Genomic DNA, 55,403 nt, shown 5'->3' with positions numbered 1-55,403 from the left:
AAGAGCGTCAAGGCGCTCGACGGACGGCTCGGCCATCCGGTCGCGCTCGCCGAGCTGCGGCAGTGGCTGGCGATGCTCGCGACCTGGATTCCCACCGATGTCACCCCGGTCAGCTACTGCGAGGACCAGGTTCTGCAGCAGGCGCGTGCGGTACTGGCGGGTCCGTGGCCGCCGGTCACCCGTTAAGCGGCAAAAACTGTCGTACATATGTTCTAAAATTGGCCGTGTACTGGGGAAACCATCCACCGGAAGGCGGCCGCCCATGACCAGTTCTCAGTCGGCATACGTCACGCTGCCCACGTTCGTCGGGTACAGCGCCAGCAAGGGCCCGTCGCGTTCGTCGTTCGTCCGCAGGCAGCGCCGGCTGTACGAGGATCCGGCCCGGGCGGCGTTCAACTACTACCGGCGCGCGGCGAACGCGGTGCGGGCCGGCCGGGCGGCGCGGCAGGACGAGGTGGCCATGCGCGCGCTGGTCAACAACGCCGACGAGCGCACGCGTCCGCATTACGCCGCCATCGCCGAGGGCTGGCTGCGTTATCTCGGCAGGCGCGATCCGAAGCTGATCGAGGTCGGGCGGGCGAGGTTCGCGCTCGGCGAGCTGGAGATCGGCATCAGCCCGCAGCTGGGGCTGTGGAAGTCGAACGGCCGCCGGTTCGCCACCTGGCTGTACTTCAAGGAGGAGCCGCTCACCCGGGACGCCGCGCAGCTCGCACTGTGGCTGCTCACCGAGGGCATGCCGGATCTGCTGCCGGGCGGGGAGGCGCTGGTCGTGGACGTGCGCCGGGCGAAGGAGTTCACCTTGTCGGCGCGGGACCGGGAGCGGCTGCGGCCGTGGGCGTTCAGCGAGGCGTCGGCGTTCGTCACGCTGTGGCGCGCCGCATAACTGCTCCGTGCATGACCGGCACGGGTCTCGGGTAAGGAACCTGCGGACCGGGCGCTGTTTTCCCGGTCCGCGGGCCACCCGGTCGAGTGACAGCTTGGCGCTCGGCTCCGGTGGACTGGACAATCCCGGTCCCGGACACGAAGCTTTCGGCAGTTTCGAGCCCGGCCGATGACTTCGAGGTCGACAAGTGAACGCTGCTGCAGCCTGGGAGCCGCTCTCGCGAGTGGCTGACGAACCCGCTTGGTATTGGGTGCACGACAAGCTCAGGTTCTGGCCGAGCACCTTCGCGCACGATTGGCCCGGCTTCCATGAGCCGCGCCCGTCGGCTGCCTGGGATCTCTCCACCGGCGAGTACGACCGCGCCTCGGCCGAGTTCCGCCTCGGCCCGTACGCGGTGGAAGAGCACGACGTGGCCCGTGCCGTGCTGGCCGCGCTCCAGGAGGTCACCGCCGAGGACGACTGGCTGTGGGTCCTGCATTGGCAGCACCAGTCGTTCAAGTTCTGGCCGCACCGCATGCAGCAGAACGCACCGTGGCCGGTCTCGGTCTTCCCGCGCGGCGACTACCACCTGTTCCTCGCCGCCGATTTCAGCTACGGCACGCTCGGCCACCCGTGGGAGCGCACCTTGTGCGTCTTCGGCGAAAACTTGCTCCCCGCGGTCGAAAAGCACGCCGACGGCATCCTCACGAACCAGCTCCGCCGGGACGGCCAGCCCTCTGCGCTGACCCGCTGATCACCGCCGCTGCTACCGTCTCGCACGTGTTCGAATACCACGGCTGGGTGACCATCGCCGCCACCGCAACGGGCGACGACGACGCAGCTCTGCTGGAGCGCCTGGTGGAACGGGTCCACCGCTCGCTGAACAACACAACCATGCTGGACCTGGTAGACCTCCGCTGGAGCGCGGGCCTGCCCATGCTCCATCTGGGTGGTCTGGACAAACACGGCGGAGCCATCACCCCGCAACTGCTGGAAACCTTCGCCCGAGTAGGAGAACTGGCCCCAGGCTCCTACGGCCTCCTGCACATCTGGGACGACCAACACCCAGAACACGACAACGAGTTCCAGGTGTACCGAATGGCAAGAGGCCAACTAACGGAACAAAAAGACGAACACCTGTCCCCCATCGCCCCCACAGTCCTAGACACCTACGAGCTGTAAGAGGACAGGCCCCGGAAGGTCGCGACGCACCTTCTCCGCTTGCTCCCAAGCTACAAAGCCGCCCACCCACCCAACCGCAGCCGGTGGCACCGCGGGGGTCCGGGGGCTCGGGCCCCCGGGTGAAATGGCGAAGGCCCTGTATCCACGCTTTTTGTGGATACAGGGCCTTCGGGACTGAGCGGATGACGGGATTCGAACCCGCGACCCTCACCTTGGCAAGGTGATGCGCTACCAGCTGCGCTACATCCGCGTTAACCGCTTGGTGCTCGGTGTTGAAGACACTCTATACCGTCGCCTCGGTGACACTTTCGGGGGCCCCGTTATTGGCGTGGACCTGCTGAGATGTGGTGCTTGCGCGTCACGTCGAGCGCACAAGGGGTGACGACGGGCGCTCTGCTCCGTATGGTGTCCCCAATCGACTTCAGTGGTGAGTCCTTCGGGGGAGGAGGTGCCTTGCCGGATGACCGAGCTGGGCACGGCGCCGCCACCAGCGGCCTCGGAATCCGACGAGCAGGCACTTTTGAAGCGGCTGCGCGACGGCGAGGATGCCGCGTTCGGGGAGTTGTTCGAGCTGCATGCCGCGGCCGTGCGCAGATTGGCGCAGAGTCTGGCGGCGGATCGTTCCGAAGCTGAAGACATCACAGCGGAGACTTTCTTCCGCGTGCTGCAGGCGTTGCGCCGCGGCGCGGGTCCGCGGGATTACATCCGGGCTTATTTGCTGACGGTCGCGCGCCGGGTGTCGTGGGAGTGGCATGGCGCTCGGCGCGATGTCCCGGTGACTGACGACGAGTTGACGTTCCGGGCGGGCGCCGGGGTGGACACGCCCGCGCGGACAGCTGAGCACACGTTGATCACGACGGCGTTCACGAGTTTGCCGGAGCGGTGGCGGACGGTGCTGTGGCAGACCGAGGTCGAGGGCGAGCAGCCGGCGATGGTGGCTCCGCATTTCGGCTTGTCGGCGAATGCGACGGCGGCGTTGGCGCGGCGGGCGCGGCAGGGGTTGCGGGCGGCGTATCTGCAGGCGCATTTGTCGGTGAACCGGGGTCCGGAGACGTGCCGCGCGGTGGTGGAGAAGCTGGGCGGGTTCACCGCGGGCAGCGTCACCGGCGCGGAGGCGGAACGGATCAAGGCGCATTTGCTGGGGTGTCCGTCGTGCCGGGCGACGCAGGACGAGCTGCGGGATGTGTGTTCGTCGTTGCGGGCGCATGCCGGGGTGCTGGTGCTCGCGGTGCCGGCGCTGGCCGGGGTCGGCAAGGCCGCTGGCGCGGTCGCGACGGTGAAGAGCGTGGTGTTCGGCTCGAAGGTGAAGGTGGGGCTGGCGCTGGCGTCGACCGCGGCGGCGGGTGCGGTGAGCTTGACCGCCGGTCCGCTGGTGTTCGGGTCGCATCCGGTGCAGGACGTCGGGTTGGGCGGGGGTGCGCCGGAGCTGGCGTTGCAGCCGCCGCAGCCGCCTCCGCCGCCGGCGCAGCAGGGTCCGCGGGTCATTTCCGGGCAGCTGAACGGCAGCGCGCGGCCCGCGCACGTGGGGGTTCATCCGGGGGTTTCGCAGCATTTGGGCGTGGCCGAGGTGCCGCATTTGCCGCCGGTGCATCAGGCGGCGTCCGGGGAGCAGTCCTCGTCGACGTCGGATTCGGCCGGGTCGACTGGTTCGACTGGTTCGACGCCGCGGGATGATCTTCCGAGCCAGGACGGCAGCCGTACGGAATCGCCGATGACGAGCCGGTCGTCGAGCACGGAGTCGCGGTCGGATCTGGACACGTCCACGAACTCGTCGAGCCCGGGCGTGCTGAGCACGACGACGGACGACACGAGTCCTTCGTCGTACGCTCCTCCGCCCTCGTCGTACGTGCCTTCGCCGGATTCGTACGTGCCGCCGTCGGTCACGACCACGCCGACCGGGTCGCGACACGACGCGTCGGCTGCTCCGCGGTCTTCCAGTTCGGCCGAGTCGTCCGACTGCCCGAAGTCTTCCAAGCCGGTCGAGTCGACCAAGTCTTCGAAGTCTGCCGAGTCTTCGAAGTCGGCCAAGACGGACTCCACGTCCGGGAACGATGTCACCGGTTCGGCCGATTCCTCAGCGGACGCAAGCTCCCGAACAGCCAAAACCCGGCAAACCGCCAGTAACTCTCAGTGAGCGCCTCGCGCTGGACGGCACGGTCACGGTAACGTTGAGCGAGTTCGACGTCGCCCGGGAGGCAACAGGATGAACCGGCTGGTGCGCGGCGAAGACGGTCGCCATTGGGTGGTCCGTGCCCAGATGGAGTGGCGGGCTCCCGCCACCGCTGACGATTTCGAACACGACGTCGCGGGCAGTTACGGACCTGGCATCGCGATGATCGTGGTCATGGGGTTCCTGGTGATCGCGCTGGTGGTCTGGACCCCGGATGTCGTGAAGGTGCCCGCGTGGGTGCTGCTGGCGTTGCTGCTGGTGGTGTTGTTCTTCCCGCTGCGGTGGATCCTGCGCCGCCCGTGGACGGTGGTCGCCGAGACCGAGGGCGACGTCGCGGGCGACCGGCCGTCGGAGCGCTGGGTCGGCACGATCCGCGGCATGTTCACCGTGTCCGGCGAGGTGAAGCGGATCTCGAAGACGATCCAGAGGCATTCGCTGCCGGACTTCGACGGTCCGCTGCACCCGGTCGAATAGACCTGGCCGGAACCGGGCCGGCGCGCGAGACTGGTGCCATGCCCGAGTTGCCCGAGGTCGAAGCACTGGCCCACCACCTGCGCGAACACGCCGTGGGAAGCACCGTTTTCCGGCTCGACGTCGCGTCGCTGAGCGTGCTGAAGACCGCGGTGCCGCCGTACACCGAGCTGCACGGCCGCGAAATCACCGACGCGACTCGGCACGGCAAGCATCTGGATGTCGTGCTGGGCGATTTGCACCTGGTGGTGCACCTGGCGCGCGCTGGCTGGCTGCGCTGGTCGGACGGGCTGTCCCCGGCTCCGTTGAAGCCGGGCAAGGGGCCGATCTCGCTGCGGGTGCATCTGGAGTCGGCTTCCGGTCCTGGCTTCGATCTCACCGAGGCGGGGACGAAGAAGGGCCTGGCGGTGTGGATCGTCGCGGACCCGTCCGAGGTGGCGAGCGTGGCGCGGCTGGGGCCGGACGCGCTGGCGATTGATGCTTCGCAGTTGCGGGAGTTGTTCCAGGGGAAGGGGACTCGGCTGAAGTGGGCGTTGACTGATCAGTCGTTGATCGCGGGGATCGGGAACGCTTATTCGGACGAGATCATGCATCGGGCGAAGTTGTCGCCTTATGCGACCGTGGGGAAGCTGGACGAGGGCGCGTTGGAGGTCCTGGCCGAGGCGATCCGCGAGGTGGAGACGGACGCTGTGTCGCGGTCGGTGGGGCAGAAGGCCGCGCGGTTGAAGGGGGAGAAGCGGTCTGGGCTGCGGGTGCATGCTCGGACTGGGCTTCCCTGCCCGGTTTGCGGGGATACTGTGCGGGAGATTTCGTTTGCGGATAAGTCGTTTCAGTATTGCGCGACTTGTCAGACTGGCGGGAAGCCGTTGGCTGATCGGCGGATGTCTCGGTTGTTGAAGTAGTTCTGCGTCTGTTGTGGGCGGCTCGTCGCCTGGCGGCGACATTGCTTTTGGGGAGTGCGGTGGGGCACCCCGAAGCTTGATTGTGATGACGGTCTGGGGGTGCTTGTCAAGGCTGGAAAGATGCCTTGACAAGCACCCCCAGACCGCATTTTGGCGTCGTATCGGGGTGCGGGGGTGGTGTGGGTGCACCGATCGTTGGGTGCATCGGCTGCGGTTGGTTCTCTGAATGCTTCGACGTCCGCATCGCGGGGCGTGGCCACGGAGAGACTTCGAGGCGGGTGGTGGGGCACCTGGTCTCGCGAGTGAAGGGCTCCTCCGGAGGGATTCTCTGCGTGCTTCGCGCCAAGATCATCGCGGTGTCGTGAGGGAACGCGGTGTCGTGAGGGAACAAGGTGGTTGTGAGGGAGTTGCACGGGTTGCGAGGGGCGCAGCGCGGGTGTCGTGAGGGGCCCCTTCAGGGAATCAGATTCCGTGAGGGTTCCCCTCACGACACTTGGCCGCACGCTCCGCGTGCGAGAAGCCGCTGACGAGGCAGCCAGCACTCGGCATTGCCGGGAGGGCCGCCCGCGGTTGCCGGGAGAGCGGCCCCGGGGTTCGAATCGCCGGGGGACGCCAGGCGAGCAGCCCGGGGGTCCGAATTGCCAGGAGGTCCGCCCGCGGTTGCCAGGACAGCCGCCCCGGGGCCCGAATTGCCGCGAAGGCCGCCCCCAGTTGCCAGGACAACCGGCCCCCAGGCCCGAATTGCCAGGAGGGCAGCGCCGAGCCCAAATTACCGGAAGGGCCGCCCCGCGAATCCATCCCGAAACCACTAAGAACCCTCATCCGCACTAGCAAGCAATGAAGGGTCCCTTCACCCCTAACGTTCCGTAGTCATGAAGGGTCCCTCCACTCCACCCATCGGCGCCCCACAGCCACCGCCACCACTCGAATGGCGCAAGATCCTCACGCTCACCGGGAGTGACGGTAGGGTTTGCCCACTCTCGGCGTCGCTACTGGACAGAAAGTGGGGAGCAGACCTTGCACCCGGTCGGTCGAGCGCAGAGCATGGACGTCGTGTCCGACTTCCCCTATGCGCTGGTCGTCCCGTGGGTTCTGGTCGGCATCCTGGTGATCGTGGTGCTGGTCCTCGCCTTCCGGGCGCGCCGGCCCAAGGGGGTCATCCAGGACGCCGTTCTCCAGGCCGTTCACCGGATGTCCAAGGCCACGCCCAACTTGCGGGCGGGGCTCGACGAGGAGGCCGCCAACCGGATGACGGCGGAGCTGCTCGAGGTGCTCGATTGTCTCGCCGTCGGCATCACCGACAGTGAAGGCACGCTGCTGTCCTGGGCGGGCGAGGCCACCGATCATTACCTGGACGTCGTCGAGGACATCGGGACCGCGTTGCGCAAGCACCGGCGCGCCGTCGCTGATCACAACAAGATGCCCTGCAATCACCGGGGCACCTGCAAGATGAAGACCGCCGCGATCGTTCCCATTCTTGTTGAGGGCGAGGCCGAGGCGACGCTGATCGTCGTCGGGCGCACGCGCGGCAAGCTGGTGCAGATGGCTGAGGCGGTGGGCCAGTTCGTCTGCACGCAGTTCGAGCTCGCGCGGCTTGAAGAATCGCGCAATCAGCTGCAGCAGGCGGAAATCAAAGCACTGCGCGCGCAGATCTCGCCGCACTTCGTCTACAACGCGCTCAACACCATCTCCGCGCTCATCCGCACCGATCCGGAGGAAGCGCGCGAACTCCTCCAAGACTTCGCGGACTTCACGCGCTACTCGTTCCGCACCTCCGGCATGTACACCACGCTCGCCGAGGAACTGCGCAACATCGACCGGTACCTGACCATCGAAAACGCGAGGTTCGGCGGCCGGCTCGAGGTGCGGATGAAGATCGCGCCCGAGGTGCTCAGCGTCGTCGTGCCGTTCCTGATCATTCAGCCGCTCGTCGAGAACGCCGTCAAACACGGTCTGGCCAGCAAGCCGAGCGGCGGGTGCGTCACGGTGATCGCGCGGGACGATGGGCACGAAGCGCTGATCACGGTCGAGGACGACGGCATCGGCATGGACCCGCGGCAGCTCACCGATCTGCGCAACGCGCATCGCACCGGTGCGCACGTCGGGCTCGGCAACATCAACCAGCGCATGCGGCAGGTGTTCGGCGAGGATTACGCGCTCACCGTCGAGACCGCGCCCGGGGCGGGGATGAAGGTCGCGTTGCGGGTGCCGAAGTTCAAGCTCGGCGTGCGGCCGAACATGCCGGACTACTCCGCTGACGTGCCGCAGCAGCCGATGGCTCCGGTCGAGCCGGAACCGGAACCCGACGGAGTGCACGGCTCGCGTTCGGGAATGCTGCCCGCGCACTGAACTGGTTAGCCTGGGCAGATGAGCGTGACCGACAAGCTGACTTCCCGCCTTCCCGTGCTCGGCGACCGGGGCGACCGCAAGGACGTGGTCGCCGTCGTGAAGCTGCACGGGGTGATCACGCCGTCGCCGTCGCCGCTGGCTCGCGGTGCGATCAACCTCGGCGCCGTCGAATCCGCGCTCACCAGGGCGTTCGCGCACGACCGGCTCAAGGCCGTCGCGTTGCAGATCAACTCGCCGGGCGGTGCGCCGACGCAGTCCGGGCTGGTCGCGGAGCGGGTCCGGCAGCTGGCCGACGAAAAGGGCGTGCCCGTCCTCGCCTTCGCCGAGGACATCGCCGCTTCCGGCGGGTACTGGCTGGCCTGCGCGGCCGACGAGATCTACGCGCACCGGACGTCCATGGTCGGCTCGATCGGCGTCATCAGCGGCGGCTTCGGGTTCACCGGGCTGCTCGAACGCTTCGGCATCGAGCGCAGGCTGCACACCGCGGGCGCGAACAAATCGCGGCTCGACCCGTTCAGCCCGGAGAAGCCCGAGGACGTCGAGTGGCTGAAAAACATGCACAGCCAGCTGCACGAACTGTTCGTCGAATGGGTCAAGGAACGGCGCGGCGACCGGCTCACCGATTCCACCGATCTGTTCACCGGGGACGTCTGGCTCGGACAAAAAGCCGTCGACCTCGGGCTCGTCGACGGGCTCGGTTCGCTGCGCGAGATCGTCCGCAAGCGGTACCCGGACGCCGAGATTTCCGTGGCGGAGCCGAAGAAACCGCTGCTCGCCCGGCTCGGGATCGGGGCGCCCGCGGCGGCGAGCGCGCTGCTGGACGCGGTGACCACGAAGGCGGCCTGGTCGCGTTTCGGGCTCTGACCGGAGGTGAGCGGCGACTCCGGTACGCCACTCACAAGCGGTACTCTCGGCTGGGGTCTGGACAATGCACCTCGCAATCGGCAGGATGCGTCTCACTGTGAGTGCTCACGACGACACCCGGAAACTCATCGTCCTTGCCGTGGACGACGAGCTGGCCGGGCTGGACGAACTCAGCCACGGACTCCAGAACAACCCGCACATCCACCGCGTTTTCCAGGCCTCGGACGCCTCCGACGCGCTGCGGCTGTTCTCGCACGACGACCCGGAACTGGCTGCCCGGCGGGCAAGCGGCCTGCCGACGGTCGACGCCGTGTTCGCCGACATCGACATGCCCGGCCTGTCCGGCATGGAGATGTCGCGCGTGATCGCGGCGATGAACCCGTCGCCGGTACTGGTGTTCGTCACCGGGCACGCCGAGGAAGCAGTGAACGCGTTCGACCTCGGCGCGGTCGACTACGTCCTCAAGCCGTTCCAGCAGGACCGGCTCGACCGGTCGGTCGCGCGGGTGCGCGAGAAGCTGGCCACGGTCACGGGCCCGCCCGCCGGCCAGGGCGGGGCCGAGCCGGTGAAGACCGACGACGAGGTCATCCCGGTCGAACTGGCGGGCACCACGAAGCTGATCCCGCGCTCGTCGGTCCGCTGGGTGGAAGCGCAGGGCGACTACGCGCGACTGTTCACCACCGAGGGCAGCCACCTCGTCCGGATCCCGCTCGCCCAGCTGGAAGAACGCTGGGAGAAGGCCGGATTCGTGCGGATTCACCGGTCCTTCCTGGTCGCGCTGCCGCTGATCACCGAAATGCGGATGGGCCAGGGCGGCTACCAGGTCGTGATCGGCAACGAGGAGAAAGTGCTGCCGGTCAGCCGCAGGCACACCCGGGCGCTGAAGGACCGCATCGTCGGTTCCGGCCGGGGCGGCTAGCCGTCGATGTCCTCGCCCGAAGACCCCTACCACCGGCTCGAGAACGGAGTCCGCAAACCGGACCCGACGCTGGGCGTGCGGCCGGAGGACCGCGCGGTGGTCGAACCGGTGCCGCCCGCTCCCGAACCGGTCCCGCGCTCCAGCGAACCCGCGCACGTGCGGCCGAAACGGGAACGCGTGGTGCTCGCCGATTCGCGGCAGTCGTCGGCGCGGATGCGCGGGCGGGTCGAGCTGGAAGAACAGACCAGCTGGGGAAAACTGCTGGTCCGCGACCTGGTGAAGGTCCAGTTGCGCACGTCGGTGTGGCTGGCGGTGCTCGTGCTGGTCGTGCTCGGGATGCTGCCCGCGCTGTTCTATTTCCTCCCCGCGGTCGCGCGGTTCACCGTGATCGGCATCCCGATCCCGTGGCTCGTGCTCGGCCTGCTTCCGTTCCCGTTCCTTTTCGCCGTCGGCCTCTGGTACAACCGGCTCGCCGAGCGGCACGAACGCGACTTCGTCGACATGATCGAGAACTGACCCGCGCGGGGGATGCGTTCGCTGGTGGCGGCGCGTCCCGGAAGCGTGCGGTCGTGCGAGGATTCACGCCGTGCAGCTGACCCCGTGGACGTTGACCGGCCTCGCGCTGGTCGCCTTCGCGACTTACTACCTTGGCTTCCGTTCGTCGCGCGGGGCCACCAGCACGCACGACTTCCTCGTCGCCCGCCGAACCGTGCGCTCCAGCCGCAACGCGGCGGCGATCTCCGGCGAATACCTGTCCGCGGCGTCGTTCCTCGGTGTCGCGGGCATGGTGCTCAAACAGGGCGCCGACGCGACCTGGTACCCGATCGGTTTCACCGCCGGGTATCTCGCATTGATGCTGTTCGTCGCCGCGCCACTGCGCCGATCCGGTGCGTACACGCTGCCGGACTTCGTGGAGGCCCGGCTCGGTTCGCGAGGCCTGCGCCGCTTCGCGACCGCGGGCGCGGTGTTCATCGGGATTCTGTACATGGTCCCGCAGTTGCAGGCCGCCGGTTTGACGCTCGCGCAGATCGTTCCGGTGCCGGCGTGGGCGGGCGCGCTGCTCGTCATCGTCCTGGTCGCGGTCAACGTGATCTCCGGCGGGATGCGCGCGATCACCGTGGTCCAGGCGTTCCAGTACTGGCTGAAGCTGTTCGCGATCGCCGTGCCGACTTTCGTGCTGTGCATGGTTTTCTTTGCCGGCGGCGGCCCGGGCGGCGTGCGTGCGCTCGGTGCGCCCGCGCCGCCGGTGTTCCCGTCGGACACCAAGGTGACGGTGCAGACCGATGTCACCGTGAAGGTCACCACCGAGACGTTCTTCTACGCACACGGCCACATCGACGACGGTCCCGCGGGCGGCATGGCGCGCTGGTCGCCGCTCGTGCCGCACAAGGTGTCCGCGGGGACGACGCTGGAATTCGCCGCGGGAACGCCGGTGCCGGTCGTGAGCGACGCGCCCACGTCGAACGACGCGTGGCTGCATCCGGCGTCGAACGGCATCACCGACCTGCTGCAGACGTACTCGCTGATCTTCGCGCTGTTCCTCGGCACCATGGGCCTGCCGCACGTGCTGGTCCGCTTCTACACCAACCCCGACGGCAAGGCCGCGCGCCGCACCACCGTGCACGTCCTCCTGCTGCTCGGGCTGTTCTACCTGTTCCCGACGATGTTGGGCGCGCTCTCCCGGATGTATGTGCCGCAACTGCTGCTCACCGGCAACACCGACGCGGCCGTGCTGTTGCTGCCGACCGCGGTGCTGCCGGGCTGGCCAGGGCAGATCCTCGCCGCGGTGACGGCTGCGGGCGCATTCGCGGCATTCCTCTCGAGCTGCTCGGGCCTGCTGGTGAGCGTGGCCGGCGTGGTGTCGACGGATCTGCTGCCGGGACGGGTCAAGGACTTCCGGGTCGCGGCGTTGCTGGTCGCGATCTGCCCGATGGCGCTCACGCTGATCTTCCGCACCGAGGACATCTCGCTCTCGATCGGGATGACGTTCGCGCTCGCCGCGTCCACATTCAGTCCGCTGCTGCTGCTCGGCATCTGGTGGCGCAAGCTCAGCTGGCCGGGCGCGCTGGCGGGAATGGTCGTCGGCGGCGGGATGGTGCTCGGCGCGCTGGCGTACAACATCGTGTGCGAGTACACCGGGGACAAGATGCCGTGGTTCACCATTCAGCCCGCGCTGATCTCGGTGCCCTCGGCGTTCCTGGCGACCTACGTGGTGAGCAGGCTGACCAGGTCCGGCCGCCCGGAACTGGTGAACGACATCATGCTGCGCCTGCACGCCCCCGACCCGCTCGGCCTGATGCGCGACCGCGCGGTCGCCCGGTTCGGCCAGGCCGACGAGAAACTGCGGGCCGGCCGGGGACGCCACCGCAAGGCTTAGCGGTTAGCGTTCCTCACACGCGTACAACGTCCTGACATGGGAGCATGGAACCTGTGGTGAGCCCTGCTGAAATTCCGACCGCTGAAGTCCGCGACCTGCCCGCGGACGTCGCACTGCTCGACGTCCGCGAGGACGACGAGTGGGCCGCCGGGCACGCCCCCGCCGCGGTGCACATCCCGCTCGGCGAACTGCCCGCGCGAGTCGGCGAACTCGCCGAATTCCCCGAGGACAACCCGGTCTACGTCATCTGCCGCTCCGGCGGCCGCTCGGCGCGCGCCGCGGCCTGGCTGAACGCGAGCGGCTGGGACGCGGTCAACGTCGCGGGCGGAATGGGAGCCTGGGCGCGCGAAGGCCGCCGCATGGTGAGCGAAAACCCCGACGCTGAACCCGAGGTTCTCTGACGGATGCCTGCCCAGTCTGTTCCCGAGCCGCCGGAATCCTCGGATCCGGCGTCGTTCGTGCCTGGCTTCGGCCGGGACGAGGGGGACGGTGCCCCGCCGGTTGACGCAGGTCACGGCGGGGTTGGGCACGGTTCTCCCGGCACTGGCACTGGCACCGGCACCGGCACCGGGGCTGGGGTTGGGCACGTCGGGCCGGGCGCTCCGGCTGGCGGACCTGTCCCCGGTTGGGCTGGCTCGGTGCCGCAGTTCGGCGCGCAATCGCATTCTGGCCAGCCCAGCGGCGGGCAACAGGGTGCGCAGCCGTATCCCGGTCAGCAAGGTGGTGCCGCGCAGCCCGGGCAGCCCGGCATGGTGCCGCAACCCGGTGCCGCGCAGCCTGGAGAGCCGGGTCTGGCACCGCAGCCTGGTGCCGCATCGCATGGGCAACCGGGCCTGGCACCGCAGCCCGGTGCCGCATCGCATGGGCAACCGGGCCTGGCACCGCAGCCCGGGCAGCCAGGCCAGGCATCGCAGCTCGGCGAGCAGGGTGGTGCCGCGCAGCTTGGGCAGCCCGGCACAGCGCCGCAGCCCGGACAGCCGGGCGCTGCCGTATCGCCCGGGCAGCCAGGCCCGCCACCGCAATCCGGCCACCAGGGTGGTCCCGCGCCGCATGGGCAGTCGGGCCCGCCGCCGCAACCCGGCCATTGGGCACCGCAGCAAGCCGGGGCGGTGCATCCTGGCCAGCAGTTCGCCCAGCCGTACCAGCAGCAGTACCCGGCGCAGGTCTACCCGCCGCACCCCGCGTTCGCGCGCCCGTTCACCGCTGCTCCGCAAGGTCCGATCCACCGGCCCGCGCCGCAGCAACCGCAGGCGAGTCCGCCGAAGCGGGCGGCCAAGTTGCGTTGGGTCGCGTCCCCGCCGCCGAGTGTCGTTCGTCGTCGGCGTGCCGTGCCCGCGACGCCCTACTCCGGTCCGCCGTCCTATCCGGTGCCGCCGCGCTGGGGGTTCCCGAACCTGACCTGGCGCCGGCCGACGAACGTGCCCGGCACCGCGTCCGGCGAAATCCGGCCGATCGACCGGATCCCGGTGCTCGCGCGGAGCCTCACCACGATCCTCTGGACTTTCGCCGTTCTCGCCGTGATCGCGGCCGGGGCGGAGATCTGGCGGTACGCGCTCCTCGTGGAGAGCCGCGATTCCGCGCTGAACAGCAGCGTCGTCGGGTTCTCCGACGCGTTCGTCATGCTCGCCGGCCTGCTCACCACGATCTTTTCGCTGCTCCCCGCCGGGCTCTCGGTCTGGTGGCTGCTGGTCGCCCGGCAGGCGGCTGCCGACGAGGCCGATGAAGCGCCGCCGCGGCCGGTCTGGCAGGTGCTCGTGGGCGTGCTGGTGCCGATCGTGAACCTGCCGCTCGCGCTATCCGTGGTCAGCGAGCTGGAGCACGCCGTGCTCCGCCGGTCCCGCGACAAGCGGCCGAAGCCGTCGCGGCTCGTGCTCGGCTGGTGGGGTGCGTGGGTGGCGAACTGGGTCCTGTTGATCGTCACGATCATCTGGCGGATCCGGCCGGGCGTGCAGGCGATGGCGGACAGCGTCCTGCTGGTCGCGTTCACCGACCTCGCCGCGGCCGTGCTCGCGATCGGTACCGCGCTGGTGATCCGGCGGTTCTCGGATCTGCTGATGCCGATCGCCCCGGAACGTCTGCGCGACTTCCGCGTGCTCAAGATCGAAGGCGCGCCGGAGCCGGAGCTGCGGACCGCGCGTCCGGTCGGCGCTGCGCGTTAAAGGTCGCCGAGCGCCGGTTCCAGCTGGCCGAACGCGACCGCCGCGGAATCCCGGATCTGCTCCACCAGATCGTCCGGCTTGACGTCCTGCCAGGTCAGCCGCCAGACGTCGTCGAGAAGAAGCCGCAGCACTGACGTGAGGTGCGCCCCGGCCGTCCGCGACAGCATCTCCCGGTCCGGATGCCGGTCGAGCAGCGCGGCGGAGAGCTCGAATTCCCGGTCGACGTGCATGTCCCGGAGCGCGGACGTGAGGCGTTCGCTCTGGCGCACCATCCGGACGAAGGACACGTCCGCGAACCCGAGCAACGCGCTCGCCTTGTCCAGCTCCGCGAAGCACCCGTCCCGTACGGCGATCAGCGCCGGCGTGTCCGGGTCGGCCCGGACCAGGTTCGCCGGCCAGTCCACGAAGTCGTTCCGGATGTCGAAGACCAGGTCTTCCTTCCGGCTGAAGTGATTCGTGACGGTCATCTTGGCGACTCGCGCCGCCTCCGCGACCTCGGCGATCGTCACCTGGTCGAACCCGCGCTGGATGAACAGCCGCGTCGCCACCGCCGAGATCGTCTGCCGCGTCTCCAGCTTCTTCTGCTCCCTGAGGCTCATCCCGCCCAGTGTACTAGGTCCGACCTAAAATTGTGCTTGACCCATTAACTAGGTTCGACCTAATCTCAGGTCCGACCTAATGAAGGGGGTGAGGCAATGACCACGCAGCTTCCGGCGGCTCCGGTCTCCGATGCCGGGCTTCGCCGGCTCGGCGGGGTGCTGATCCTGGGCGCGGTGCTGTCGATCCTCGACGCGACGATCGTGTCGGTCGGGATCGGCGTGATGGCGCGTGATCTGGACAGTTCGCTGCCGACCGTGCAGTGGGTGGCCAGCGCGTACCTGCTGGCCGCCTCGCTGACCATTCCGCTGTCCGGCTGGCTTTCCGACCGGTTCGGCGGCCGTCAGGTGTGGATCGCGGCCGTCGGGCTGTTCACGCTGGGGACGGTGCTGTGCGGGTTCGCCTGGTCGGCTCCGGCGCTGATCGCGTTCCGCGTGCTGCATGGTCTAGGCGGCGGTCTCATGCAACCGGTCGGCCAGGCGATTTTCGCGCAGGCGGCCGGTCCGCGACTGGGCCGGATGATCGGCGTCGTCACGCTGCCCGCGACCGTCGCGCCGGTGCTCGGCCCGATGCTCGGCGGTGCGCTCGTCCAGGACCTCGGCTGGCGCTGGCTGTTCTTCGGGCTCGTGCCGTTCGGCGTCGCCACCTTGCTGCTCGCCGTCCGGGTGCTGCCGCGCGAGGAACCCGCTGGCACGCGCGATCCGCTCGACGTCCGCGGCCTCCTGCTGCTCCCGCCGGGACTCGGCGCGCTCGGCTACGGCCTAGGCGAAGGTTCCAACACATTCGCCATCGCCGGTGCCGTGCTGCTGATCGCGTACGCCTGGCACGCTCGGCGCGCGCAATCGCCGCTGCTTGATCTGAAGTTGTTCGCGCACAAGGCTTTCACTGTCGCGAGCGCGAGCACCTTCTTGCTGGGCGCGTCGCTGTACAGCTCAATGTTGCTGCTTCCGCTTTACTACCAACAAATCCAGCACACGTCCGCCTTCGCCGCTGGACTCCTGCTCGCGCCACAGGCATTGGGATCAGCCGTCGTCCTTATCGCGGGCGGAAAGTTGCTGAACCGCTTCGGCTCGCGAACCGTCATGCTCACCGGCATCGGGTTGTCGCTCGTGGGCACGGTCGCTTTCACTCAGCTCGGCGATTCCCCCAGCCCGACCCTGTTGACAATTTCGCTGCTGATCCGTGGGTTCGGCCTAGGCGCGACCACGACGCCCGGGATGACGATGCTCTACACCTCGCTGGAACGCAGCCAAATCCCGCGTGCGGCGAGCGCGATCAACGTCGTCAACCGCATCGGCGGCTCGCTGGGCACGGCGCTTCTGGTGGCGGTTCTGCACGCGCAACCACCCGGTGCCGCCGCGTTCGGCACCACGTTCACCTGGGCACTTGGCCTTTCCCTGCTGAGCTTTGTCCCCGCTCTCTTCTTCCCGAAAGGAAACCGCGCATGACGCTCCGCCTCTTGGCCGTGCACGCCCACCCCGACGACGAATCAAGCAAAGGCGCCGCGACTCTGGCCCGCTACGCAGCCGAGGGCGTCGACGTCCTGGTAGCCACCTGCACCGGCGGCGAACGCGGCGATGTGCTCAACCCAACTTTGGACCGAGAGGACGTCCGGCGGGATCTGCCTGCCATCCGTCGGCGGGAAATGGCTGACGCGGCAAGGATTCTTGGCATCCGCCAGACATTCCTCGGCCACGTCGACTCGGGTTTGGCCACGCCTTCCCCGGCTGGCAGCTTCGCGGAGATTCCCTTGGCGGAGGCGACAAAGCCGTTGTTGGAGCTGATGCGGGAATTCCGTCCACAGGTGGTGGTCACCTATGACGAGACTGGCGGTTATCCACACCCCGACCACATCCGCACGCATGAGGTCACCACCACGGCGTTCGACGAATCCGACGACGGCAGTCCGCGCAAGCTCTACTACCTGGCCACCCTCAGCCGATCCTGGTTCGCAGCCATGCACGAGGCGACGATCGCGGCTGGTGAGGAGTCGTTGATGGGCCCGGTTCTGGACGAACTGCCGCCGACGGACGTGCTCACCGTGACCGCCCGCGTCCGCTGCGAAGAACACTTCGCGACCCGGGACGCGGCGTTGCGCGCGCACGCCACGCAGATGGATCCGGGGCATCCGTTTTTCGCTCACTCGCGCGAGATCGAGCGAAAGACTTGGCCCTGGGAGGATTACCACCTTGCCCGCACGAACGGTTCCGTCGCGCCAGCCGCCGGGTTGGAGGACGACTTGTTCGCGGGCTTGCGCTGAGGTGTTGTCGTGAGCGACGTTGCCGGTTAGATGCCGCTCACGAGCCCTGCCTCAGGCGGTCACCGGCAAAGTCCGCAATCCGCGGATCACGAACTCCGGCCTCCGCTCCGGCTCCGCGGCGAGCCGCAACTCCGGAAGCCGCTTCGTCAACGCCGTCAACGCGGCCGCGATCTCCACCCGGGCCAGCGGTGCCCCGACGCAGTAATGGATCCCCATCCCGAAACCGAGGTGCGCGTTCGGCGACCGGCCCACATCGAGGGTGTCCGGGGCGTCGAACACCTTCGGATCGCGTGCCGCAGCACCCAGCAGCGCGCCGATCTTCGAGCCCTTCGCGACCCGGTGACCAGCGATTTCCACGTCCTCGGTCGCCGTGCGCTCGAACAACTGCAACGGAGAATCGAAGCGGATCAGTTCTTCCACAGCCGAGTCCAGCAACGTTGGGTCGGACCTAAGCCGCTCCCATTCCGGGTAGTGGGTGAGCAGTGCGGTCACCCCGTTGCCGATCACGTTCACCGTCGCCTCGTGCCCGGCCATCAACAACAACACCGCGGTGGCGACGACCTCGTCGGGGGTCAGTTCGCTCGCGGTCAGGTCCCGGACGATGCCGCGAGGGGAGCCGGCGACGACCTCGCGCAGGTACGCCACGAAATCGGCCGCGGCCTGCTCGGCGGCGTCGCGGCCGTCCTCGGAGAGGCCGTATTCGTACATCTTCACGATGGCGTTGCTCCACGTCACCAGCTGCGCGCCGTCCGACGTCGGGACGCCGAGCAGTTCGGCGATGACCGCGACCGGCAGTGGTTGCGCGAGGTGTTCGAGCAGGTCCGCGCTGCCGTCGGCGGCGATTTTCGCGGCCAGGGTGTCCACCATGGACTCCGCGAGTTCCGCGACCATCGGACGCAGCCGCTGCACGTGGCCCCGGCCGAATTCGCCCGCGATGACGCGGCGCAGGCGGGTGTGCGCCGGCGGTTCGTTCTCCAGCAACGAGTTGCGGTGCAGCAGGTTGAACGACGCGAACCGTTCGAGCGGCTGCGCGTCGGTCCAGATGCGGCCGAGCCCGCGGTGCCGGAGCACGGCGGCGGACGCGGCGTGCGAAACCGTGATTGCGATGCCGAGGCCGTCGTGCTGGTGCACCTCGCCTTCGGCGCGCAGCGCGGCGAACGCGGGGTACGGGTCGGCGAGGAAGGCGGGATCGCGAGGGTCGAACACGAGCTGACTCTAACCCGCGAGCCTGGACGGCCGGTCCCTTCGATAGCGTCTGACATCGAGTTCCGAGGAGGCTGAAATGGGTAAGGGCGCGCGTAAGAAGGGTCCCAAGCCGGACCGCAAGCCGAAGGTGCGCGACGTCTTCGTCGGGCAGCCGTTCGAGGGTCTGGCCGCGGAGCCGGAGCTGATCGCGTTGCGCGAGTTCGTCCCGTCGGCCACGGCGAAGCTGACGCTCGCCGACGGCGGCGACGTCACGCTCGGCACGGTGCTGCCCATGGCCGCCGCGGCGTTCGTCCGCTCGGACGGCGAGCGGTTCCTCGGCCTTCAGGTGCAGACCCGGTCCTCCGACATCAGCCGCGACCTCGGCCGTGCGCTGCGCTGGCTGCTCGACGCCGAACCGGGCGACGTGCTGTCGGTGCCGGACACGACGTCGCCCACCGACCCGGACGAGCACAACCGGCTCCAGGACCTGCTCGTGCCGAGCGCGGAGCTGGAGGTCGCCCTCCACACCGACTTCGCGTGGTGGCTGCCCGAGGACGCGGACGCGACCGGCGACGTCGCGGTCTCCCTCGAACGCGCGAACGCCGCGATCATGCCCACCGACCGGCTCGGCTCCGGCGCGTACTGGGTGCTCGCCGGCGAGAAGGCGCACCTGCGCTGGGTCCGCCCGGAACCGGAGAACCTGCTGCTGCAAGCGCTTGCGCGGCTGTCCGCGGCCGGCACGCTCGGGCTCGGCGAGGGCACCCGGTACGCCGGGTCGTTCCGTGCGCACGGCCTGCTCGTCCCGGTGTGGGACCTCGACCCCGAGGCGCACGCGCGGGAGTGGGCCGAGCCCAAGGACCAGCTCGGCGCCCGGCTGGACGAGGCGCTCAAGTCGCTCGACGCCGAGCCGCTCAACGCCGCCGAGCGGCGTGCCCGCGACGGGCTGATCGGACGCCAGCTCACCATCCGCTGACTTGTCCACCTGTGGACAACTCGACCCGAGTTGTCCACAGGTGGATGATCGCCGCGTGATCCTCCACATCTGCACCCGCGCCGAGTGGGCCGCGGTGCCCGCCGACGGCGAATACCGCGCGTCCTCGCTCGACGACGCCGGATTCATCCACTGCTCGGACCCGGGCACCGTCGCCCTTCCCGCCAACGCCGTCTTCCGCGGCCAATCCGGTCTGGTCCTGCTGGAAATCGACCCCAAGCTGGTCGACGCGCCCGTCCGCTGGGAGGACGGCGACCCGCCGGACCCGCGCGGAATCCAGTTCCCGCACATTTACGGGCCGATCCCGCGAAACGCTGTGGTCGCGGTACACGATTTCCCCACTGACGCGGACGGTGTCTTGAAGCTGCCCGAGTCGCTTTCCGTGCGCTGACCTCAGTTGTCCACAGCTACGGAAAGTAGCGACGGAGACGGGACAACCCTCGGGGGCGCTCATGCGTGGTGGGGATGACGAGGAACCGTCGCTCGACGCGGTCATCCGGGGAGGGGGCGATACGGTGACGGCAGCCGCATTGCCTCTGACCAGCGGGGATCCGCCCTGGGCCGGTCAGCAGGCGGAGACGGTCAACGCCATCACGGACTTCGGCGACTTCGTGCGCGAGGCCCTGCCCGGGCTGCTCCGCTACGGCCACGTCCTCACCGGAAACCCGCACGACGCCGCGGACCTCGTGCAGACCGTGCTCGAAAAGATCGGTGCACGCTGGTCGTACGTGCAGCAGAAGACCGGCGACCCGCTCGCGTACGTGCGGCGTTCGATAGCGAACGCGCACGTCAGCCGCTGGCGCCGGACGCGGCGGGAGAACCTCGTCGCGGATCTGCCGGACACCAGCCCGTGCGCGCCGAAGGACCCGTTCGAGCACGAGCCGCTGTGGCAGGCGCTGCGCGACCTCCCGCCGCGGCAGCGCACGGTGATGGTGCTGCGGTACTACGAAGGACTGTCCGAAGCGGAGATCGCCAAGGCGCTGGACATCAGCCAGGGGACGGTGAAAAGCCAAGCGAGCAAGGCGATCGCGTCCCTGCGGGCGAAACTGAGGAACCAGGAAGGAGGCGACGCCGGGTGAGTCAGCCCGACGATCTGGAACAGCGGCTCCGCGCCCTCCTCGCCGACGACCGGCTAGCCGTCGAACCAGCCGAGGACGCCGCGTCGGCCATCGTGGCCGGCGCGCGCAGGCGGCGGCGCAGGCAGCGGGTCCTGACATCCGCGGCCGGGGCGGTGTGCGTGCTCGCGGTGGGGTCGGCCGGGCTGGTGGCGATTCAGTTGCGCACCCAGCCCGCCGCGACCGGCGTCGCCGCCCAGCAGGTCGCTTCGGCGCAGCCCACGCTGCCTTCTTCGGTACCCGAGCCCCCGTCGAGCGCCGAATCAACGCAGGTGCAAGCGCCGCCCGTGCCGATGGAGCCCACCGTGGCCGACCCGCCGGTGCCGCCCGCGCGTCCGCACCACACGAAGCCGGCGCCGCCGAAGACGACGCCGCCGAAAGCCGTGTCCGGAGCGCTGGTGACCGCGGACGGCCTTGGCGCGGTGAAGCTCGGCATGACCGAGCAGCAGCTCACCGACCAGGGCATGAAGCTCACGACGGTGAAAGAGTCGGCCGGCTGCACTTACTACGACGTCAGCGGTGGCGGGGTGCCTCCCTCGACGGCTGTCGTGTCGGCGGAGAACGGCGTGGTCGCGGTGAAGCCCGACGGTGCCGCGCACACCCCGGAAGGCGTGGGCGAAGGGTCGCCGAAGGACCAGGTCACCGCGACCTATCCGGGTACGTCGGAGTCGGGGAGCGCACTCGTGTCGCCGACCGGTGACCAGGGCGCGTACCACTTCACGCTGGATTCGGACGGGGCGGTCCAGGCCATCGAGGTCCGGGCGAAGACGCAGGACTGCGCCGGCTGAAAAATTCCGTGAGCCGATGTCGATCTGGCTCCGCGCCGCTCGTGTAGCGGGTGACGGGCCGATTGGCGGCCCGCGGAAGCGGAAGGACATCCCCGATGCGTTCGATCAGCGTCACCCTGAGCATCACCCTCGACGGCGTCGTCCAAGGCCTCGGCCGCAGCGACGAGGACACGCGCGGTGGGTTCGACCTAGGCGGCTGGGGCAATGGCTACAGCGACGACGTCATGGCCCGCGAGATGGGCAAGGGCATGAGCCGGCCTGGGGACATGCTGTTCGGCCGGCGCACCTGGGAGGACTTCGCCACGGCTTGGGGGCCGCGGACGGACGGGAATCCGTTCACCGCGCACATGAACGCGGCGACGAAGTACGTCGTCTCGACCACCCTCGACAACGCGGACGCCTGGCAGAATTCGGTGCTGCTGCGGGGCTCCGCGGTAGAGACCGTGGCGGAGCTGAAAGCCTTGCCGGGCAAGGATCTTTCGATCATCGGCAGCGTTTCGCTCGTGCGCGCGCTGCACGCCGCCGGGCTGGTCGACCGCTACACCTTGCTGATCCATCCGCTGACCCTCGGCCGCGGCGCGCGGCTGTTCGAAGGACCGGCTCCGCTGACCGAGTTTTCGCTCGACGGCAGCGTCGCGACCACCACCGGCGTGCTCATCGCGCACTACGTGCGGCGCTGAAGTTATCCACATGGGGAAGCCCGGTTGTCCACACTGGGGACAACCGGGCTTCCGGCACGTGTCGAGCGCTTACAGCGCGCCACCCGCGACCGGGGGCATCCCGGCGTCCGCGCCGGCGTCGCCGACGGCCTCGCGGTGCAGGAACTTCTCGATCTCGTAGACGTTGTCACCCGCGCGGCGCGCGACCGTGACGAGCGTCGACATCTGGGAGATCTCCTCGACCTGCTCCTTGAGGAACCACTGGGTGAACTGCTCGCTGATGTAGTCCTCCTCGGCTCGCGCGGCCTTCGCGAGCGCGGAGATGTCGGCAGCGACCTCCTTCTCCTGCTCCAGCGCGAGCTCGAGCAGCTCGAGCGGAGCGGAGAACTCGTTGCGCACCTCGCCGGTGCCCGGGACCTCGACGTGGTGGTCGCGGTCGAGCATGTACTGGACGAGCGCCATCGCGTGATTGCGCTCCTCGACGGACTGCTTGTAGAAGTGCTTCGCGAGCTGCGGCAGGTCCTCGTTGTCGAACCAGACCGCGAGCGCGATGTACTGCTGGGAGGCGTTGAACTCGTTGTGGATCTGCGCCTGCAGCAGTTCGTAAAACTTCGAGCGCGGTTCTTTCTTCGTAGCGGCCATGTCCATCACCGTACGTCAATGTCCGATTATTTTCCACTTTTGGCTGGTGATCTCCACCCTATTAGGGTTACCATTCCTCAAGAAGGAAATGCTTATTTTGGTTAGCCTTCCCTTAATATGTGCGCCCTTATTAAGGAGAGGCTAACTTTTCTTTGCCGGGGGATCGCGGCGCACCGGGCACGACATGCAGCGCGGGCCGCCGCGGCCGGACCCCAGTTCGGACCCGGTGATCGGCAGCACCTCGATGCCCGCCGCGGTGAGTCGTTCGTTGGTCTCCGCGTTGCGTTCGTATCCCACGACCACACCCGGGGCCAGTGCCAGCGTGTTGTTGCCGTCGTCCCACTGCTCGCGCTCCGCGGTGACCGGGTCGAGGCCGGTGTCGATCACCCGCAGCCGGTCGATCTCCATCGCTTCCGCGGCGGCTTCGAGAAACGGCGTCGGGCCCGCCACTTTCACTCCGCCGTCGCCGGTCGGCTTGATGGTGAACGCGGTCAGGGAATCGCGGGCGAGCGGATACATCACGACGGCATCGACATCGACCATCGTGCATACGGTGTCGAGATGCATTGTCGCGCGCGATTGTTCGATCGGTACCGCGAGGACGGTATGCGCGAGTCCGTCGGCGAATACCGAACGCGCGAGCGATTCGGCGCCGGCCGGAGTCGTCCGTTCGCCGACGCCGATCGCGACGACGCCGGGGGCCAGCAGCATCACGTCGCCGCCTTCGATCGGCGCGGAATGCGCGCCGTAAGCGCGGGCGGCGTGGCGGAATCGCGGATGGTAGGCGTAAATGAGGTCGAGCAGCGCCGTTTCCCGCCGCCGCGCGGGCATGGTCAGCGACGAGATCGCGACGCGGTCGCCGATCCACGCGGACGAATCGCGGGTGAACAGCAGATTGGGCAGCGGATCGACGGCGAAGTCGCGCGGATGGTGCATCATCCGCACCAGGGACGCGCCCTCGGCGGACGGCAACTCCTCGAACGTCATGCCCGCCATCAGGACCTCGGCGAGGGTGGGCGCGCCGACGCTCGTGAGATGCGACCTCAGCGAGTCCGCGAGGTCGCTGCCGAGCCGCCGGTCGTCCACCGCGGCGTGGACCCCGGCGGCGTGCGCACGCGGATCTTCCAGCGCGGTGCGGAGAACGTCGGCCAGCAGGAGCACTTCGACGCCACGTCCGCGCAGGACGTCGGCGAACGCGTCGTGCTCCTGCTGGGCCCGGCTCACCCACGGGATGGAGTCGAAAAGCAGCTTGTCGTTGTTGCGGGGCGTGAGCCGTTTCAGCTCGTTTCCCGGCCGGTGCAGCAGTACTGCCCGAAGCGGCCCGACTTCGCTGTCCACCCTGGGAGGTGCGGTGCTTTCGCTCGTCTCGCTCACGAAGTGCGAGCCTAATGAGCGGGCATCACGGGAGCCAGGAAAGACGGCCTTTCAGCAACGAATAGCCGACGAAGGACACCACATCGAACAAAGTATGCGCGGCGATGAGCGGCCACAGCCGGTTGGTCCGCTGCCACACGCGGCCGAACACGAGCCCCATCACGAGGTTGCCGACGAACCCGCCGAACCCTTGGTACAGGTGGTAGGAACCGCGCAGCACCGCGGCGCCGAACAGCGACGCGTTCTCGCGCACGCCGAGCTGCCGCAGCCGCGTGAGCAGATAGCCGATCACGAGCACTTCCTCGGCGAAAGCGTTGCCGAACGCGGAAAGCGTCAGCGCGATCGGCCGCCACCAGGTATCGCCCAAAGTGGACGGTTGCACCGCGAGGCTGAACCCGAGGTGATAGGAGACGAAGTACAGCACGAGCCCGGGAATGCCGATCAGCGCGGCGATCCCGACGGTGATGAGCGCGTCGGAACGGATGCGCCTGCTCAGCCCGATTTCGCGCAGTTTCATCCCGGCCCGCCACAGCAGGTACAGCCCGAGCCCGCCCCAGCCGATCAGCTGCGCGGCGCTCAGCAGCTGCTGGAGCAGGTCCAGCAGGCTCGCCGCCGCGCGCGGGACGTTGAGCTGCACTTGCTGCTGCGCCAACGGGGTCGGCCGCAGCAACGAGTCCACAAGGGACAGCAGGCTGCGCGCGCCGGACAGCCCGAGGGTGATGCCGAAAACGAGGACCAGCTCGATCTTGACCGCCCGCCGCTCGCGCGGATCGGTGAGCTGAGCCGGGAACGCCGGAAGTGCCGGGTTGAGCCAGGATCGCAGGCCCGACGGCCGTCCGGAACGCTCTGTGGTGCGCATGAACGCACGCTACCGTCGGGGTATGCCGAGGACTATCGCCACCAACACGAAGGTCGAGCGCGCCGAACTGGTCGCGTTCCTGAAACCGCGTCACCGCGCGATCCTGGTGACCACCCGCGCCGACGGGCGGCCCCAGCTGTCCCCGAACACCTGCGGCGTCGACGACGAGGGCCGCATCGTCATCTCGACCTACCCGAAGCGCGCGAAAGCGGTCAACCTGCGGCGCGAGCCGAAGGTGTCGGTGTGCGTGCTGTCGGACGAGTGGAACGGTCCGTGGGTGCAGGTCGACGGGACCGCCGAGGTGCTCGATCTGCCGGATTCGGTCGAGCCGCTGGTCGATTACTTCCGCAGCATCTCCGGCGAGCACCCGGACTGGGACGAGTACCGCGAGGCGATGCGCAAGCAGGGCAAGAGCCTGATCCGGATCACGATCGACCGGTGGGGGCCGATCGCGACCGGCGGCTTTCCCCCGGAGCTGGCCGACGACTGACGGTCAGTCCTCGCCGTGCTGGTGGCGCAGGAACGGGCAGCCGAGCAAGCGCCGCAGTTCCGCGGCCAGCTGCGGCGGGCTGTCGACGGTGCGGGAGAACGCCAGCCGGACGTCGTGGTCGCCCGCCGGTGATTCGACGCGCAGGCGCAGGCCGTACCGGTCGAGGCCGAGCGGGCGGATCCGGCCGCCGCGCAGGTCCGCGGGCAGGTGCCGGCCCAGCTGTTCCACCACGTCCGGATGGTCGCTTTCCAGGTGCCGCAGCCATTCGGCCTCGTAATCGTGGAACGGGTCCGGCGGGGCCGCGCTGAACATGTGCGGCCGGAGCGAATGCGTGCCCTCGGCGTCGGCGAGGACCAGCGACGCCGGGGTCAGCCGGAGCAGCGTGAGGCCGTGGCCGACGTCGAGGAGCCGGTGGTCCGGCCGCTGTTCGGCGATCGACACCGCGCGGGCGCGGGCCGACACCTCCGTCAGCGGCCGGAGCCATCCGGTGATCCACAGCAGGCCGCGGACCGGTTCCCGCAGCGCCACTGGGGCGTGGTCGGCGAGCTCGACCATGACGGCGAGCTCGCCGCGCTGAGCCTGCCGGGACGCGCGCACCATCGGGTGCTCGTCCGGCAGAAGAATGCTGACGCTTCCGCTGTGGTGCACGTGATGCAGGACGGGCTCGACGCGTTCGGCCTCGCAGCCGGCGCTCTCGACGGTCGGCATGATCGTCGCCGGGCCGCCGCGGGTCGCGATCGTCTTGGCGCGTTCGGCGGGATTCGGCGCGGGCGGGCGGCGCACGGATACGGGTGCCTCGGTCACGGCTCACCTCCTACTTAGGTGAGCCTAACCTGAATTGCCGCGCGAAGGGAAGAGCGCGCGCGAAGATCACCCACGGGACGGGAAAATGCTGGTCAGCGGATTGGCCTAAGGGAGAGGCCGCGCGGAATCGGCTTATTCGGCCGGTTGATCCGGTGTTGGGAAGACCTGGAAATGCGTCCGCAGAGCGAACGATTTTGTCCCCATGCCGTACGCTACTAGCGTGTCAGTCGTGTCAAGCGCTGTGGAACTCACGCCCCCCGGCCCCCGTGGAATTCCTCCCCTGTTCGCGCGGCTCGTCGACGACTCGGCGCTCTTCCCGCCCGCGGACGTCGCGATGCCGGAGGCGCTGCGTGCGCACTTCGAATCGCGCGGCGGGGAACACGCCGGGGTGCTCGGGGTTTTCCTGTGCCAGGCCTCGCGGCTGCCGGAGCTGATCACCGAGCTGATCAAGATCAAGCCCAAGGAGCCGCTGCCGCTGTCGCTGATCATCGACACCGGGCTGGGCGGCGTTCCGAAGGCGATCTCGATCGTCGAATCGCGCAGCGAGCTGCTGTCGCTGCGGATGGTGGAGATGCCCGCCCCGTCCGACGTCGACGAGGTGTGGCTCGAACGGGTCTCGGAGTTCGTGCCCGAGGACGTCATCCGGGTGGTCGAACCGCGCCGCGGCGTCGGCTGGCTGGACGGCGTCCGCAACGTGATCGAGCACGGCAGCTGGCCGAAGATCCGCTGCGGTGGCAAGGCGGGGGAGAACTTCCCCAGCGTGGACGAGGTCGCCGACTTCCTGTCCGTGGTCAGCGGCTCGCCGGGAGCGTCGTTCAAGGCGACGAACAGCCTGCACCGCGCGGTCCGGCACGTCGACCCGGAAACCGGCTTCACGCATCACGGCTTCCTGAACCTGCTCGTCGCGTCGGCGCGCTGCCTCTCCGGCGGCGACGTCCGCGCGGCGCTGGAATCGACCGACGGCAAGGCGCTCGCGGACGAAGCGCGCGCTCTGCCGGAGCCGGCCGCGAAGGCGGTCCGGCAGCTGTTCGGGTCGTACGCGGCGGCGTCCTTCGCCGAGCCGGTGGCCGACCTGGGTGAACTCGAGCTGTTGTGAGCACGGAGGGGTCGCTGACCCTCGACCGCGGTCTGGCGCTGCTGCAGGCGGTGGCCGATTCGGGCGAGCAGGCGGCGACCATCTCCGAACTCGCGGTGACCATCGGCGCGAGCCGCGCGGCGGTGTACCGGCTGCTGGTGCCGTTGGCCGAACGCGGCCTGATCTGGCGGGACGGCACGAAGGTGCGGCTCGGCGTCGGAGTGCTGCGGCTGGCCGGTCAGGTGCTGCCACAGCTGCGCGAGGCCGCGCGGCCGGTGTTGCGCGAGCTGGCCGAGAAGGTCGGCGCTACCGCGCATCTGACGGTGGCGCAGGGCGATCACGCGCAGGCGGTCGCGGTGGTGGAGCCGTCGTGGACGAGCTACCACGTGGCGTACCGGGTCGGCAGCAGGCACGCGCTCGCCGCGGGTGCGGCGGGACGGGCGATGGCGTTGCGGCCCGGCGGCACTGACAAGTGGGCCGTTTCGACCGGCGAGATCGAGGCCGGTGCTTCTGGCGTCGCCGCGCCGGTGCGGGGGGTTCCCGGTCTGCGGGCGAGCGTCGGGGTGATCTCGTTGGAGCCGTTGGCTTCGGACGAGGTGGGGCCGTTGGCGGTGGAGGCGGCTTTGAAGCTTGCCGAGGTGCTGCGGACCTAGCGGCGGGACGCGGCGACCAGCGGGCGGACCATGGTCAGCAGCAGCGCCAGGTCGACCGTGAACAGCAGCCGCTCGAACAACCCGAGCGTCACTTCCTGCTGCGCGGGCCCGGTGAGCAGGGTGAACACGAAACCGCCCAACACCACCGCCACGCTGGCGAAACTCGCGACGGCCAGCCGGCGGATCGTCGTGCGGCGCGGCTCCCACGGGCACGATCGGCCGCCGCGGCGGGTCAGCAGCCAGGCGGCCGTGGGGAGCGCGAGGAAGGCCGTGAGGGCGGCGGCGTTGTGCAACTGGCCGTCGAAGGAACGGGCTTCGCCGTTGGGGTCGACGGGGACTGTCGCGCAGATCGTGAGGCCGGCGCACCACACGCCGAGCAGGATGACGACCGCGGGCGAGCGGCGGGCTTTGACGAGCCCGGCCAGCAACGCCAGCGAACCCAGCGCGAGCGCGAGGCACATGACGGCGAACAGCCGCGCGGCCGAATGGTCGCCGAGCCTGCCGTAGACGTACTCCGACAGCGTCTGCCAGATCGGGCTGATTTGCGCGGAGAGCCGCAGGTGCAGGTCTGTGGCGATGAGCACCGCCGCCCCGATGCCCGCCAGCGCGAGCCTGCCGTGCACCGGCGACACCGGCGACACGGCGGCGCGGGAGGTGGTCGGCACGGGCGCTCCTCGGCGGTCATGGCGGAGGCCATGGCGTCACCGGGGGTTCACCTGGTCCTCGTTCGGGGGTTCCGAAGAGGTTACCCGGCGTTCCTGTGAAACGGCCGTTACCAGAGCAGCTGGGCCAGCGCGAACGCGGCGAAACCGGCGAACACGAACCCGGCGACCCGCTGGATCAGCTTCGGCCGGATCCGGTCGCGGATCTTCGCGCCGATGAACACCGCCAGCCCGGCGACCGACACCAGCGCGACGAACGCGCCGACCCCGACCGCGAACGGGTTGCCGAGACGGGCGACGAGGCCCGCGGTCGCCAGCTGCGAGGCGTCGCCCCACTCCGCGGCGAAGAGCACGCCGAAGGACGTCAGCGCGGAACGCAGGAACGACACCGGCCCGGGTCCGGACCGCGACGCGTCCTCGCCCGCTTCGCTGCCTTCGCTGAAGCCCTCGCGCATGAGCAGGAACGCGCCGACGCCGAACATCGCGGCGACCAGCACCGAAACAAGAGTTTCCGGCAAGAGGGTGAGCAGGCTTCCGAAAGCGACCGCGATCACGCATTGCACGGCGAACGCCACGCATACTCCGGCGAATACCGGCCAGGCGCGGAAACGAGTAGTGAGCACGAGGGTCGCGACGAGCGTCTTGTCCGGCAGCTCGACGGCCAGTACCAGGCCGAACGCGCTGAACAGAGCGATCAATGCGGGAGACATGGGTTCGTGCTCACCCCTTTCACTGCAACGATAAAGGGGAGGTTCAGAAAACCGCAAGCTGATGGGTTTCGCGAATTGCCTGATAAGGTCGGCAGAATGCTCGCCGCTGGTGGGCCGGAATATTTTTTTCGGTGCGCCGAATTCTGTTTTCCGGCTGCGGTACGGTGCGGGTCATGTCTGCTGACCACGTCGTCGTCACCACCACCGTCGACTCCGAGGCCGCCGCGCGCACCATCGCCGCGAGCGCCATCGAGGCCCGGCTCGCCGCGTGCGCCCAGATCGTGGGGCCGATCACCAGCGTTTTCCGGTGGGAGGACGAGGTGCAGACGGCGGCCGAATGGCGGGTCGAGTGCAAGACGGCCGCGGACCGGTCCGGTGCGCTGGAGGAGTTCCTGAACGTGCGGCATCCGTACGACCTGCCCGAGGTCATCGTCACGCCGATCGTCGGCGGCAGCCCGCGGTACCTGTCGTGGCTCGTGGAGGAGACCCGCTGAGCACCACCTGATCGGGGGTAGCTCGGCCTGGGTCCGGACCCGGATTCCAGCAGGTCGGCGGGACGTTGGTCCCGGCTGGTTCAGGACGTGTTGAACTGGCTGGCGCGACTGTGCGCGCGGAGGATCGGACACGTGGATGTCCTTGAGCTCGCGCGGTGGCAGTTCGGCATCACCACCGTCTACCACTTCCTGATGGTCCCGCTGACCATCGGACTTTCGGTGCTGGTCGCGGCCATGCAGACGGCGTGGGTGCGCACCGGCAAGCTGCGGCACCTCAAGATGACGAAGTTCTGGGGCAAGCTGCTGCTCGTCAACTTCGCCATGGGCGTGGTGACCGGGATCGTGCAGGAGTTCCAGTTCGGGATGAGCTGGAGCGCCTACTCCCGGTTCGTCGGCGACGTGTTCGGTGCGCCGCTCGCGATGGAAGGCCTCCTCGCGTTCTTCGTCGAGTCGGTCTTCCTTGGCCTGTGGATCTTCGGCTGGGACCGGCTTCCTCGTCGCGTGCACCTGGCCTGTGCGTGGGCGTTCTCGCTGGCCACGATGGCCTCGGCGTACTTCATTCTCGCCGCGAACTCGTGGATGCAGCACCCGGTGGGCGTCGAGTTCGTGAACGGCAAGCCGACGATGAACTCGATCGGCGCGGTGCTCACGAACAACACGGCGCTCGCCGCGATCCCGCACACGCTCGCCGGCGCGTTCTCGGTAGCGGCGGCGTTCCTGGTCGGCGTGGCCGGCTGGCACCTGTGGCGGCGCCGTTCGACGTCGGACGAACACCGCGAGGTCTGGCGCTCGTCGCTGCGCCTCGGCGGCTGGGTCGGCGTGGTGGCGTTCGCGGTACTGGCGATCACCGGCGACATGCAGGGCAAGCTGATGTTCGAGCAGCAGCCGATGAAGATGGCGTCGGCGGAAGCGTTGTGCCACACGGAAAAGCCGGCGAGCTTCTCGATCATCGCGATCGGCGACGTCGCTAACGCGAACTGCGAGGACGTCAAGACGTTCAACGTGCCCGCGCTGCTGTCCTTCCTGGCGCACAACGACTTCTCCACCGAGGTCAAGGGCGTGGAGAACCTGGTTTCGGAATACCAGGCGAAATACGGCACGAACTACCCGGACGACCCGGCGCTCGGTTCGCTCGCGGGCAAACCGATCGACTATGTGCCCAGCCTGCCGGTGACGTACTGGGGCTTCCGGATCATGATCGGCTTCGGCGCGATCTCCGCGGGCATCGGCCTGCTGGCCCTGTGGCTCACCCGACGCGGCCGAATCCCCGGCGGACGCTGGTTCCCGCTGCTGGTGCTCGGCGGCATCGCGACGCCGTTCATCGGCAACAGCGCGGGCTGGATCTTCACGGAGATGGGGCGGCAGCCGTTCGTGGTCGCGCCCAACCCGACCGGCGTCGAGGGCATGTGGATGTTCACGGCACAGGCGGTGTCGAGGCTGACGGTGGGCGAGGTCCTGACGTCGCTGATCGCGTTGACGCTGCTGTACGCGGTGCTGGGCGTGGTGGAGCTGTACCTGATGCGCAAGTACGTACGGGGCGGGGTGGACGCGGTGATGCCGCCTGCCGCTGCTTCCTCTTCTGACGAAGGTTCGGATGATTCCGATGACCAGGCGCTTTCGTTCGCCTACTGACCCGGTGGAGCGGGCCGGGGTGCCGCCAGAAGACCCGGAGGGCCGGGTCTGGGCGCGGCCCGCTCCACTGGCCTGGACCGGCTGGCGAGACCAGCCTCCCGCCGAGAACGCAGCCCCCGCCCTCACCGGGGGGACGCCCCGTACCCAGCGTAATCGGGTCGTGGCTCTCGCGGGTTACCCACAGCGAATCTGTGGACAACTCGGCGGGTTGTGGATAACTCAGGGCCATCGTGGGGACAACCCGGTGGCCGACCGGATGACGCCGGCGCACGCCGGACGAGGTGAGTGGGCATGACGCTCGAAACGCTGTGGTTCGCGATCGTCGCGTTGTTCTGGCTGGGGTATCTCTTCCTCGAAGGATTCGACTTCGGCGTCGGGATGCTGCTGCCGGTGCTCGGGAAGACGAACACCGAGCGGCGCGTCCTCGTCAACACGATCGGGCCGGTCTGGGACGGCAACGAGGTCTGGCTGATCGTCGCGGCCGGGGCGACCTTCGCGGCGTTTCCCGGCTGGTACGCGTCGCTTTTCTCCGGTGCCTACCTTCCGTTGCTGCTCGTCCTCATCGCGCTCATCGGGCGCGGCGTCGCGTTCGAGTACCGCGGCAAGGTCGACTCCGAACGCTGGCGGCGCGTCTGGGACCGCGTGATCATCATCGGTTCCTGGATCCCTCCGCTGGGCGTCGGGCTGCTGCTCGCGACCACCGTGCTCGGCCTGCCGCTCGACGCGCAAGGCAACCGCGTCGGGTCGCCGTTCGAGTCGGTCCGGTGGGACACGCTGCTGGGCGCGGTGGCGATCGTCGGGTTCTCGCTCGTGCACGGCGCGGCGTTCCTTGCCCTGAAAACGACCGGTGACCTGCGGGAACGGGCACGCATCATCGCGCTGCGCATCCTCCCGGTCGGGCTGCTGCCGTTGGTCGCGTTCCTCGTGGTCGTCCAGGTCCGCGAGGGCAAACTGTGGACGCTCTTCTCGCTGGTGATCGTCGTCCTCGCCGCCGCGGTCGCGTGGCTGCGGCTCTACGTCGACCGCGACGGGCAGGCGTTCGCGGCGCTCGCGGTCGTCATCACGGCCGCCGCGGTGACCTTCTTCGGCGCGCTCTACCCGAACGTCCTGCCGTCCACGCTCGACCCGGCGCACTCGTTGACCATCATGAACAGCGCGGTCAGCCACTACACGCTGACGGTGATGACCTGGGTCGGCGCGTTCGGGGCGCCAGCTGTGCTGATTTATCAAGGCTGGACCTACTGGGTGTTCCGCAAGCGCATCGGCGTCCAGCACATCCCGGCGGTGCACGCACCATGACCGAGCTTCCCGGCCGCGCACCCCTTTCCGCCACCGGGTCCCCCATGGACCCTGTGCGGCCGGGCAAGGGTCCGCTCGGCGCGCTATCGGCCCTGGGGCCGGCCGCGCGCCGAGCGCTGATCCTGGTCGCGGTGCTGTCGTTCGGGAACGCGGTTTTCCTTGTCGGACAAGCTTTTCTGCTGGCGGACATCCTCGCGGACGTGGTCTCCCGGGGGCTGGGGGAAGGGGGCCGCACCGTCCAGTTGGCTGTCCTGTTCGCGCTCGTCGTGGGCCGCGCGGGCACCAGCTGGGCGGTGCGGGTGGTCTCCGCCCGCGCCGCCGCGAGCGCGCAACGCGACCTGCGCGCCCGCGTCGTCGACCACGCGTTGCGCCTCGGCCCGGAATGGCTCGCCCGCCGCGGCCACGGCGAACTCACGACCCTCGTGACCCGCGGCCTCGACGCACTCGATTCCTACTTCCGCGAGTACCTGCCCGCGCTCGTCACCGCCGCGGTCGTCCCCATCGCGGCAGGCGCGGCGATCCTGTGGACAGATTGGCCGTCGGCGGTGATCATCGCCGCGACGGTCCCGTTGCTGCCGATGTTCGCCGTCCTGGTCGGAAAATTCACCGCCGACCGCGTTTCCGGCGCGACGGACGCGGTGCACCGGATGTCCGGCCTGCTGCTCGAACTGGTGCGGGCGCTGCCAGTGCTCACCGCGTTCCGGCGTGCCGATGCCCAGGCCGAAACCGTCCGGAAACTGTCGGACCGGCATCGTCGCGCCACGCTCAAGACGTTGCGTGTCGCGTTCTCCTCGGCATTCGTGCTCGAACTCGCGGCGACGCTCTCGGTCGCCTTGGTGGCGGTCGTCATCGGCGTTCGGTTGGTGTCGGGATCGCTCCCGCTGGCGATCGGACTCGGCGTGCTGATCCTCGCTCCCGAGTGCTACCAGCCGATTCGCGCGGTCGGCGCGGCATTCCACGCGAGCGAGGACGGCGTGGAAGCGGTCCGCCGGGTGACCGCGGTGCTCGCGGAGCCGGTCCCGGCCGAAGGAACGCGGACCGCGCCCTGTGGATCGTTGGTTGTGTCCGACCTAAAAGTCGCTCGACGCGGTGGATTCGCTCCCGACGGCGAGAGTTTCTCCGTCCGGCGCGGCCAGATCGTGTGGCTGCGCGCGCCGAGCGGTGGCGGTAAATCGACCACGCTAGCGACCTTGCTGGGCTTCGTGCCGTCCTACGACGGGTCGGTGCTGGCCGGAGACGTACCGCTGGCTCAGGCCGACCTCGAACGGTGGCGCGCGGGGATCGCCTGGGTCCCGCAGTCGCCGGTTTTCAGCGGCGGCACCGTGCGGGAAGAACTCGCGGTCGCTGGACCGGACGTCGACGCGATGCTCGGCGAACTCGGCCTGCACGGCCTCGCCGACCGTCCGGTCGACCGGCTTTCCCAAGGACAACGCCAGCGCGTCGCCGTGGCTCGGGCATTGTTGCGAGTTCAGTCAGGCGCGTGGTTGCTCCTGCTGGACGAGCCGACCGCACACCTGGACGACGTCAACGCGCGCCGGGTCATGGACGCCGTCGAGCGAGCCGTCGAAAACGGTGCGGCGGCGGTCATCGCTGCGCACGAACGTTCAGCCGCAGTCGCTGTTCAGGACTCGGCTCCCGCGGCGGTCAGTGAGTCCACTTCGGACAGTTCTGATGCCCGACCGCTTCCTTGGCGGATGCTGCTCGACCGACGGCTGTTCTCGGGAGCCCTGTTAGGTGCCTTGGCACTCTTGGCCGGGATCGCCCTCACCGCGACCTCTGGCTGGTTGATCGCCAAAGCTTCGTTGCAGCCGCCGATTCTGACCTTGACGGTCGCGGTCGTCGGGGTGCGCGCGTTCGGACTCGGCCGGGCCGGACTCCGGTATGTCGAACGGCTCGTGACGCACGACGCCGCCTTCCGGATCGCCGGACGGTTGCGTGTTCGGCTATGGAATGCGTTGGTGCGCTTGGGTCCTGCGCGCAGTCTCGAAGCCGGGGAGAGCCAGCGGCGGTTGGTGACGGACGTCGACACGGTGCGCGATCTGCTGCCGCGAGTCGTGTCGCCGCCGATCGTGGTCGGGCTGGTCGCGGCCGGGGCTGTCGCGGTGCAGACGTTGGTGCTGCCGTCGGCCGGTTTGGTACTGGCCTTGACTGTGCTGGTCGGCTTGGCGGCACCGGCGGTCGCGTTGCGGTTGGAGCGACGGGCGACTTCGGCCCTGGCTGCTGGACGCCGGGACGTCGCTGCGCGGGTGCTGGTGCTGTTCTCGTCGGCGGCGGAACTGCTCGCTTACGGCGGGGCGGCTTCGCGTCGCCGCGACTTGGCCTCGACGGACACCCGACTGGCCGCCGACACCCGACGGCAGGCCTTCGGCGCAGGCGCGGCGGATGCACTGATCACGCTGGCGACCGGGGCGGCCGCAGTGGTCAGCACGATGCTGGCGGCGGGCGCGGTCGGCCGTGGGGAGCTGGCGGGGGTGATGGCTCCGCTGCTGGCGTTGGTGCCCTTGGCGCTGGCCGAGGTGTTGGCGCTGTTGCCGCAGGCGGCGGTGCATTGGGACACCCTGCGAGCGGCTCGGATTCGGCTCGGCGCGGTGGTCGGCGAGTCGGAGGTCGGGCGTTCTCAGAGTGCGGCTGGTTTTGCCGGGGGTGTGTGCGAAGCGGATGGCCGAGCGCGCGCTGCGGTTGGTTCCACTGGCGGCATCCACGAAGTAGCAGGTCGCGCGGGAGCGGGGAGGTCGCGGGGTGTGGCTGGTTTTGCCGGGGGTGCGTGCGACGCCGACGCCCGAGCGCATGCTGCGGTTGGTTCCGCTGGGGACATCCACGAAGTAGCAGGTCGCGCGGGAGCGGGGCGTTCGCGGGGTGCGGCTGGTCCCGCCGGGGACGTTGACGAAGAAGCCCGTCGTGCTGAACCGGCGGGTTCCCTTGTCGCTCAGTCCGTCGACGAGCCGGACTTGGAGCGTGCAGCTGCGGTTCGGTTGCGGGGTGCCGAGCTGGGGTGGCCTGGCGGCGAGGCGGTGCTGAAGGACGTCGAGTTGAGCGTGCCGACCGGGGCTTATGTGGCGGTCGTCGGGCCGAGCGGGGCTGGGAAGTCGACGTTGGTGGCGGCCTTGCTGGGGTTCCTCGAGCCTCGTCGCGGCGAGGTCGTGGTGCCGGCGAAGGTGGCTTGGGCACCGCAGGAGCCGATGCTCGTCTCGACCACTGTGGCGGAGAATTTGCGGCTCGCTGATCCGTTGGCGGAGACGTCCGATTTGCGGCGGGTGCTGGATCAGGCGCAGTTGCCGGAGCTGGATTTGGCGACGGTGCTCGACAGCGCCGGGGGCGGGTTGTCTGGTGGGCAGGCGCAGCGGGTCGCGTTGGCGCGGGCGTTGCTGGCGGCTTCGTCGGCGGAGTTGGTGTTGCTTGACGAGCCGACGTCGCATCTCGACGAGCCCACGGCGCGGGCGTTGCGGGCGACGTTGCGTACAGAGCTTGCTGGACGGACGGTCGTGCACGTAACGCACAATGCGGATGAAGAGCTGCAAGCGGACATCGTTTTCGAGGTCCGGGACGGGCGCGTCGTGCGGCGGGCGTTGCCGCGGGTGGCGGCGTGACGGAGGGTTGTTGGTGACGGTCACGATTTCGGGTCTGGGGCAGGGCTCCGCGCTAAGGTCGGAGTTGCTTATGGACCCGACACTCGCCGCGCGCGCCCTATCCGCGGCTACGGAGATCACCAGCACCGCGCTGTCCGGGGACGACCCGGAGGGGGTGCTGGAAACAGTCGTGGCCAGAGCCGTCGAGCTGGCGGACGCGGACCTCGGGCTGGCGATGGTCAGCGCCGATGACGGGCGCGTCGTGGTCGAGGCGGCGTATGGGGTCGACGGCCTTCTCGCCGAGGTGTCGACGGGCGACGGTGACGGCGGGCCGGTCGGGGAACTGCGCGGGCTGACCCTCGGGACGGATTCCGCGGCGGGCCAGGTCGCGCGCGGCAGCGAGCCGATCGCGGCGGAGGACTTCATCGTCGACCCGCGCACGGCCCCGTATGTGCCGGACGAACTGCGCGGGTACGGACCGTTCGCGGCCGCGCCGTTCGGTTCCGGCGGGCGGGTGCTTGGCGCGCTCACGGTGTACCGACGACAAGGTCGCGAGCCGTTTTCCGCGGGCACGGTCGAGATGCTCGCGGCGTTCGCGGCGCAGGCCGGGGTGGTGCTCGCGCTGGCGGAGGGCGCGAACGCGCGGCATCGCGTCACCCTCTACCAAGAGCGCGAACGCATTGCCCGCGAGCTGCACGACGTGATCGTGCAACGGCTCTACGGCACCGGCATGCAACTGGACCGGGTCCGCCGCAACATGCGCAAACGCTTCGCGCAGGCCGACGGGGCCCGGCTGTCCGACGCGATCGACCAGCTGGACCAGACCATCGAGGAAATCCGCGGCACCGTGCGCGCCCTGCGCTCGCCGGAGCCACGGCACGACCCCGGCACCCCGACCGACCTCGCCGAATCCGCGCGCGGTGAAGTGCGCATCGCCGGCGAGCTGCTCGGGTATCCGCCGACCCTGGAGCTGTCCGGCGAGTTCGCCGACATCCCCGCCGAGCGGGCCGACCACATCCGTGCCGCACTGCGCGAGGCACTGTCCAATGTGGTCCGACACTCCGGTGCGAGCGAAACCCGCGTGACGTTGACCCGCGACGCGGAGGGTGTGAAGCTTCGCGTGCGGGACAACGGATCCGGGGTGCCGCAAGGGGTCGCGACCCGGGGGCTGCGGCATCTCGCCGAGCGTGCTGATGCTGCTGGTGGCCGGTTTTTTCTCAATTCTTCGCCGAGTTTGGGGACGCTGGTCGCGTTTGACCTGCCGCTTGAGTGAGTGGTTCGGTGGTTGGGTTGTTGCGCAGGGGTCAGTAAGCCCAGCGGGGGGACGACAGCCGCAGTGTGGCGATGGAGAACTGCGGCTGGCGGCGAGAATCGCAGTGCGGCGACCGCCAAATCGCGGCGCAGCTACGACAGCCGCAGGGCGACGACAGCCGCGCGGCGACGGCAGCCGCAGCGCGGCGACGGCAACCGCGGCGGAGCGATGACAACAGCAGCGGCGGCCACGACTGCTCGGCGCAGCGCCGAACAACCGCTGTGCGGTCACGAACAACGGCAGCGCGGGGACGAGAACCGCAGTGCGGCGACGACTACTGTGGCGCAGCGACGAACAACCGCAGCGCGGCGATCGACGCTGAAGCAGCCATGCCGCAACGTCGACACCGCACGCGCGACCGCGCTCCTTGCAGCTGTGACGGGACGCCCGCCGCGTAGCCACCGCGTACCCACCACGCTGCGACTCCACCGCACGGCAACTCCACCGCATCGGTGACAGTTCGCGTTGCACCGACCGCCGTGACCGGATTGCCTTGGCTGCCAAGGCAATAAGGCAATAACCCGTCCAGCGTCGAGTCCTGAGCGGACTCCGAAGCGGCAGTTACCGCGCCGCGCGCGCACGTCGCGGTAACCACATCGCGTCGAGCTGACATCGGACTCGTCAGGGGCAGCCGCACAGCACGGCGTAGCTCTGCACTGTGTCGTCGACCCCGCGTCGCGGCGACCTAGCGCAGTACCGAAACGCCACCTCGACCTAGCACTGTTTCAAGCCAGCCACCTAGAATCCGCCGCCTCGGATCGCAGGAAACGCGCTGTGTGTGCGTGTCTGAATCGCGTTTGTCCTGAATCGTCGCGGCAAACACGCCGCATCGACCTCGCGCCGTTGTGAACCCACCGCTGTGAACACACCGCGCACCAAGAGATTCAGCCTTCACGAGTCATCGAACACACTCCTTCCTCGAATTCGCTCTGCCACCGAGCCGTTCCCCATGGTAGCGAAGAATCGAACATCCATTCGGCACTCAATTGGGTGAACCACTCCCTGGAAGTCGGCTACCCACAGCTCTGTCTTGGACGCCGAGAACCCCGTCCGCAGCAACGCGGGCGGGGTTTGGGCGCGGAATCAGCAGGGGTCAGTCGCGGTTAGCGAAGAAAGCGCGAATGTCGCCGGCGAGGAGGGCGGGGCGTTCCATCGCCGCGAAGTGGCCGCCTTCCTCGAAGCGGCTCCAGTGCACGATGTTGGTGTTGTCGCGTTCGGCGAAGGTCTTGATGGTCTGGAAGTCGTCCTTGAACACCGCCACCCCGGTGCGCGCGTCGCTCACCCGCGGCTCGGACTGTGCGCGGGCGTTCTCCAGGTAGCTGCGGCTCATCCCGGAAGCGGCGTTGGCGAACCAGTTCACGCTCGCCTCCAGCAGGATCGTTTCCAGCGGCACCAGCGAAGTCCCGTTGCCGAAGGAGTTGAACAGCTCGCTGTAGGCGAGTAATCCGATCGGGGAGTCACTGAGGCCAACGGAAACCGTCTGGGGGCGCGACGCGTTCATCGTGTTGTAGCCACCGACTGATTGAAACCATTGCATGTGCGCCAGGCCGGCGTGATCGGCCGGTTCGAGGCGTTCGAATTCCGCCGGGTCGCCGGACGGGAACGAGAACAGCTGCAGGACGTGCAGGCCGAGGAAACCGTCCGGGTTCAGCACACCGAGCTCCCTGGCGACCATCGCGCCGTTGTCCGAGCCGTGGATTCCGTAGCTCTCGTACCCGAGGCCGCGCATCAAGCGGTCGTACGCGACGGCGACGCGGGCGACCGTCCAGCCCGCTTCGGCGACGGGCTGGGAGAAGCCGTAGCCGGGCGCGTCGGGGATGACGACGTCGAAGGCGTCCTCTTCGCGGCCGCCATGCGCGACCGGGTCGACGAGGCGGTCGATCAGGTCGAGGTAGTCGACCGACGAGCCGGGATAGGTGTGCGCGAGCAGCAGCGGCGTCGCGCCGGGATGGACGGAGCGGACGTGGATGAAGTGGAACGTCTGGCCGTCGATCTCGGTGGTGAAGTGCGGGAAGGAGTTGATCCGCGCTTCGGCGGCGCGCCAGTCGAAGCTCCGCCACGCCTCGAGCGCCGTCCGCAGGTAGGCGTTCGGGGTGCCGGCGTCCCAGTCGTCGGTCGGCGACGGCTGCGGCAGGCGGGTGCGGGCGAGGCGGTCGTGCAGGTCCGCGAGTTCGGCGTCGGTGACCTCGACGGTGAACGGGCGGAGGGCGAGGGAGGCGGTTGCGTTCGTCATGAGAAGAACACTAGGAGGCTATTAGGTAGGATCAGTTCCTAATAGAATAAGGAGTTTCGATGGCCGATCCGACGGCGCGGTTGCTGGCGCTTCTCGCTCTCCTGCAGACGGCCGCTGGGCGGAGCGGCCGGGAACTGTCGGAGCGCCTGGGCGTCTCGGCCCGCACGATCCGGCACGACGTCGAACGGCTGCGTGACCTGGGCTATCCCGTCGAGGCGACGCGCGGGAACGTCGGCGGCTACCGGCTGGGCTCGGGCGGGAAGCTGCCGCCGCTCCTGCTGGACGACGAGGAGGCGGTGGCGGTCACGGTCGGGCTGCGGGCGGCGGCGGGTATCTCCGGGATCGAGGAAGCCGGCACGCGGGCGCTCGCGAAGCTCGAACAGGTCCTGCCGTCGAGGCTGCGTCCGACGGTCGACGCCCTGCGCTCGACAATCGACCGCGGTCCGGAGAACACCGGCACCGACGCGCCCGATCCGGAGGTCGACGGCACCGTGCTGCAGGAGGTCGCACGGGCGATCCGGCACGTCGAATGGCTTCGGTTCGACTACGCGGACGAACTGCGGCTGGTCGAGCCGTACCGGTTGCTCAGCTGGCAACGACGGTGGTACCTGGTCGCGCGCGACCCGCAGGACGGCAGCTGGGCGACCTACCGCGTAGACCTGATGCAGCCGCGGATGCCGACCCGCCGCCGGTTCGAGCCGAATCCCTTGCCCGGCGGGGATTACACCGCCTTCGCGATGCGCACGATCGCGGCAAGCGGGTGGATCGTGCACGCGCGGCTGCGCATCGACGCCCCGGCGGACGAGGTGCTGGCGCGGATCAATCCGACGGTCGGCGTCGTCGAACCCCTTGACGAGCACCAATGCGTACTCGTCACCGGCGCGGACAGTTTGGACACCGTGGCTGTCTACATTGGAATGCTGATGATGGACTTCACGGTCGAATCGCCGCCGGAGCTGATCCCGCGGCTGCGGCTGCTGTCCGAACGCTACGGTCGCGCCGTCGCGGGCAGCTGATTCACTTGCCGCGCCGGGCAATCCACGCCGCGGCCTGGGTGCGGCGCTGCATGCCGAGCTTCGCCAGCACGGACGTCACGTAGTTCTTCACCGTTTTCTCGGCGAGGAAAAGCCGTTCAGCGATCTCGCGGTTCGACAGCCCCTGTCCGATCAGCTCCAGGACGTCGCGCTCGCGATCGGTGAGGGCGGCCAGCTCGTCGGTCGGCGGATGGCGCAGCTTGTCGAGCACGCGAGCGGTGCTGACAGGGTCGAGCAGCGACCGTCCGGCGGCGACCTCGCGGACCGCGTTCACCACGTCCTGGCCGCGCACCTGCTTGAGCAGATAGCCCGAAGCACCCGCCATGATCGCGCCGACCATGGCTTCCTCGTCGTCGAACGCGGTGAGCATGAGGCAGGCCGGCGGATTCGGCTTGGACCGCAGTTCGCGGCAGAGCGTGATGCCGTCGCCGTCCCCAAGGCGGACATCGACGACCGCGACGTCCGGCTCGACGTGCATGGCCACCGCGAGCGCCTCTTCGACGCTCCCGGCCTCCGCGACCACTTCCAGGTCGGCCTCGTCGCTGAGCAGGTCGCGCAGGCCCCGCCGGACGAGTTCATGGTCGTCTACGAGCAGCACCTGGATCGGCATATCTCCAGGTTACGGGCCGTGAGGCGGTTCGTCTGCCGGTGGTGCCGCACGACACCAGGAGTTACCGCTCGCAGGCCACCCCGTCGCCGTCGCGGTCCAGTCCGGAACGGTAGCCCGGTTCGCCGACGTGAAGCGGCGCGGCGCCAGCGGCTTTCGCGGCCGCGCAGTTCTTGTAATACACATGCTCAGGTTCCGGCGTGTCCTCGACCGGCGGCGGGGCGGCTTGTTCAGACGTGCGCGGCGCAGGCGGGGGAGCGGGCGTTTCCTTCTGCGGCGTCGGAGTCGGCACCGGCGTCGGCGCGGTGATCACGCCTTTGCAAGGTTCCGCCCACAATCCAGTCGCAGCTTGCTGAGCCGCGTTCGCCGCGGTGCGCAGCGAATCGGAGACGACATTGCCGGACAGCCGGGCGTATCCGGCGGAAAGCGCCGCGGTCGCGTAGTCGGTGCCGTCGCTCAAGGCCAACGCGACACCGTCAGTGGTGTCCGTGGTGATCTTCACCGCCGCGCTGGCGAGCTTGTTGCTGGCCCAAACCGCCGTTTCACTTGCATAGCAATTGTTTCCGGTCGCCACTTCGAGACCGAGGATGCGCACGGTGCGATGGCTGCCGTCGGAACCGGCCAGTTCGATGTTGGCGGCGTCGGTGATTTTGTCCACGGTGTAGGTGACCGGTACGGGGGTGGCCGACGTGGTCGGCGGCGGGGCGACCGGTGCGGCGACCGGCTCCGGCGTCGGTGCCTGCTTTCCGAAAACCGCGCCCAGAATGAAAAGAACCGCGAAGACGCTGAGGACGACCGTCAGCCAGGTCGGGAGTTTCAGCTTGGGACGCGACGGCGGCGCGGGCGTGGAGTGCATTCGGAATTCCTCTTCCTGAGGCGGGTGCCGAATGGTGTTCGCGCAAACGGCAGCAAGTGTTACGCGACCGGCAGCAAGGGCTAAGAGGAAGTCACGGATCCGTCACAAAGACAGTGCCTGATCTCCCGCGTGTGACGATTCGCCGACTTTTCACGATGGTTAGGGGAACTGTCCAGGAGAAAGCGCATCCACGATGGCCGAGTTGATCGAACGACTGTCCCTGTCTTCAACCGGGCAGGTACCCGCGGGCGGCACGGAATTCACCGCGCTCGACGTGAAGACGACCGGACTGCACACCGGCCGCGTCCTGGAGGTCGCCGCGATCCGGTTCCGCAGGGACGGGACGTTCCTCGGGGAGTTCGCGACGGTCGTCGCCGCGGACGCGAGCCGGCGCGACCCGCACCGCATCACCGCGGCGGAACTGGCTGACGCGCCGGCCTTGGGCGACATCCTCAGCCAGGTGTTCGACCTGTGCCGGGGCGCGGTCGTCGTGGCCCACGACCTGTCCTCGGTGGAAGGACTTCTTGCCGAGATCAGCCAGTTGGGCGTCCGCCTGCCGCGGCTGCCGGGGATCTCGCTCAAGGACACCGCGCAGGTGGTCTTGCCACTGCCTAACTACCGGCTCGCCACCATCGCCCGCGCCTTCGGCATCGAGGACTTCCCCGGTTATCTCGCCGAACCGGCCGCCCGGGCGTGCGCGCAGGCGATGATCGCGCTCCTCGGTACGCACGGGTTGCGGTTCGCGCAACCGGTGCGTTTTCCGGAGCTGCCGCGGTACGCGTCCCAAGCGGCAGCCATACGCCGGTCTGCGGCCGGTGCGGAGAAGGGCTGGATGGCCGAGGCGGTGGACCGGGTTCCCGCGGCGGCCGGCGGACCGGTCGCGCAGGCTTACCTCGACCTGCTCGCCGAGGCGGTCGGCGATCAATTCCTGACCGACGAGGAGGTCTGGGCGCTCGCCGATCTCGCGGCCGAAGCCGGGATGGCCGAGGCGGAGGTGCAGCGGATCCACACCGGCTTCGTCGCCGAACTGCGGCGGGTCGCGGAAGCCGACGGGGTGGTGACTTCCGTCGAGTACCGCGAACTGCGGCAGGTCGCGGACGCGCTCGGGGCGCTGGAAGTCGTGGTGGACCTCAGGACCACCGCTACCGGCGGCAAGCCGACGAGGGTGCTGGTGCTCGGGACGACGGCGGACGCGGACCAGTTGCGCGCGAGGGTGCTGTCGGAAGGGTTCCAGCTCGCGAAGAACCTGACGGGCTCGGTCACGCACCTGGCGTACGACTCGGGGGTGCGCGAGTCCGAACCGCGGCTTTCCCGGGCGCTCGAACTCGGCGCGCACGTCTTGCGGCTGGACGAGGCCGCGGTGCTGTGGGGCTTCGTTCCGGCCCCGCAGCCGAGGCATGAGAAAGCGCCCTCCAGCCGGGCCGGGACGATCGGGCAGGTGCTGATGGGGATCGGGCTGATCCTGATGGTCATCACGGTGGTCGCGATGTTCGACGGCGCGGGGATGGGCCTGGGGATCGTGCTGGCCGTGCTCGCGGTCGGTGCGCTGGTCGGCGGCTGGTATCTCGACGAGACGAAGCGGGTCGCGGCCGGGTCAGCGGGCTAGCGGAGGGAACCTCTTCTCGTTCCGGTCCACCTTCGCGTTCGCCGCTTCCAGCAGGTCGATCCCCAGTACGTCCGCCAGCCGGACCAGGTACAGCATTACGTCGGCGATTTCGTCCTGGACGTTGAACTCCTGGGCCGGGTCCGCGCGCCAGTTCGCGGCTTCCTCCGGGGTCAGCCACTGGAACAGGGCGATCAGCTCGCCTACTTCGCCGGACAGGGCCATCGTCAGGTTTTTCGGGGTGTGGAACGGTTCCCAGTCCCGGGCGGCGGCGAAGTCGCGGAGGCGCTGGGTGAGGTCTTCTAGGGTCACCGGACCTGATTATCACGCGCGGTGCTCACCTGGGGTGTCCGGGTTGGGCCGAAAAGAGTACGCCGTTGGCCCACACGCCGGTTACGGGCCATACGGCAGACTGTTCGCGTGAGCGTCCCCGACCCGGTCGAGTACACCGCCAAAATCGGTGCGGTTCTCGATACTGTGCGGCGGCTGCTCGACTCCGGCAGCCGCGCTGATCTCGCGCCGCTCGCGCGGCGGGCGGTGGACGACATCGTGGGCATGCTCGAGCAGCACGGTGCGCTCGCGGCGGACCTCGAGGTGCGGCTTGACCAGGCGGTCGCCCTGTACGCGCGGGCTTGTGCGGCTCGGCCGCCGGATCCGGAGCAGCTCGCGGACTGGGTGCTCGAGGCGGCGTTCAGCGGGTGGGCGGTCGCGGTGGCGGATTTCGCGGCGGCGCTCGGGGACGCCGGGCTCGCCCGGATGAAGTCCATTGTGGACGAAGTGCTGCGCGGGAAACAGGCGGAAAAGCGCGAGATCGCCGAGCGGCTGCAGGAGGAAATCGCCGAGGCGAGCGGGGACGTGGACGGGCTGGTCGCCATTCTCGCGGCCAAACCGCCGCGGGTGGACGTCAGTCTCAAGATCGTCCGCGTGTTGCGGGCGGCTGGGCGGCACAGCGAGGCGATCGCTTACGCGGCGCGGGTGTTGACTCCGCAGCGGAAGGAAACACCGCGGCAGAAAGAGGGGCCGCAGCAGAAAGAGGCCCCGCAAAAAGAAGAAGAGTCCATTCCGGAATACCGCGAACGGATCGAGCAGCTGATCGCGCAGAAAGAAGCCGGCGCGTACCGGGAAGCGGCGCAGTGCCTCAAAAAACTGCGCACCCTCCACAAGCAAGCGGGCACGGCGGAGGAGTTCACCGGCTACGTCGCCGAGCTGGTGAACGTCCACCGCCGCAAGACCCGGTTGCTCGCGGAGATCCGGTCGGCCCGGATCGCGCTGCCGAAGGGCTAGATTTCGGCCAAGGCGGTGCGGTAGGCGTCGAGGTCGTAGTCCAGCTGGTCTTCTTCCTCGGTTTCGGTCAACTGTCCTTCGAGGACAGTCACCAGGCGGTCGAGGACGTCGGCGCGGGAAAGGTCCTGCTGCAGCAGGTTCTGCGCGGCGGTCCACACCTCGGCGGGCTCGTCGTCCCACAGCTGGTCCACAATGGACGTCTCAAGCGCGAGGCGGAGGCCGTCCGCGCCGTCGAATTCTTCCGCGGCCAGCGATTCGTGGTACTCCGGGTGCGCGCCGATCACCAGCAGCCTGCGCTGTTCCGGGTCGCCGGGGTCGAGGTCGGTCAGTTCCTCGTCACCGATCACTGTGGACAGTTCGGGCACCGCGAACCGGCGGCGGGCCACCACTTCCAGTGCCTCGTCGGCGGATTCGGTGCCGTCGAGGTAGTCGCTGAAGTCCTCGTCCTCGTCGTCCGAGAGGTACTCGCCGAGATACTCGGTGACTTCTTCCAGCAACGCGGCCGTGGCGACTTCGGACAGTCCCGCGCGCGCTGCGGCCCAGCCCGCCCAGGACAGCACGACCGGTGCGACGGCGTCCTCGTCTTCCAGCTCGTATTCGCCGTCCAGCAAGGATTCGAGGAACCTCGCCAGCTTCTCCGGACCGACGCGCAGCGGGTTCGCCGGTTCGGTGCGGCAGCCGTGGTCGACCAGCAGATTGGCGATTTCGCGGGCGGCGTCGGCGTCCGGCAGGTTCGTGTCGGAGAGGAACTGGGTGACCGCTTCCTCGCGCTGCGCGGCCGTCCATTCGGCGACCGGCGGAACCTCGGACGGCTCCGGCAGCGAACGCGCCCAGGTCAGTGCGATGGCGTGGAACCGCGTGTAGTCCTCGCCGACGTCAGGCTCGTCCAGCGCGTCGGTGGCCGCGATCCCGGACACCAGCAGCCGGTGCGCGTCGGCGGGCTCGATTTTCTCCAGTACGACCAGTTCGCCGTCTTCCTCGACCTGCGAGCGCATTTCGGCGAGCACCTCGTGCGGCTCCTCGATGACCACCAGGTCGCGCACCCGGCCGCCCTCGGTGAAGTCGAGCAGCGCGAGCAAGCCGAGCGAGTGGTCGCCGCGGGAAAAGACGCACAGCAGCGACGATTCGTCGCCGTAGACGTCCCCGGTGCGCCAGCATTCGCCGACGCTGACCTGTCCGACCTCGGCGGCCCACTCCGGCTCCGGGATGCCCCGGCCGAGCACGACGCCGAGCGCCTCGGCCGCCGCCGAACGCTCCTCTTCGGACTCCGCCAGCACCTTCAGCGCGGCCAGCAGCGCCGCCGCGCCGGGCGTGATCTTGCGCTGGGCGAAGGCGATCAGCTCAAGTCCCAGCTGCGATTCCGGCTCGTCCTCCACGACGACGTCCCGCCACTGCCCGACGACCTCGGAACCCAGCAGTTCGATGTCGAACGGACCGGGCTCGGCCGCGACCGCGGAAAAGTCCCGCAGCACGTCCTTGAACAGACCGTTGACGCTGGGGGCGGTGGGTAGGGAACTCTTCTTGCGCGCGCGGCTCACCGGACTCATGCCGCACATCTTGCCTGGACCCGAAGCTCAGGCCTCAGCTGGTCGGCTCCGCCGTGCCGCGTGCCTTCACGCGCCGTTCGCGCAGCGCGTCGTCGAAGTCGACGACGAACGCCCCGGCGGCCATCGCGACCAGCAGCGTCAATCCCAATACCGCGCCGACCCAGGTCAGGACGATAGTCAACATCGTGGCCTCCTCCGCAGGTCAACTGCTCTCGTCCTGCTGCTCTCAGGGTCGCTTGCGGACGGGTGCGCTGGTATCGGCCAAGTGGTTACGAAGACGCTGGCCGATCGGTCAATTACTCCGGCCGCTGTGCAGCACGGGGCCGGAGAGACGCGTGTGGGTGACCCTCAGAGCTTCCGCAGTCGAACACGGTTGATGGCGTGGTCAGCGTCCTTGCGGAGCACGAGAGTCGCACGTGGACGCGTCGGCTTGATGTTCTCCATCAGGTTCGGCTCGTTGATGGTGCGCCACAGGTGCCGGGCTTCTTCACGGGCCTCGTCGTCGGGCAGGCCGGCGAAGTGGTGGAAGTGCGAGGCGGGATCGGCGAACGCGGTGTGCCGCAGCTTCAGGAACCGCTCGACGTACCAGTGCTCGATGTCGTCGATGTGCGCGTCGACGTAAATCGAGAAGTCGAACAGATCCGAGACCGTCAGGCTCGGGCCGGGCTGCAGGACGTTCAGCCCCTCGATGATGAGGATGTCCGGCCGCTCCACGACCTGTTCCTGGTCCGGGAGGATGTCGTAGGCCAAGTGCGAGTACACCGGCGCGGACACCCGCTCGGCCCCGGACTTCACCTCGGTGACGAACCGCAGCAGCGCGCGCCGGTCGTAGCTTTCCGGGAAACCCTTGCGGTGCATGATCCCGCGCCGGGTCAGCTCGGAACGGGAGTAGAGGAACCCGTCGGTCGTCACGAGGTCGACGCGCGGGTGGTCGGGCCAGCGGGCGAGCAGGGTGCGCAGGATCCGGGCGGTGGTCGATTTGCCGACCGCGACGCTGCCCGCGATGCCGATCACGAACGGAGCCTTGGTGCCCCGACAGTCCTCGCCGAGGAACGTCGTGGTGGCCTCGTACAGCTGTTGCCGGGCCTTCACCTGGAGGTTGATCAGCCGCGAAAGCGGCAGGTACACGTCGGCGACCTCGGCGAGATCGATTTGTTCCCCGAGCCCGCGGAGCCGGACCAGCTCGTCCGCGGTCAGCGGCAGCGGAGTGGAGCTGCGCAGCTCCCGCCACTGTTCCCGATGCAGCTCTACATAAGGGCTGAGTTCACGGACCCGTGTGGGCATCGCACACTCCTCGGCCGTCGCCTGCGCTGGCTCCGTCTGCGCTACTTCCGTAACGCCGTATCAACGGTAGGGCTTACCGCGCGTGAACGCGCTGTGATGTGATGCACGCACCCCTGACCGGGGCGGGAATTCGATCACCGAAGGTGACCGTTTGCCCCGAAAACTTCCTGCCACGCGGCGGCGACCTGCCGGGCGCACGCGGCCGGGGCCACGCCGCCGACGCCGGTGCCGAGACCGGGCATCGCGATCGTCCGCACGGCCGAGGAGACCGGGCCGGAATCCAGCTGTCCGCGCTGCCATTGCAGGAACACCGCGCGTGCCGCGAGATACGGGTGGACGGTGTCGGCGGGCAGCCGTTCGCCGGGTTCGCGCATGGTCGGCGCGCTGATCAGCCACGCCGGTTCGGATTCGCCGGTCGGGACGATCACCGACTCGCCGATCGGCAGCTCACCGCCGTAAGAAGCCAGTACCGCGCTGCGCACGCTTTGCTCGATGCCGGGGAACGCCCGCGAGTAGACGGCGTCGATCCCGCCGCGCATCCAGCCGTAGGAATTGGCCGGGCTGACCACCGCCTGTGCGGAGATGTCGAGCACCGAACCGCGGTGCACGCGGACGGAGCCGCCGAAGTCCGCCACGGCGGAGGTCCACGCCGCGGCCAGCGGTTCATCGACGGCGCACAGCACCAATTCCGGCGTTCGGGGAGAACCCGGCAAACCGGCTTCCCCGTGCCCGGCGTGTGTGCCTGAGTCGGCGGTCACCGTTCCAGCATGGCAAAAAACGCCACCCGGCGTAACCGGTTTAGCCACCGGCTGTCCGAGTGAAAAGCGCCACGCCCGCGGTCGCTAGCCTGACCGTCGTGTTGCGGATCGCGTATTTCGGCCCTCAGGGCACGTTCACCGAGCAGGCCGCCCGCGCGCTCGCGCCGGGCGAGGACCTGACCCCCTACGAGACCGTCCGGCTGGCGCTGCAGGCCGTCCGCGACGGAGCCGCGGACGCCGCGTGCGTGCCGATCGAGAATTCCGTCGAGGGCGTGGTCCCCGCGACGCTCGACGGGCTCAGCGACGGGGACCCGCTCGTCGCCACGGCCGAGACGATCCTGCCGATTCACTTCAGCGTGCTCAAACGGCCGGGCAGCGGCGAAATCCGCACCGTCGCGAGCCATCCGCACGCGCTCGCGCAGGTGCGCGCATGGCTGGAAACGAATCTGCCGGACGCCACCCCGGTCGCCTCGTCGTCCACCGCGGCGGCGGCGGTCGGCGTGGTCGAGGGCGATTTCGACGCGGCGGTGTCCGCGCCGGTCGCGATCGAGCACTACCCGCTGGAGGAGCTGGCGACCGGCGTCGCCGACGTCCGCGACGCGCAGACCCGGTTCCTGATGGTGCGCCGCCCGGGCGAACTGCCCGCGCCTACCGGAGCCGACCGCACGTCGATCGTCGCGGCGGCGGTCAACCGCACCGGGACGTTGTCCGATCTGCTGGTCGAACTGGCCGGCCGCGGGATCAACCTGACCCGGATCGACGCCCGGCCGACGCGCAACAACTTCGGCGAGTACCGGTTCTTCATCGACTTCGAGGGCCACGTCGCCGAACCCCGGATCATCGACGCGATGACCGCCCTGCGCCGCCGCTGCCACCTGCGCTTCCTCGGTTCGCACCCGCGGGCCGACGAGGTCGCGGCCACCATCGAAGAGGGCGCGGGGAACCAGGATTTCCTCGACGCGCAGGCGTGGGTCGATGCGGTTTTGAAGGGAGAAGGCGCATGAGGTTGCTGCTGGTCCGGCATGGGCAGACCGAGGGCAATGTTCGCCGGGCGCTGGACACTGCGTTGCCTGGTCCGCCGCTCACCGAACTCGGCCGCGAGCAGGCCGCGGCGCTCGCCGAACAGCTGAAAGACGAGCCGATCGTGGCGGTCTACGCGTCGGAAGCGGTGCGTGCGCAACAGACCGCGGCCCCGCTGGCCGAGGCGTTCGGGTTCGACGTGCAGGTGATCGAGGGCGTCAAGGAGGTCGACGCCGGAGACCTCGAGGGCAACACCGACCTGGACTCGATCGGCGTCTACCTGCGCGTGGTGAAGGCCTGGACGCAAGGCGACCTCGAGGTCCCGATCCCCGGCGGCGAGACCGGTACGCAGGTGCGCGACCGGATGCTCGGCGCGGCGAACGAGCTGCGGGCCAAGCACGAGGAAACGTCGCCGGACGGGGTGGTCGTGCTGGTCAGCCACGGCGGCGCGATCCGGCTCGCCGGGGAATGGCTGGCCTCGAACGTGCCCGCGGAGCTGGCGAACGAGGCCCTGATCCCGAACACGAAGTTCGTCGAGCTGGAGGCCCGCGACCACGGATGGGAGTGCCTCCGCTGGGTCGATACCCGCCTTTCGTGAGCGGTCGGTCACTCGTGCGGGGAAACGCTGAGTGAAGCCGGGCCCGGTGGGGAACTCACCGGATGCGGAGCAACCCCGTCCGGACCTGGCACGTCCTCCGGATGAAGGTTTCACCTCAGTTAGGCGTTCACCAGCACAGCGAGGCGAGTGAGATGGCAAACACGAAGAAACCGTGGATTTCCCTGGTCTTCCTGTCCGCAGTGGGCGCGTCGGGGGCGCTGCTGCTTTCCGCGTGCGGCCAGGGCGCACCCGCCGCGAGCGGTCCGGCGAGTTCGGACACCCCGTCGAGCAGCCCGATGTCGTCGGCTTCGTCCGCCGCGTCGTCCGCTCCGTCTTCCGCGTCGTCGTCCGCCCCCAGCGGCGGCACGGCGCCGGCCGAGAAACCACCCGCTGACAACGGCCTGTGCAAGGCCGGCGACGTGTCCCTGTCGCTGGGCGGCGGCGACGCCGGCGCCGGCTCGGAGTACCGGCCGCTGCTGATCAAGAACACCAGCAGCACGCCGTGCACCATCCAGGGCTTCCCGGGCGTGTCCTACGTCGGCGGCGAGAACGGCACCCAGATCGGCCAGGCCGCCGAGCGCGACGGCACCAAGGGCGCGCCGGTGAAGCTGGCTCCCGGCCAGACCGCCGCGGCCGACCTGCAGTTCGCGCAGGTGCGCAACTTCGACCCGGGCGTCTGCAAGCCGACGCCGGTCAAGGGCCTGCGCGTGTACCTGCCGCAGGAGACCGCGTCGAAGTTCGTGCCGCTCGACGGCCTCGGCTGCGCGGGCACGAACATCCCGGGCAAGCAGCTCGGCGTGAAGACCGTGCACAAGGCCTGACCGGTCGCTCTGCGAGTGGGGTCAGCCCCGCGCGCAGAGTTGTTCCGCCTGGACGACGGCGGCCTGCCCGTCGCGGTTGTCGAAGCGGCTGCTGAGCACCATCTTGTTCACCGCGTCGAGGGCTTTGGCCAGCGGCTGGTAGTTGCCGTCGAAGGTCGCCGCCGCTTTGGCCAGCTCCGCCGCGCCGGTGACGCGGTGCACCGAGTCGTCGGACATCCGGGTGAATTGCGCCGCGTCGACGCCGCCGGTGGTGTCCGGGATGTGCCCGACGCGGGCGAACGCGGCGCAGGCGGCCGCGGCGTCGACATTCGCTCCGGCACGCTGGCCGGACAGCCCCCACAGCAGCCCGAGCACGCATCCGCCCAGCACGAATCCGGCGACCGCGGCGATGACTAGCGGCCGACGGGCGGCGGGCGGCGGCGATTCGAGTTCGGTGTCGCGGTCGTCGTCCGGCAGCGGCGGGGTGTCGAGTGCAGTCATCGCATACCTCCGGCGGCCGGGGTGAGGTGTTATTTCAGCACCAAACCCGCGCCGGATCACTGCTGCGAACGGACTCCGTCGCCGGTCGAGGCCGTTTTGTCATCGAGCGGGTGCCCGCGCAGCGCGAACAGTGCATAGCCGGTCACGAACAGCAGCAGAAGGCCGGACGCGGCGAAGGTGTCGCCCGCCGAACCGAGCAGTTTCGTGAGCAATCCGCCGAGCAGCGCGCCGAGCGGGATCGCGCCCCACACGACGGTGCGCCAGACCCCGAGGACGCGCCCGAGCAGTTCGCCCGGGACCAGCGTGTGGCGTGCGGTCGCGAGCACGACGTTCACCGCCACCACCGCTGCCGCGAACACGCCGAACAGCACCGCGGACACCACCGGCTGTCGCACCAGGCCCATGCCGCCGAAGCCGAGCGCGCAGAACAACACCCCGCCGACCAGGACCGTCCACCGTCCGATGCGCCGGACCAGCCGTGGCGTCAACCCGGCTCCCAGCAGTCCGCCAGCTCCGCCGACGAACGCGAAAGCGCCGAACGTGGCGTCGGACAAATGCAGGTCTTCCAGCGCGTACAGCACCAGCTGCGCCTGGGCCAGCTCGCTGATCAGGCTGAGCAGACCGGCGATCGCGAGCAGCCGCAGCAGCAGTGAATGCCGCCGCAGCCAGCGGAAGCCGTCCGCGAAATCCGCCCGGATGTGCGACTTCGTTTCCTGCCGCGGCCGGTAGCTGCCCGCCATGCCCAGCAGCACCGCGGCGCCGACCGCGAAGCCGACCGACGAGAGCAGGAACGGGAAGACCGCGAACAGCGCGAAGGTGGCGCTGCCGACCGGGCCGCCGAGGAACGTCTGCCCGACGATCTCGCACGCCTGCAGCTTGCTGTTGGCGCTCTCCAGCCGGTCCGCCTCGACCAGCGCGGGCGGCAGCACGTTCGCCGCGCTCTCCGCGACCGTCTCGGCGATGCCGACGAGCAGCGACGCGACGTAGATCGTCCAGATCTCCACCGTGCCGAAGGCCAGCAGTGCGGTGACCGCCGCGACCACGAGCGCGCGCATCGCGTTCGCCGCGACCATCGCCTTCTTGCGATCGATCCGGTCGACGAGGGTGCCCGCCGGGATGGCGAACAGCAGCCACGGCAGGAACTGCACCGCCGACAGCGCGGCGATCTCCACCGGATCGCGGGTCAGGGTGGTGGCCAGCAGCGGGAAAGCGACCTTGGCGATGCCGTCGGCGAGGTTCGAGGTGCCGCTCGAGGCGAGCAGCCAGCGAAGCCGGCTGTCCGTCTGACGATGCGACACGAACCACCTCACGAGGAAAGGAAACGCCCTGGTGAGGTCAGTCTAGGGAGATCGGCGGCGTTCTGTGACGCTTTGGTGACCTTCGGTGTTTTCCGTGGTCGCGCCGCGGTGTCGAGCAGGGAAGAGCAACGGGCGGACGGGGTTCCGCCGGAATCAGCCCCAGCCGAGCTCGTGCAGCCGCTCGTCGTCGATGCCGAAGTGGTGGCCGAGTTCGTGCATCACGGTGATCAGCACTTCCTCGACGACGTCGTCCTCGGTGTCGCAGATGTCGAGGATCGGCTCCCGGTAGATCGAGATCCGGTCCGGCAGCGCCCCGCTGTAGTGGCTGGTGCGCTCGGTGAGCGCGATCCCGTGGTAGAGCCCGAGGATGTCCGGTGCTTCCTCGTTGAAGTCCTCGACCAGCACCACGACGTTGTCCATCGCCGAGGCGAATTCCGGGGGCACCTGGTCGAGCGCGTCGGAGACGAGTTCCTCGAACCGCGCCTGGCTCATCTCGACGGGCACGGCTCAGTTGCCTCCGCCGGCGCCGGAGCTGGAACTGGGCGGCGGGCTCTGCTGCTGGCCGGACGAGTTCGCCGCCCCGCTCTTCACGCTGCCGGTGACGGCCTGGAATCCGCTGCCGTCCTGCAGCGTGGCCGCGACCTTGCAGTTGACCTTCGTGGACCCGGCGTCCCAGCTCTCCTGCTCGCGCGAGTCCCAGCCCAGGATGAGCTTCTTCGAGGAGAGGTCGGCGCTGCCGGTGTATTCCTTCGCGGCCTTGTTGCACTCGGTGTCCAGCCAGGACTTCTGGTCGTCCAGCTTGGGGTAGCCGTCCTTGAAGTGCGAGGCGAGGTCGAGCGTCGCGATGATCTCGTACGAGTGCGGCTTGCTGCAGTCGACCGGGTCGCCGACGCCCTTGCCCGCCAGCGCGAGGCAGGTGCCCGGGGCCCACACCATCGACTGGTCCTGGGTCTTCGCCGCGCCGGTGGTCAGCTGCAGCGTCCCGCCCGGACCGGCGAACTGCAGGCCGCAGCGCAGCTGGCGGTCGCCCTGGGCCCACTGCGCCGACGTGGGCCGCAGCAGGTTGGTGGTGAGCTTGCCGTACGGGTCGAGCGGATGGCCGAGGTACGGCCGCACGTCGGCGTTGCACTGCTGCTGGGCGATGTCCTGCCACTGGTCGAGGCTCGGGAACGGAGCCTGCTGCGGGTACTTCGCGCCGATGTCGACCACGGTGGTGACCTCGAACAGGTGCGGCTGCGTGCACGGCACCTGGTGCGCGTCGGAGGCGTCCTTGGCGTTCCAGGCCAGGCAGGTGCCCGGCGGCGAGTGGAACGCCTGCTGGGCGGCCTCGCTGAGCTTGCCCTCGCCGCCGCCCGCGCCGCCGGCGAGCGTGTCGGTCCAGGAGAAGGCGACGCTCAAGGCCAGCGCGATGACCGCGCCGAGGAACACCCCGGCCATCACCACGCGGGTGGTCAGGGTCTGCATACGCGAAGGGAACCGCTCCGAGCGTTGAGACATCGATACCCATGATGCCCGCGCCGCATGAACCGCGCGTGTGCCGGGTCGATTAGGGTGGAACGCGGGGTTTGCAGTGCTGGGGGATTACGGAGCGCACATGACGCAAGACGACAACAGCGGCGTGCAGCCGCCCGAGGAGCCGAAGAAGCCGGGCTCGATGCGGTTCCAGGACGCGAACACGCAGCCCCGGCAGCCCTCGGTGGCCGAACAACGGGCCCGCAAGCAGGCCATCGCCGACCAGGAACGCGAACGGCAGGCAGCCGTCGCGGCCCGGGAGGCGGCGGACGCGAAGGCGGCCACCAAACGCAAGATCCTGATCGGCAGCGGGGTCACTGTCGGTCTCGTCGGGCTGGTCGCGACGTTCTACACGATCGCGAAGCCCGCCGAGGTCACCGCGTCCTGTGTCTCGTCCGACGGAGTAATCCAGGACGACAAGTACTGCGACGCGAACTACGCCCAGACCCACGGCGGGCACTACAGCGGCGGGTTCTGGTTCATCCCGATCGGCACCGGCGGCGGGTACACCCAGTACCGCTACAACTACGGCGGCACCGGGAACATCGGGCAGCACGTGTCCGGCGGCAGCTACACCGCGCCGTCGGGCAACACCAACGTTTCGACCAAGTCGGGCACCAGCGTCCAGCGCGGCGGGTTCGGCATCAGCGGCAAGAGCGGCAGCAGCTTCGGCGGGACCGGGAAGAGCGGAGGCTCATAGGTGTATCGGGACCGGCGGGAACCGCGCCGCGACTGGCAGCGGATCGTCGAAGAGCAGGGCCTGGTCTACGGCACCCCGGCGCGCGACGGCACCGGCAAACCGCGCCCGTACTGGGACGAATCGGTGCACTACGTCTTCGACATGGACGAGGTGCTCTCGCTCGAGGCGGACGTCGAACTGTTGCACTCGATGTGCCTGGAGGCCGTCGACAACGTCGTGACCACCGAGCAGTACCAGCGCTTCGGCATCCCGGAGTGGGTGTGGCCGCACATCGCGGAGTCGTGGAAGCGCCAGGACCCGCACGTCTACGGGCGCTTCGACCTGCGCTACGACGGCAAGTCGCCGG

The 55,403-nt window shown here is 69.1% G+C and carries 57 protein-coding genes and 1 tRNA gene (2 of these 58 only partly in view); 37 read left to right on the top strand and 21 right to left on the bottom strand.

From position 1 onward, the window contains the following. The 4 genes from EIZ44_RS06615 to EIZ44_RS06600 all read left to right on the top strand — a co-directional run. Window positions 1-186, top strand: the final stretch of a protein-coding gene (locus tag EIZ44_RS06615) for a hypothetical protein (protein ID WP_134727996.1). 306 nt of this gene lie to the left of the window's left edge; 186 of the gene's 492 nt are visible here — the last part of the coding sequence; its start codon lies off the left edge, out of view; the stop codon is at window positions 184-186. A gap of 76 nt (window positions 187-262) precedes the next feature. After that, on the top strand, window positions 263-883 hold the full coding sequence (locus tag EIZ44_RS06610) for a hypothetical protein (protein ID WP_134727995.1): 621 nt from the start codon (window positions 263-265) through the stop codon (window positions 881-883). A 223-nt stretch (window positions 884-1,106) separates the two neighbouring features. After that, window positions 1,107-1,616, top strand: coding sequence for a DUF2716 domain-containing protein (locus EIZ44_RS06605; RefSeq protein WP_081685095.1), 510 nt, complete (start codon window positions 1,107-1,109; stop codon window positions 1,614-1,616). Window positions 1,617-1,642: 26 nt separating this feature from the next. Continuing rightward, a complete protein-coding gene (locus EIZ44_RS06600; RefSeq protein WP_134727994.1) occupies window positions 1,643-2,044 on the top strand; it encodes an Imm7 family immunity protein in 402 nt (133 codons plus the stop codon). 177 nt (window positions 2,045-2,221) lie between these two features. Here the strand turns inward: EIZ44_RS06600 and EIZ44_RS06595 are convergent. Beyond that, a tRNA-Gly gene (locus EIZ44_RS06595) sits at window positions 2,222-2,294 on the bottom strand. Between the two features lie 210 nt (window positions 2,295-2,504). Here EIZ44_RS06595 and EIZ44_RS06590 point away from each other — a divergent pair. From EIZ44_RS06590 to EIZ44_RS06545, 10 genes are all read left to right on the top strand, one after another. Next, on the top strand, window positions 2,505-4,178 hold the full coding sequence (locus tag EIZ44_RS06590) for a zf-HC2 domain-containing protein (RefSeq protein ID WP_134727993.1): 1,674 nt from the start codon (window positions 2,505-2,507) through the stop codon (window positions 4,176-4,178). Between the two features lie 69 nt (window positions 4,179-4,247). After that, window positions 4,248-4,688: a DUF983 domain-containing protein gene (locus EIZ44_RS06585; protein ID WP_009085725.1), complete on the top strand. Its 441-nt coding sequence runs from the start codon at window positions 4,248-4,250 to the stop codon at window positions 4,686-4,688. A 38-nt stretch (window positions 4,689-4,726) separates the two neighbouring features. Next, entirely contained in the window at window positions 4,727-5,587 is an 861-nt protein-coding gene (locus EIZ44_RS06580) for a DNA-formamidopyrimidine glycosylase family protein (RefSeq protein ID WP_037806953.1), read from the top strand. A 1,044-nt stretch (window positions 5,588-6,631) separates the two neighbouring features. After that, window positions 6,632-7,936 carry a sensor histidine kinase gene (locus tag EIZ44_RS06575; RefSeq protein WP_037806955.1) on the top strand — a complete coding sequence of 435 codons (1,305 nt, stop codon included), beginning with the start codon at window positions 6,632-6,634 and terminating at the stop codon, window positions 7,934-7,936. 18 nt (window positions 7,937-7,954) lie between these two features. Continuing rightward, window positions 7,955-8,800, top strand: a complete 846-nt coding sequence (locus EIZ44_RS06570) for a S49 family peptidase (protein ID WP_134727992.1) — start codon at window positions 7,955-7,957, stop codon at window positions 8,798-8,800. Window positions 8,801-8,885: 85 nt separating this feature from the next. Then, window positions 8,886-9,719 carry a LytR/AlgR family response regulator transcription factor gene (locus EIZ44_RS06565; RefSeq protein WP_167754006.1) on the top strand — a complete coding sequence of 278 codons (834 nt, stop codon included), beginning with the start codon at window positions 8,886-8,888 and terminating at the stop codon, window positions 9,717-9,719. A gap of 6 nt (window positions 9,720-9,725) precedes the next feature. Further along, the gene (locus EIZ44_RS06560; protein WP_037806959.1) at window positions 9,726-10,235 is read left to right on the top strand and encodes a hypothetical protein; all 510 of its coding nucleotides are present in this window, start codon (window positions 9,726-9,728) and stop codon (window positions 10,233-10,235) included. 70 nt (window positions 10,236-10,305) lie between these two features. Further along, the gene (locus EIZ44_RS06555) at window positions 10,306-12,096 is read left to right on the top strand and encodes a sodium/solute symporter (protein ID WP_037806961.1); all 1,791 of its coding nucleotides are present in this window, start codon (window positions 10,306-10,308) and stop codon (window positions 12,094-12,096) included. A gap of 44 nt (window positions 12,097-12,140) precedes the next feature. Then, a complete protein-coding gene (locus EIZ44_RS06550; protein WP_037806963.1) occupies window positions 12,141-12,497 on the top strand; it encodes a rhodanese-like domain-containing protein in 357 nt (118 codons plus the stop codon). 819 nt (window positions 12,498-13,316) lie between these two features. Next, complete coding sequence (locus EIZ44_RS06545; protein ID WP_167754022.1) at window positions 13,317-14,255, top strand: DUF4328 domain-containing protein; 939 nt, start codon at window positions 13,317-13,319, stop codon at window positions 14,253-14,255. Here EIZ44_RS06545 and EIZ44_RS06540 read toward each other — a convergent pair. Further along, a complete protein-coding gene (locus EIZ44_RS06540) occupies window positions 14,252-14,854 on the bottom strand; it encodes a TetR/AcrR family transcriptional regulator (protein WP_134727991.1) in 603 nt (200 codons plus the stop codon). The two genes, EIZ44_RS06545 and EIZ44_RS06540, sit on opposite strands and share 4 nt — an antisense overlap. Before the next feature lie 96 nt (window positions 14,855-14,950). Here EIZ44_RS06540 and EIZ44_RS06535 point away from each other — a divergent pair, with 96 nt between their 5' ends. Continuing rightward, the gene (locus EIZ44_RS06535; protein ID WP_134727990.1) at window positions 14,951-16,300 is read left to right on the top strand and encodes an MDR family MFS transporter; all 1,350 of its coding nucleotides are present in this window, start codon (window positions 14,951-14,953) and stop codon (window positions 16,298-16,300) included. Beyond that, window positions 16,297-17,112 carry a mycothiol conjugate amidase Mca gene (gene mca / locus EIZ44_RS06530; protein WP_134727989.1) on the top strand — a complete coding sequence of 272 codons (816 nt, stop codon included), beginning with the start codon at window positions 16,297-16,299 and terminating at the stop codon, window positions 17,110-17,112. Before EIZ44_RS06535 ends, mca begins: the two co-directional genes overlap by 4 nt. Before the next feature lie 51 nt (window positions 17,113-17,163). Here mca and EIZ44_RS06525 read toward each other — a convergent pair whose 3' ends face one another. Beyond that, window positions 17,164-18,318, bottom strand: coding sequence for a cytochrome P450 (locus EIZ44_RS06525; protein ID WP_134727988.1), 1,155 nt, complete (start codon window positions 18,316-18,318; stop codon window positions 17,164-17,166). Between the two features lie 76 nt (window positions 18,319-18,394). On the opposite strand from EIZ44_RS06525, the gene EIZ44_RS06520 reads away from it, so the two are divergent. The 5 genes from EIZ44_RS06520 to EIZ44_RS06500 all read left to right on the top strand — a co-directional run bounded on the left by EIZ44_RS06520 (window position 18,395) and on the right by EIZ44_RS06500 (window position 21,871). Beyond that, window positions 18,395-19,270: a DUF5926 family protein gene (locus EIZ44_RS06520; RefSeq protein WP_134664509.1), complete on the top strand. Its 876-nt coding sequence runs from the start codon at window positions 18,395-18,397 to the stop codon at window positions 19,268-19,270. A 55-nt stretch (window positions 19,271-19,325) separates the two neighbouring features. Further along, complete coding sequence (locus EIZ44_RS06515) at window positions 19,326-19,679, top strand: DUF952 domain-containing protein (protein WP_134727987.1); 354 nt, start codon at window positions 19,326-19,328, stop codon at window positions 19,677-19,679. Between the two features lie 124 nt (window positions 19,680-19,803). Beyond that, a complete protein-coding gene (locus tag EIZ44_RS06510; RefSeq protein ID WP_240691232.1) occupies window positions 19,804-20,367 on the top strand; it encodes a SigE family RNA polymerase sigma factor in 564 nt (187 codons plus the stop codon). Continuing rightward, on the top strand, window positions 20,364-21,191 hold the full coding sequence (locus EIZ44_RS06505; protein WP_134727986.1) for a hypothetical protein: 828 nt from the start codon (window positions 20,364-20,366) through the stop codon (window positions 21,189-21,191). The genes EIZ44_RS06510 and EIZ44_RS06505 overlap by 4 nt, the downstream gene beginning before the upstream one ends. 95 nt (window positions 21,192-21,286) lie before the next feature. Then, window positions 21,287-21,871 (top strand): dihydrofolate reductase family protein, encoded by a 585-nt coding sequence (locus EIZ44_RS06500; protein WP_134727985.1) that lies wholly within the window; start codon window positions 21,287-21,289, stop codon window positions 21,869-21,871. 69 nt (window positions 21,872-21,940) lie between these two features. Here EIZ44_RS06500 and EIZ44_RS06495 read toward each other — a convergent pair whose 3' ends face one another. The 3 genes from EIZ44_RS06495 to EIZ44_RS06485 form a co-directional block, all read right to left on the bottom strand. Beyond that, window positions 21,941-22,492: a ferritin gene (locus EIZ44_RS06495; RefSeq protein WP_037807613.1), complete on the bottom strand. Its 552-nt coding sequence runs from the start codon at window positions 22,490-22,492 to the stop codon at window positions 21,941-21,943. Window positions 22,493-22,633: 141 nt separating this feature from the next. After that, window positions 22,634-23,830, bottom strand: a complete 1,197-nt coding sequence (locus tag EIZ44_RS06490; RefSeq protein WP_134728058.1) for an arginine deiminase — start codon at window positions 23,828-23,830, stop codon at window positions 22,634-22,636. Between the two features lie 61 nt (window positions 23,831-23,891). After that, window positions 23,892-24,725: a CPBP family intramembrane glutamic endopeptidase gene (locus EIZ44_RS06485; protein WP_134727984.1), complete on the bottom strand. Its 834-nt coding sequence runs from the start codon at window positions 24,723-24,725 to the stop codon at window positions 23,892-23,894. Window positions 24,726-24,747: 22 nt separating this feature from the next. Between EIZ44_RS06485 and EIZ44_RS06480 the strand changes: the two genes are divergently transcribed. After that, on the top strand, window positions 24,748-25,215 hold the full coding sequence (locus EIZ44_RS06480) for a PPOX class F420-dependent oxidoreductase (protein ID WP_134727983.1): 468 nt from the start codon (window positions 24,748-24,750) through the stop codon (window positions 25,213-25,215). Between the two features lie 3 nt (window positions 25,216-25,218). Here EIZ44_RS06480 and EIZ44_RS06475 read toward each other — a convergent pair whose 3' ends face one another. After that, window positions 25,219-26,019: a DUF2470 domain-containing protein gene (locus EIZ44_RS06475; protein ID WP_134727982.1), complete on the bottom strand. Its 801-nt coding sequence runs from the start codon at window positions 26,017-26,019 to the stop codon at window positions 25,219-25,221. Window positions 26,020-26,260: 241 nt separating this feature from the next. Between EIZ44_RS06475 and EIZ44_RS06470 the strand changes: the two genes are divergently transcribed. Next, window positions 26,261-27,115, top strand: coding sequence for a hypothetical protein (locus tag EIZ44_RS06470; protein ID WP_268744717.1), 855 nt, complete (start codon window positions 26,261-26,263; stop codon window positions 27,113-27,115). Beyond that, window positions 27,112-27,747, top strand: a complete 636-nt coding sequence (locus EIZ44_RS06465) for an IclR family transcriptional regulator (RefSeq protein WP_043837868.1) — start codon at window positions 27,112-27,114, stop codon at window positions 27,745-27,747. The genes EIZ44_RS06470 and EIZ44_RS06465 overlap by 4 nt, the downstream gene beginning before the upstream one ends. On the opposite strand, the gene EIZ44_RS06460 is transcribed toward EIZ44_RS06465, so the two are convergent. Together EIZ44_RS06460 and EIZ44_RS06455 are read right to left on the bottom strand one after the other, a co-directional pair. Continuing rightward, window positions 27,744-28,412 (bottom strand): DUF998 domain-containing protein, encoded by a 669-nt coding sequence (locus EIZ44_RS06460; protein ID WP_134727981.1) that lies wholly within the window; start codon window positions 28,410-28,412, stop codon window positions 27,744-27,746. The two genes, EIZ44_RS06465 and EIZ44_RS06460, sit on opposite strands and share 4 nt — an antisense overlap. A 107-nt stretch (window positions 28,413-28,519) precedes the next feature. Further along, window positions 28,520-29,119: a TMEM165/GDT1 family protein gene (locus EIZ44_RS06455; RefSeq protein ID WP_167754004.1), complete on the bottom strand. Its 600-nt coding sequence runs from the start codon at window positions 29,117-29,119 to the stop codon at window positions 28,520-28,522. A 173-nt stretch (window positions 29,120-29,292) separates the two neighbouring features. On the opposite strand from EIZ44_RS06455, the gene cutA reads away from it, so the two are divergent. The 5 genes from cutA to EIZ44_RS06430 all read left to right on the top strand — a co-directional run bounded on the left by cutA (window position 29,293) and on the right by EIZ44_RS06430 (window position 37,383). Continuing rightward, window positions 29,293-29,613, top strand: coding sequence for a divalent-cation tolerance protein CutA (cutA, locus tag EIZ44_RS06450; protein WP_037718964.1), 321 nt, complete (start codon window positions 29,293-29,295; stop codon window positions 29,611-29,613). A 132-nt stretch (window positions 29,614-29,745) separates the two neighbouring features. Continuing rightward, the gene (locus EIZ44_RS06445; RefSeq protein ID WP_134727980.1) at window positions 29,746-31,245 is read left to right on the top strand and encodes a cytochrome ubiquinol oxidase subunit I; all 1,500 of its coding nucleotides are present in this window, start codon (window positions 29,746-29,748) and stop codon (window positions 31,243-31,245) included. 291 nt (window positions 31,246-31,536) lie between these two features. After that, a complete protein-coding gene (cydB, locus tag EIZ44_RS06440) occupies window positions 31,537-32,544 on the top strand; it encodes a cytochrome d ubiquinol oxidase subunit II (protein ID WP_134727979.1) in 1,008 nt (335 codons plus the stop codon). A gap of 44 nt (window positions 32,545-32,588) precedes the next feature. Next, window positions 32,589-36,131, top strand: coding sequence for a thiol reductant ABC exporter subunit CydD (gene cydD, locus EIZ44_RS06435; protein ID WP_134727978.1), 3,543 nt, complete (start codon window positions 32,589-32,591; stop codon window positions 36,129-36,131). A gap of 70 nt (window positions 36,132-36,201) precedes the next feature. Then, on the top strand, window positions 36,202-37,383 hold the full coding sequence (locus tag EIZ44_RS06430) for a GAF domain-containing sensor histidine kinase (protein ID WP_134727977.1): 1,182 nt from the start codon (window positions 36,202-36,204) through the stop codon (window positions 37,381-37,383). A 1,132-nt stretch (window positions 37,384-38,515) separates the two neighbouring features. Here EIZ44_RS06430 and EIZ44_RS06425 read toward each other — a convergent pair. Next, entirely contained in the window at window positions 38,516-39,655 is a 1,140-nt protein-coding gene (locus tag EIZ44_RS06425) for an epoxide hydrolase family protein (RefSeq protein WP_134727976.1), read from the bottom strand. 59 nt (window positions 39,656-39,714) lie between these two features. Between EIZ44_RS06425 and EIZ44_RS06420 the strand changes: the two genes are divergently transcribed. Then, window positions 39,715-40,671, top strand: coding sequence for a helix-turn-helix transcriptional regulator (locus EIZ44_RS06420; RefSeq protein WP_134727975.1), 957 nt, complete (start codon window positions 39,715-39,717; stop codon window positions 40,669-40,671). Window position 40,672: 1 nt separating this feature from the next. Here EIZ44_RS06420 and EIZ44_RS06415 read toward each other — a convergent pair whose 3' ends face one another. Both EIZ44_RS06415 and EIZ44_RS06410 read right to left on the bottom strand, forming a co-directional pair. After that, window positions 40,673-41,299, bottom strand: coding sequence for a response regulator (locus EIZ44_RS06415; RefSeq protein WP_009085782.1), 627 nt, complete (start codon window positions 41,297-41,299; stop codon window positions 40,673-40,675). Between the two features lie 61 nt (window positions 41,300-41,360). Continuing rightward, a complete protein-coding gene (locus EIZ44_RS06410; RefSeq protein WP_134727974.1) occupies window positions 41,361-42,152 on the bottom strand; it encodes an excalibur calcium-binding domain-containing protein in 792 nt (263 codons plus the stop codon). A 193-nt stretch (window positions 42,153-42,345) separates the two neighbouring features. On the opposite strand from EIZ44_RS06410, the gene EIZ44_RS06405 reads away from it, so the two are divergent. Continuing rightward, the gene (locus EIZ44_RS06405) at window positions 42,346-43,758 is read left to right on the top strand and encodes a 3'-5' exonuclease (RefSeq protein WP_134727973.1); all 1,413 of its coding nucleotides are present in this window, start codon (window positions 42,346-42,348) and stop codon (window positions 43,756-43,758) included. Here the strand turns inward: EIZ44_RS06405 and EIZ44_RS06400 are convergent. After that, window positions 43,747-44,067 carry a nucleotide pyrophosphohydrolase gene (locus tag EIZ44_RS06400; protein WP_134664482.1) on the bottom strand — a complete coding sequence of 107 codons (321 nt, stop codon included), beginning with the start codon at window positions 44,065-44,067 and terminating at the stop codon, window positions 43,747-43,749. The two genes, EIZ44_RS06405 and EIZ44_RS06400, sit on opposite strands and share 12 nt — an antisense overlap. Before the next feature lie 108 nt (window positions 44,068-44,175). Between EIZ44_RS06400 and EIZ44_RS06395 the strand changes: the two genes are divergently transcribed. Continuing rightward, complete coding sequence (locus EIZ44_RS06395) at window positions 44,176-45,039, top strand: hypothetical protein (RefSeq protein WP_205673061.1); 864 nt, start codon at window positions 44,176-44,178, stop codon at window positions 45,037-45,039. On the opposite strand, the gene EIZ44_RS06390 is transcribed toward EIZ44_RS06395, so the two are convergent. The 4 genes from EIZ44_RS06390 to EIZ44_RS06380 form a co-directional block, all read right to left on the bottom strand. Further along, a complete protein-coding gene (locus EIZ44_RS06390; RefSeq protein WP_167754001.1) occupies window positions 45,036-46,586 on the bottom strand; it encodes a DUF1841 family protein in 1,551 nt (516 codons plus the stop codon). The two genes, EIZ44_RS06395 and EIZ44_RS06390, sit on opposite strands and share 4 nt — an antisense overlap. 34 nt (window positions 46,587-46,620) lie before the next feature. Continuing rightward, the gene (locus EIZ44_RS44600) at window positions 46,621-46,770 is read right to left on the bottom strand and encodes a hypothetical protein (RefSeq protein WP_009085794.1); all 150 of its coding nucleotides are present in this window, start codon (window positions 46,768-46,770) and stop codon (window positions 46,621-46,623) included. Between the two features lie 164 nt (window positions 46,771-46,934). Further along, window positions 46,935-47,870 (bottom strand): type I pantothenate kinase, encoded by a 936-nt coding sequence (gene coaA / locus EIZ44_RS06385; RefSeq protein WP_037807027.1) that lies wholly within the window; start codon window positions 47,868-47,870, stop codon window positions 46,935-46,937. 134 nt (window positions 47,871-48,004) lie between these two features. After that, the gene (locus tag EIZ44_RS06380; protein WP_043837850.1) at window positions 48,005-48,628 is read right to left on the bottom strand and encodes a macro domain-containing protein; all 624 of its coding nucleotides are present in this window, start codon (window positions 48,626-48,628) and stop codon (window positions 48,005-48,007) included. A gap of 98 nt (window positions 48,629-48,726) precedes the next feature. On the opposite strand from EIZ44_RS06380, the gene pheA reads away from it, so the two are divergent. The 3 genes from pheA to EIZ44_RS06365 all read left to right on the top strand — a co-directional run bounded on the left by pheA (window position 48,727) and on the right by EIZ44_RS06365 (window position 51,067). Continuing rightward, window positions 48,727-49,632 (top strand): prephenate dehydratase, encoded by a 906-nt coding sequence (gene pheA, locus EIZ44_RS06375; RefSeq protein ID WP_037807627.1) that lies wholly within the window; start codon window positions 48,727-48,729, stop codon window positions 49,630-49,632. Further along, window positions 49,629-50,246, top strand: a complete 618-nt coding sequence (locus EIZ44_RS06370; RefSeq protein WP_037807031.1) for a histidine phosphatase family protein — start codon at window positions 49,629-49,631, stop codon at window positions 50,244-50,246. Before pheA ends, EIZ44_RS06370 begins: the two co-directional genes overlap by 4 nt. A 152-nt stretch (window positions 50,247-50,398) precedes the next feature. Next, window positions 50,399-51,067: a DUF4232 domain-containing protein gene (locus EIZ44_RS06365; protein WP_037807032.1), complete on the top strand. Its 669-nt coding sequence runs from the start codon at window positions 50,399-50,401 to the stop codon at window positions 51,065-51,067. A gap of 21 nt (window positions 51,068-51,088) precedes the next feature. Here EIZ44_RS06365 and EIZ44_RS06360 read toward each other — a convergent pair whose 3' ends face one another. The 4 genes from EIZ44_RS06360 to EIZ44_RS06345 form a co-directional block, all read right to left on the bottom strand. Further along, a complete protein-coding gene (locus EIZ44_RS06360; RefSeq protein WP_134727970.1) occupies window positions 51,089-51,547 on the bottom strand; it encodes a hypothetical protein in 459 nt (152 codons plus the stop codon). A gap of 56 nt (window positions 51,548-51,603) precedes the next feature. Further along, entirely contained in the window at window positions 51,604-52,845 is a 1,242-nt protein-coding gene (locus EIZ44_RS06355; protein ID WP_205673060.1) for an MFS transporter, read from the bottom strand. A 153-nt stretch (window positions 52,846-52,998) separates the two neighbouring features. After that, on the bottom strand, window positions 52,999-53,349 hold the full coding sequence (locus EIZ44_RS06350; RefSeq protein WP_037807040.1) for a metallopeptidase family protein: 351 nt from the start codon (window positions 53,347-53,349) through the stop codon (window positions 52,999-53,001). A 3-nt stretch (window positions 53,350-53,352) separates the two neighbouring features. Continuing rightward, entirely contained in the window at window positions 53,353-54,342 is a 990-nt protein-coding gene (locus tag EIZ44_RS06345) for a septum formation family protein (RefSeq protein WP_134727968.1), read from the bottom strand. A gap of 97 nt (window positions 54,343-54,439) precedes the next feature. Here EIZ44_RS06345 and EIZ44_RS06340 point away from each other — a divergent pair, with 97 nt between their 5' ends. Together EIZ44_RS06340 and EIZ44_RS06335 are read left to right on the top strand one after the other, a co-directional pair. Then, a complete protein-coding gene (locus EIZ44_RS06340) occupies window positions 54,440-55,057 on the top strand; it encodes a hypothetical protein (protein ID WP_134727967.1) in 618 nt (205 codons plus the stop codon). Next, on the top strand, window positions 55,058-55,403 hold the 5' end (the start) of the coding sequence (locus EIZ44_RS06335) for a glutathionylspermidine synthase family protein (RefSeq protein WP_037807043.1). It continues 821 nt past the right edge of the window; only the first 346 of its 1,167 coding nucleotides appear in the window; the start codon lies at window positions 55,058-55,060; its stop codon lies off the right edge, out of view.

It is taken from the genome of Amycolatopsis nivea, assembly GCF_004522235.1.
Classification (GTDB): domain Bacteria; phylum Actinomycetota; class Actinomycetes; order Mycobacteriales; family Pseudonocardiaceae; genus Amycolatopsis; species Amycolatopsis nivea.
This window is presented reverse-complemented; position numbering and strand designations above follow the sequence as displayed.

What these genes read in the sequence shown, in the direction of transcription:
- EIZ44_RS06610 (WP_134727995.1), top strand. Translation starts at nt 263, where the DNA reads ATGACCAGTTCTCAGTCGGCATACGTCACGCTGCCCACGTTCGTCGGG.
- EIZ44_RS06590 (WP_134727993.1), top strand. Translation starts at nt 2,505, where the DNA reads ATGACCGAGCTGGGCACGGCGCCGCCACCAGCGGCCTCGGAATCCGAC.
- EIZ44_RS06585 (WP_009085725.1), top strand. Translation starts at nt 4,248, where the DNA reads ATGAACCGGCTGGTGCGCGGCGAAGACGGTCGCCATTGGGTGGTCCGT.
- EIZ44_RS06580 (WP_037806953.1), top strand. Translation starts at nt 4,727, where the DNA reads ATGCCCGAGTTGCCCGAGGTCGAAGCACTGGCCCACCACCTGCGCGAA.
- EIZ44_RS06575 (WP_037806955.1), top strand. Translation starts at nt 6,632, where the DNA reads ATGGACGTCGTGTCCGACTTCCCCTATGCGCTGGTCGTCCCGTGGGTT.
- EIZ44_RS06570 (WP_134727992.1), top strand. Translation starts at nt 7,955, where the DNA reads ATGAGCGTGACCGACAAGCTGACTTCCCGCCTTCCCGTGCTCGGCGAC.
- EIZ44_RS06565 (WP_167754006.1), top strand. Translation starts at nt 8,886, where the DNA reads ATGCGTCTCACTGTGAGTGCTCACGACGACACCCGGAAACTCATCGTC.
- EIZ44_RS06560 (WP_037806959.1), top strand. Translation starts at nt 9,726, where the DNA reads ATGTCCTCGCCCGAAGACCCCTACCACCGGCTCGAGAACGGAGTCCGC.
- EIZ44_RS06550 (WP_037806963.1), top strand. Translation starts at nt 12,141, where the DNA reads ATGGAACCTGTGGTGAGCCCTGCTGAAATTCCGACCGCTGAAGTCCGC.
- EIZ44_RS06540 (WP_134727991.1), bottom strand. Translation starts at nt 14,854, where the DNA reads ATGAGCCTCAGGGAGCAGAAGAAGCTGGAGACGCGGCAGACGATCTCG.
- EIZ44_RS06535 (WP_134727990.1), top strand. Translation starts at nt 14,951, where the DNA reads ATGACCACGCAGCTTCCGGCGGCTCCGGTCTCCGATGCCGGGCTTCGC.
- mca (WP_134727989.1), top strand. Translation starts at nt 16,297, where the DNA reads ATGACGCTCCGCCTCTTGGCCGTGCACGCCCACCCCGACGACGAATCA.
- EIZ44_RS06520 (WP_134664509.1), top strand. Translation starts at nt 18,395, where the DNA reads ATGGGTAAGGGCGCGCGTAAGAAGGGTCCCAAGCCGGACCGCAAGCCG.
- EIZ44_RS06500 (WP_134727985.1), top strand. Translation starts at nt 21,287, where the DNA reads ATGCGTTCGATCAGCGTCACCCTGAGCATCACCCTCGACGGCGTCGTC.
- EIZ44_RS06495 (WP_037807613.1), bottom strand. Translation starts at nt 22,492, where the DNA reads ATGGCCGCTACGAAGAAAGAACCGCGCTCGAAGTTTTACGAACTGCTG.
- EIZ44_RS06485 (WP_134727984.1), bottom strand. Translation starts at nt 24,725, where the DNA reads ATGCGCACCACAGAGCGTTCCGGACGGCCGTCGGGCCTGCGATCCTGG.
- EIZ44_RS06480 (WP_134727983.1), top strand. Translation starts at nt 24,748, where the DNA reads ATGCCGAGGACTATCGCCACCAACACGAAGGTCGAGCGCGCCGAACTG.
- EIZ44_RS06455 (WP_167754004.1), bottom strand. Translation starts at nt 29,119, where the DNA reads ATGTCTCCCGCATTGATCGCTCTGTTCAGCGCGTTCGGCCTGGTACTG.
- cutA (WP_037718964.1), top strand. Translation starts at nt 29,293, where the DNA reads ATGTCTGCTGACCACGTCGTCGTCACCACCACCGTCGACTCCGAGGCC.
- cydB (WP_134727979.1), top strand. Translation starts at nt 31,537, where the DNA reads ATGACGCTCGAAACGCTGTGGTTCGCGATCGTCGCGTTGTTCTGGCTG.
- cydD (WP_134727978.1), top strand. Translation starts at nt 32,589, where the DNA reads ATGGACCCTGTGCGGCCGGGCAAGGGTCCGCTCGGCGCGCTATCGGCC.
- EIZ44_RS06430 (WP_134727977.1), top strand. Translation starts at nt 36,202, where the DNA reads ATGGACCCGACACTCGCCGCGCGCGCCCTATCCGCGGCTACGGAGATC.
- EIZ44_RS06425 (WP_134727976.1), bottom strand. Translation starts at nt 39,655, where the DNA reads ATGACGAACGCAACCGCCTCCCTCGCCCTCCGCCCGTTCACCGTCGAG.
- EIZ44_RS06420 (WP_134727975.1), top strand. Translation starts at nt 39,715, where the DNA reads ATGGCCGATCCGACGGCGCGGTTGCTGGCGCTTCTCGCTCTCCTGCAG.
- EIZ44_RS06415 (WP_009085782.1), bottom strand. Translation starts at nt 41,299, where the DNA reads ATGCCGATCCAGGTGCTGCTCGTAGACGACCATGAACTCGTCCGGCGG.
- EIZ44_RS06410 (WP_134727974.1), bottom strand. Translation starts at nt 42,152, where the DNA reads ATGCACTCCACGCCCGCGCCGCCGTCGCGTCCCAAGCTGAAACTCCCG.
- EIZ44_RS06405 (WP_134727973.1), top strand. Translation starts at nt 42,346, where the DNA reads ATGGCCGAGTTGATCGAACGACTGTCCCTGTCTTCAACCGGGCAGGTA.
- EIZ44_RS06390 (WP_167754001.1), bottom strand. Translation starts at nt 46,586, where the DNA reads ATGAGTCCGGTGAGCCGCGCGCGCAAGAAGAGTTCCCTACCCACCGCC.
- EIZ44_RS44600 (WP_009085794.1), bottom strand. Translation starts at nt 46,770, where the DNA reads ATGTTGACTATCGTCCTGACCTGGGTCGGCGCGGTATTGGGATTGACG.
- coaA (WP_037807027.1), bottom strand. Translation starts at nt 47,870, where the DNA reads ATGCCCACACGGGTCCGTGAACTCAGCCCTTATGTAGAGCTGCATCGG.
- EIZ44_RS06370 (WP_037807031.1), top strand. Translation starts at nt 49,629, where the DNA reads ATGAGGTTGCTGCTGGTCCGGCATGGGCAGACCGAGGGCAATGTTCGC.
- EIZ44_RS06365 (WP_037807032.1), top strand. Translation starts at nt 50,399, where the DNA reads ATGGCAAACACGAAGAAACCGTGGATTTCCCTGGTCTTCCTGTCCGCA.
- EIZ44_RS06360 (WP_134727970.1), bottom strand. Translation starts at nt 51,547, where the DNA reads ATGACTGCACTCGACACCCCGCCGCTGCCGGACGACGACCGCGACACC.
- EIZ44_RS06345 (WP_134727968.1), bottom strand. Translation starts at nt 54,342, where the DNA reads ATGTCTCAACGCTCGGAGCGGTTCCCTTCGCGTATGCAGACCCTGACC.
- EIZ44_RS06340 (WP_134727967.1), top strand. Translation starts at nt 54,440, where the DNA reads ATGACGCAAGACGACAACAGCGGCGTGCAGCCGCCCGAGGAGCCGAAG.